The sequence below is a fragment of the Bremerella sp. P1 genome (assembly GCF_028748185.1).
In the GTDB taxonomy this organism is placed as follows: Bacteria; Planctomycetota; Planctomycetia; order Pirellulales; family Pirellulaceae; genus Bremerella.
In genome coordinates this window covers 3,746,665-3,804,335 of sequence record NZ_CP118164.1, presented here as the reverse complement: position 1 = coordinate 3,804,335, position 57,671 = coordinate 3,746,665, and the positions used below count along the sequence as shown (strand labels likewise).

Genomic DNA, 57,671 nt, shown 5'->3' with positions numbered 1-57,671 from the left:
GCGTAATGGGGGTTGGCAGGGTTTTCTTGATCGTAGCAACGATTTCATTCGTTTCTGTTGCTACTCGCATATCACAGAAATGCTCTCTCTTCGTGGCGGTGCTGGTGAATCTCAACTGGCGATCCGGTGGGGCGAAAGCCGATAACCTTCTTTACCACGGATGAGTTTAGGAATTGTCTGGGAGGCTGCCACACGTGACGGAAGAGATCAACGTACTAGCACTGGTCAAGGGTGAAGAACGCTACGTCTTTCTATTCAGCGATCAGCGCAGGGCAGAAGCCCTTCGCACGCTGGGACGGTACGCGAGTAATCCGGAACTGAGTTTCACTTGGTACGATGCCGCTGTGCTCAGCCAAAAGATCCGCGCCCAAGCCGCCGATCAGGACGAACCGGTCGCCAGCGATGCCGCAGTCAAGCCGCGATTCGAGTTCCCCGCCAATGGGCCGATTGATATCGGGAGCCTCGATTCCGATCACCTCGACTTCGACGAGTTCAGCTAACGCGGAGCTATCACCTTGATTGATCGCGTCGCAAATTCCTCGATGCAGGGCTTGCGTAGTGTCATTGATAGCTACCTCCGCTATCTTCAGGTCGAACGAAATGCGTCCGACCTGACCATCAAGAGCTACGGCGAAGACCTCGACGCGTTGGCGGAATATCTCGAAGAGAGTTTCGCCTTGGAGCCTGCTCCCAGCGAAGTTACCACGCTTGATCTCCGCGGCTACGTTTCCGCCGTCTCCGAAGCAGGCTACTCCAGTAGCACGGTGGCCCGGCGATTGGCTTCGATGCGAAGCTTCTTCAAATTCGCCCAGCGGCAGCAGTTGGTTGAAAAGAATCCCGCCAAGCCGCTTCGCAATCCGCGAAAGAGCCAGAAACTTCCTCACTTCCTGAGCACCGACGAAATCGGCAAGCTCTTGAACGCTCCACCTCGATCTTCATCTGCTGGAATTCGTGACCGGGCAATGCTCGAAACCACCTACAGCGCGGGTCTGCGTGTGAGCGAACTGGTCGGCATCAACGAGAACGACCTCGATCTTCACGATGGCCTGGTACGTGTTCGCGGTAAAGGCCGTAAAGAGCGACTGGCTCCACTTGGGTCGTATGCACTGGTTGCCCTCGAAAAATGGCTCGACCTTCGCCAGCTCAGCCCGAAGAGTGAAAAGTTGAAAGAGCGTCCCGTCTTTCTCAACAAGTTCGGCAATCGCATCACCACGCGAAGCGTGGGACGGATGCTCGAGAAATACTTGAAAGAGGCAGGCCTCGATTTAAGGACCAGCCCTCATACATTGCGGCATAGCTTTGCCACGCATCTGCTGGATGCAGGTGCCGATATTCGCAGCGTGCAGGAACTTTTGGGACACAAAAGCCTGGTCACCACGCAGATCTATACGCACTTGAGTACGGCAACCCTGAAGGGCGTGTACGAACTCGCTCATCCGCGAGCCAAAGCCTAGAGCGAACCGAACCGCCCTACGAGTGCAGTCCGAACTGCGAGTGCCCTGTCCGAGGCGTGTACTTCAGACGCATGATCGGACACTCGTGACCGAAGGGAGACTGCTCGAACGAAATGCGAATTCTCTCTTGGGCGTCATCCCCGATCGTGTGCCCATCTTCGATCACCGGACCATTTTCCAGCAGGTAATCTGCCAGCCCATAGAAACGCTCGCACAGATCGGCCGGCTCATCGGTTGCATCTTCGGTGACGAAATCCATCACATCAAGCGACTGCAGTCCGCGTGTGAAACCGACCGTCGTTCCATCCTCGTTCTTTCCCAGGAAAACAGCGACCCAAATGCACAGCGGCAACTCACTCGGTAACGCCTCCAAGGCAATGTCACGAAACACGTCAGGCGACACCATGAGTCCAGCATCCCCCCAGAGGATGCCAGCTGGCTGACCGCTGGCAACCACGAGCGAAGCGGTCACCATGGTAAGAAGTTGTGCCTGCTGCAGTGGCGAAGCGTCACCGACTGCGGTAACAATAAGATGAGTCTTGTGATCTTGGAGCTTTTCGACCGCATCGGGCCAAATCCATGTCTGTCGTTGAGGTACTGCCCAGCTATCCTCAGGGATAGGTCCAGGCATCATACCCATGGCAATACTCTGGGGCCCAATGTCGAAGGAGAGCGTGTTCTCTTCCTTTTTCACATCCGTTGGAGATGGCAACGTCGGCCATGACGAAGCGAGATCTTCCTCGAACGCCTTCCAAGAAACCTTGGAACCGCGATTCAAGGCGATCATCGAAAGCGAGACTCCCACGACTACCTTCCTCTCGGAATAAGACCGCGAATCGTGAACTCACTAAGTGAAACGCTAATTTGGATTCTAAACCTTCCGCCAAGAGAAACCAATGAAAATCCGAAGGCGTCCAGTCAATTAGTTTTCCCAAGAACATTCCGCGGACTAATGTCTTGACAAATCGATTTCCGTTTCGCCCTTGCGATATACTTCGACATTATTCCACAACACTTCCTTATCACTTACTCACTACCTAAGACCGCTCTTCTGACACCAACAGGACCTCACATGCCAAGCGTCGCGATTATCGGAGCCGGGATCTCAGGACTTATGTGTGCGCGCAAGCTGGCCTCTCGGTTTGATGTTCGCCTGTTTGATAAATCGCGAGGTGTTTCCGGACGCATGGCAACCCGTCGTGCTGGCCAGGACGAGGCATCGTTCGACCACGGTGCGCAGTACTTCACCGTACGCAACATGGAAGTCCTACCGATGCTCGAAGAGTGGATCGACGACAGCATCGTCGCGCTGTGGCGCGGCAACGTGTGCATCCTTCGCCCTGACTTGAAAATCCAACGAGAGCCCACGCCGCGCTACGTGGCCATGCCGGGCATGAATTCGTTAGGCAAACATCTGGCCAGGTTTCTTAAAGTGGAAAAGAACACACGTATCGCGAAAGCAAAGCACACCGCCGCCGGCTGGACGTTAACAACCACCGACGGGGACAAGTATGGCCCGTATGACATCCTGGTGAGTACCGCACCGCCTGAACAGTCGCTGGAAATCTTGGGAGACGCATCGCCATTTGCCTCGATCCTTGCCCGCCAACAGTTCGATCCCTGCTGGGCGACGATGATTCACTTCGAGAAGCCTGTCCCCGTTTCATACGACGCCGCTTTCGTACACGAAAACCCACTGCGTTGGATTTGCCGCAACAATAGCAAGCCAGGCCGAAATCCGGACAAGGAGTGCTGGGTTCTCCATGCTTCGCCTGAGTGGTCGAAGGAGCATCTGGAAGAGACGCCGGAGCAGGTCACCCCCCAGTTATTGCAAGCATTTTCCACCGCTATCGGTCTGCCGCTGGGTGCGATTGTGAACGTCACCAGTCATCGCTGGCGATACAGTGCTCCGGCCGATCCGCTGGAAGAAGGCCATTTGTGGGACTCCCAGTCAAAACTTGGGATCGCAGGTGATTGGTGCTCCGGGGCAAGGGTCGAGGGAGCAATGCTCAGCGGAATAACTTTAGCCAAGAAAATCGCCGGATAGTCTCAAACAACTTGAAACCTTTTTCCCCTCAAGAGACATAATAGAGAAGGAGCAACATCTCCCATTCCGGAACAATCCTAACAGATATTCTTGAGGCACCATGTTCGCGACGCGACTTCTGAGCAATATTCTATTCGCGCTGTCCATCATTCTGATCCTTTCGACTTCGGCTACGGCCGATGACGCCGTAGAACTGGCCCCCAACGGTACGTTTGAAGCACCCAATGCCGACGCAAGTTGGCCAGCCGACTGGGGTGGAGTCAAAACAGGTGGGACCTGGGAAGAGGAAGACGGCAATCGGTTCGTCCGTCTGAAAAGTCCTCAGCCCGGCGAGATGGTGATGCTGTACCAGGAGATCAAGCTCCCGACCAATTTGGGTGCATTGAAACTGAAATGGAAGCAGCGCGTCAGCGATTTGAAGAAGGGTAAGAACTCGTGGTTTGATGCCCGGATCATGCTCGAATTCATTGACGATCAGCATCAAAAAGTTACGCCAACACCCAGTGCCGCAACGACCGGCAAAAATACCGATGGCTGGGTCGAACGCGAAGCGGAATTTCTGGTTCCTGAGAACGCTTACTGGCTGAAGTTCATGCCGGCCCTCTTCAACGTGGAATCAGGCACTTTTGACCTGGATGACATCTCGCTGCAACCGATCGACCCCGCTCCGCTTCGTGAAGAGATGGAACGAAAAACCCGAGAGCGGCTTGCGAAGCAACAAGCGGACGCCATCAAGCGACGTGCGAAAGCCCAGGCAATGCTTCAGCAGTGGGGCTCGCTCATACCCAATGGCGATTTCACGGAGCAGACCAAGGGACTTCCCACGGCCTGGGGCAAAATGTCCGGCGATCTTTCTTGGCAGACCGAAGGCGAGAATACGTTTCTGCGGATCCACTCCTCGCAGCCTGGGAAGCTGTCGATGGTGTATCGGATGTACGATATTCCTGCTGGGACCGACGCGTTAGAGCTCACGTGGAAGCAGCGCATTTCTGATCTGAAAACCGGCAAGATGCCTTGGCACGACGCTCGCATCATGATCGAGTTTCAAGGCATCGATGGCAAAAAGCTTTCCTCGAAGCCGTCTCCTGCGTATACGCAAAAGAATACCGATGGCTGGGTCGAGAAGAGCAAGTCGTTTCTGGTTCCTGAAGATGCTTTGACCGTGATCTTGATGCCAAGTCTGTTTGAGGTAGCGTCTGGCACCTTTGACATCGACAACCTTCAATTGAAACCAACCAGCCCAGAACCTCTGCTGGCTGCCGTGAAACTTCGTGAAGAAGAAGCCAAGTTCCGTCATGTCCCGCGGGAAGAACCTAACAAAGCCAACTGGCCAAAGATGCTGAAAGTCGTCGGCAATCGCGTTCACGACACCGACGGCAACGACGTGTGGCTGCAAGGCGTGAATGCTGGTGGCCTGGAGACGCTTCCTCAGGACAAGCAACAGATCAAATCGACGGTTGTTGCAATCGACGATTGGAAAGCCAACTGTGTTCGCGTGCCGATCAAGGACGAATTCTGGTACGGTAAGAGCCACTACCAAAACGATGGCGGCAAGGAGTACCGCGAGACGATCGACCGAATCGTCAACCTGGCGGCGAATCGTGGTGCCTACGTCGTGATTGATTTACACAAGTACCGCGCGCCGAAACAGGAATATGTCGACTTCTGGAAAGACTGCGCGGCGGTCTATAAGAACCATCCGGCCGTGCTATTTGACCTGATGAATGAACCGCATGGGATCAACTGGGAAGTCTGGCGAAACGGAGGCTTCGTGGGAACCAAAAGCGGGACCGACGAGTCTGCCTTTTTGAACGACGAAGAGAAGAAGAAAAACCAAGGCTTCGAGTCGGTCGGGATGCAGGCCCTGGTGGACGCAGTTCGCTCGACCGGTGCGAAAAACATCGTGATCGCTGGCGGTCTGTCGTGGTGCAACGATCTAACCGGGATCGCCGAAGGCTACGCGTTGGATGACCCAACTGGCAACGGAGTCATGTACTCTTGGCACACTTACCACTGGCATACCGATTGGGAAAAGCGAGTCCTCCCGGCAGCCGCGAAGTACCCGATCTTCCTGGGTGAAGTGGGTGCCGATATCAAAAAGATGGATTTCATCCCGGCAGAAGCTCAGGAAGATCCTTATACCTGGGTTCCCGATATGCTCGGCTTCATTCAGAAGCATCATATCCACTGGACCGGCTGGTGTTTTCATCCCAAGGCGTCCCCAATCATGATTGAGGACTGGAAATATACGCCCACTCCGTTTTGGGGTCAGTTCGCTAAGGATGCCTTAAGTGGCAAGAAGTTTGAGCTGAAAAGAACGCGGTAGCCACCGCCATCTTCTCGGAATCCCCTTTCCCTTGCTTGCACTACCTAGTTAAGTTGAAGCCTTCCTAGGATATCTGCAAGTGAAGAGGATTCATGTTCTGGATTGACGAAGCGATGCTGGTGGCAGGGACGCTGCTGCTTTTGGGAGTGATCACCAGTAAAATCTCGGCCCGCTATGGTGTTCCGATGCTGGTACTCTTCTTGGGGCTGGGCATGCTGGCCGGGTCCGAAGGCGTTGGCGGCATCGAGTTCGAAGACTACGAACTAGCGCACGCCGTTGGTTCGCTTGCGCTGGCGATCATCTTGTTTGATGGTGGCCTGGGCACCACGTTCGCGTCGATTACGACGGCCTGGAAACCCTCGCTGGTGCTGGCCACGCTGGGCGTCCTCATCACGTCCCTGGTAACTGGCCTGGCCGCTTGTTGGATTCTTGGTCTCCCACTGCTCAACGGCATGCTACTGGGCAGTATCGTTGGCTCGACCGATGCGGCGGCTGTCTTTTCGGTACTGCGAACAGGCGGGTTTGCCTTGCCTGCCAAACTCGGTTCCACGCTCGAGATTGAAAGCGGCTCGAACGATCCGATGGCCATTTTTCTGACGGTCGGGATCATCGAACTCTTAACCAAAGAGGTCGCCTGGGGCGGCAGTTTGATTCTGCTCTTCGTCAAGCAAATGGTCTTGGGAGGAATGATCGGCGTCGCCTTGGGTTACGTCGCGGTTTGGGTGACCAACCGCCTAAACCTTGATACGGCAGGTCTCTATCCGCTGCTGGCTACTGGAATGGCACTGATTACCTTCGGCCTGGCATCGCAGTTTGGTGGAAGTGGCTTTCTGGCCGTCTACCTTGCGGGAATCGTGATCGGCAACAATCGTGTTGTCTTCAAAAAGGGAACGCTCCTGTTTCACAACGCGCTGGCATGGCTCGCGCAGATCGCCATGTTTATAGTGCTGGGACTGCTATGCTTTCCCAGTAGTTTGTTGGCCGTCGGTTGGAAGGCCCTGGGGATTGCACTGGTTCTGATCCTGATTGCTCGTCCGATTGCCGTGGCCGTCTGCATGCTGCCGTTTCGCTTCCGCTGGAACGAAATGGCATTGGCCAGTTGGGGCGGCTTGAAAGGAGCTGTTCCCATCACGCTGGCCACGTTTCCACTGCTGTTTGATTTGGAAGAAGCTCAACTGATCTTTAATGTGGTCTTCTTCGTTGTGGTTGTCTCGGCGCTGGTTCAGGGATGGTCATTGCCGTGGGTCGCGAAGAAGTTGGACTTGGACGAACCGATGCCAGGCAGCCCGCCGGTGCAGTTGGAAATCTACTCGCTGCGACATGTCGACGGAGAGATTTTCGACTACAAGATTGAACCCGGTTCACCTGCCGATGGAAAGAAGGTAAGCGAGTTGGGCCTACCCGAGGGAGCAACGATTGCCTTGATTGCCCGTAATGACGCATTCATTCCACCGCAAGGGAAAACGGCGATTTCCCCAGGCGATCATGTGATCGTGGTCGTGAAGAGCGGGGCAGGGGAGGGGCTTGACGCGATCTTCTGCGGGGCCGCATCATCCGACGATTGCCTGAAAAATGAATGAGGACATTGTCGTCTGAACGGGTTAAGCTGATGAAATCACGTCGTCCGCTTTCAACACCAGTGTTCGTGTCATGGCATACAACGAAGAGATCTCCTCGAGAATCTATCGATTGCTGCGTCGCCGGAAAGGACTAACCGGCAAGAAGATGTTCGGTGGATTCGCCTACCTGCTGCACGGCAATCTTTGCTGCGGAGTGCGCGACGATTACATCATTCTTCGCGTCGGTCCCGATGCGTACCAGCAGTTTTTGCAAGCACCCAATACACGTGAGTTTGCTCCGACTGGCCGAGTCATGCGTGGCTGGGTTGTGGTTGAACAAGAGGGCTTCAAAGGGGAAGATGACCTACGCCGCCTGATTACTCAGGCCGTCGATTTCACTCTCTCGCTTCCTCCCAAAGACACCGCATAACGTCCCATGATCAAACGCAAACTAGGAAACACGGGGCTAGAAGTCACTCAGCTTGGCTACGGCACGATGGGCCTTCGTGGCCCAAATACCTGGGGCGTTCGTGTCGTTGAGGATGCCGCGGCCCATCGTTTTTTGAATCGCGTAATCGATGCGGGCATCAATTTCCTTGATACGGCCCCTGACTATGGACAGGCCGAAGAACGCATCGGCAGGGCACTGCATTCGCGGCGAAAAGAATTCTACCTGGCGACCAAGTGCGGATGTGCCTACATCCAGCACGCCGACCATATCGAGATCAAACACGAATGGAATAAAGACGTCATTCAGCGCAATTTGGAAACAAGCTTGCGGCGACTTGAAACCGACTACGTCGACCTCATGCAGTTTCATGGGGGTGACGCAGTCACGCTTGAGCAGAACGGCCTGATCGATCAATTGCTCGACTTCAAGAAGCAGGGCCTGGTTCGGCACATCGGCATCTCGAGCAAGCTACCTGATCTTCCCAGCCTGATCGAACTGGGCGTTTTCGAGACGTTTCAGATCCCCTATTCCTGCCTGGCCCCTGAGCATCACGATATCATCACGGCTGCAAGTCAGGCGGCAGCTGGGGTGATCATTCGAGGTGGAATCGCACACGGGGGGCCGGATGCTGAGATTCAGCGGCCGAACCTAAATGACGTCTGGACGGCCGCTAGTCTCGACGAACTGTTGACCGATGACATGACGCGGGCCGAGTTTATCTTGCGTTTTACCCTGGCTCACCCGCACTGCGATACGACCATCGTGGGCACGTGCAACGAAGATCATCTTGAAGAAAACATCGCGGCCGCAAACAAGGGGCCGTTAAGTGCCGACATGGTGGAAGAAGTGCAGCGACGCGTTGCTGCGTTATGAGCCGTAGTGAATCGCCAGCCAAACGGTTTTCTCATTGGGATCGGTCGATTCGACCCGATGCTTTTGATGGGCAGGTAGATTCACGACGTCGCCTGGCTTGAGCGTTCGCGGCTGATCTTCTCCTTCAATCTGCAGCCGGGCCGATCCCTGTAATAGGACCACGAATTCGCTTTGCGGCTGGTCGTACCAATACTCCGGCGGTGAAGCGTGCCCTTGCGAGATGATCCGCTCGATACGAACGCCACTACTTTCGACGAGCGTTTGAAACACTTCCTCCGGCAGAGATTCCGGTAGATCACGAAAGAGGTTAGTTACGTCCACTGGTAACTAGCCTGCTTTTTAAAGCCTTCGATCTTCAAGCGTCCCTGGCGATCAATTTCCAGGATGGCAAAGCCATTATTCGCTGGCCCTGAATCTTCGATCATAGCTCGGAGCGTGCAGTAGTGAATGCCGTTGACCTGGTGATAGTCATTGGCGTGGCTATGTCCTTGAAAGACGGCTGTCACGCTGTTGGACTGTTCCAGAATCTTTCGCACGTCAGGCGAGTTATTGACCGCATGACTCCCTTCGTTGTCGAGTCGCTGGTGAGCAAAGACGATAGTCTTCTTGTCCGTTTGCTTGAGGTCATCGGCCAACCACTCGAGTTCTTCCGGCGGGACATTGGCGTCGGTCCAGACCGAATTCTTCCGACCGTAGGGTTTGCCATCGGAGCGAAAACAAGCGTCGAGCACAACAAAGTGGAAGTAGCCGCGATCAAACGAGTAATACGACTTCTCTCGCTCGACCGTTCCGAGAAACTCTTCTTTGGTCAGCGTGTCGACACAGTGATTACCTAATACATAGTGACGCTCGTCGCAGATCTCGGCGAATGGCTTGGCAATTGTCTTTAGGTAACCCAGTTCGACGTCCACCGCATCGGCCGCATCGATGAAGTCGCCCAGTTCTACGAGAAAGTCGAGGCGGGCTTCAGAAAGCTGCGCGGATGCCTCGGCAATCTTTCGCAGCGTTTCGCGATAATACCGAGATCCAACCGGCTTTTTATCCGCGTAATGCAGATCCGTCATCAAACCGATCCGCAGCATCGGCTCATCTCCTTGGGCAAGCACCGGGCTCGCGCTGGCGCCTGCCATGAAAAGAACTCCGGTTTGCAGAAACCGGCGACGGCTTTGCTCTGCTGAAAACGATCGATCTGGGCAACTGGACATCGACAACCTCACAGTGACTTCGTGAAGTATGCAAGGTAGTCGAGTTGATGGCCAGTCTGCAAGGCGTAGTCGACTTGAATCGAGCGTTAAACGTAGACCGGAATGTTCTGCAAATTCGGCCGGTAAAACGTCCCGCGACAGTGATTTTGCGGGGCGAAATTAGGACCGATATCGGCCAGAAATTCCTGGGCTCCGACAAATAAGTAGCCTTGAGGGCTCATCGTCGCCGCGAGTCGCTGAAACAGGTCGCGGCGTACTTCTCGGGTGAAGTAGATCGCCACATTGCGGCAGAAGACCATATCAAAGCGGGCCGACATCCCGAGCGGCTCAAGTAGGTTCTGTCGCTGGAAGCTGCACATGGCCCGGATCTCGTCGCGAATCCGCCAACCGTTGCCATCGGGAATGAAGAAACGCTGTAGCCGTTCTGGCGATACACCACGTTCGATTTCATGGGTCGCATACCAGCCGCGACTCGCCTTGGCGATCACCGCATCGGAGATATCGCTGCCTAGAATCTGAATGTCCCAGCGATGCACGTCCGGAATCATTTCTGCCAAGGTCATCGCCAGGCTATACGGCTCTTGCCCGGTGCTACACGCAGCGGACCACAGCCGGAGACGCGTGGGGAACGCCGACTTTTCTTTGCTGTCGATCAGTTCCGGCAAGGCTTTGTGACGCAAAGCCTCGAACAGATAGCTGTCTCGAAAGAACAAAGTTTCGTTGGTCGTGATGGCGTCCACAACCTGATTCTTCAAACTTACATCCGTGCCGCGTCGTACTTTCTGCACGAGATCGGCGTAGCTGGTACAGCCGTGCTTCTCGACAATTTGACTTAAGCGGCTTTCAATAAGATAAGACTTCGATGCGTCGAGGCAGATCCCACACAAGTCGTTGATCAGCTCACACACAGCATCGATATCGCCCGTAGTTACCGGCATTTGCTACCTCCATGGACCCCGGCACTTTCGATGATCTCGTGCATTTGATTCAGGGGTGTTACTTTATCTGCCAGACCGGCGGCGATCACTTGCCGTGGCATTCCAAACACAACGCAGCTCTTTTCTTCCTGGGCGACCACCATGCAGCCGTGCCGTTTGAGCAGACGGCATCCCATGGTTCCATCATCCCCCATTCCGGTCATGATGATTGCCATCGCTTCCCGGCCGTACTCGTGGGCCATGGAGCGAAACAAGTAATCGACCGAAGGCTTGCAACTTCTCTCGGAGGGATCATCCGTAATAAGAATCTCCTTTTGTCCGTTTTCAGTCGTGACCTTCATCTGCTTGCCGCCTGGGGCGATATAGGCATGGCCAGGCAGAATGGGTTGGCCACTCTCTGCTTCATGGACTTTAATCTTGGATGTTCGATCGAGGTCAGCCGCCAGCGAATGAGTGAACTTTGGGGGCATATGCTGAACGATCAATAGCGGAACAGGAAGAGACGCAGGCAGCTTAGGCAAGACACATGCCAGTGCCGCCGGTCCGCCGGTCGAGACGCCGATTCCGATAACCTTGGTGTGCCCCGGTTCAAAGGGACGCGTCATCGAGCCGAAGTCTACCGAATCTTCTTCTTGAGCCGGGGTCGCTCCCAACTGCTTTCGCAGTCGCTCTTGCAAGACCTTAACCTTAGGCAACAGATCCTTCTTCAGCTGGGCACAACTGTCTTCCAGCTTGGACTGATTCGGCTTAAGGACAAAGTCAAATGCTCCCAGCCGAAGTGCCTGCGTGGTCGCCAACGCGCCATGATCGGTCATGGCACTCAGCATGATCACTTCAGGCTTGGACGGTAGCGATTGCAGCTCACGTAGAACTTCGATGCCGTTAAGAACGGGCATTTCGACGTCGAGGGTCACCAGGTCCGGTTGGTAGTGACGAATCTTATCGAGCGCGCTCTTGCCGTCTGAAGCAACGGCAACGACCTCCACTCCAGGGCACTCTGACAACGTGTCTCGAACGACCTTCCTGAAGATGGTCGAGTCGTCCACAATCAACACACGCATGGCTTCCGTTTCCTTATTGACCCCAAGTTAGTCGCCAGATCCCCTTTCCGGTGGACGAGGCGACTCGTTTCCACAATTGTTTTCCTAAGCGCCCATGACTGGGTGATCTTCTTTGGCTTTCGTCGCCGTGGAGGAATCACCAATTCTGAAACGCGAAACGACACTTCGCAGGTTTTCGGCAAGTCGAGCAAGTTCTTCACCGGACTGCTGGGACAGGCCTGCACCTTGAACGGTCTCGCTCAGGACGCGATCCACCTCGCAGATATTCTGCGTGATTTCACCGCTGGCCGTCGCCGATTCGTCGACACCACGGGCCACCACTTCCGCGGCCGAAGCCGTTTCAGACATGTCCTGCGAGATTTGACGGGTCGTGATACTTTGCTCTTCGACAGCCGAAGCAATCGTGCGAGCCAGTTCATTGACACTGTTGACGACTTCGCTGATCTCGGAAATCGAACTGACGGCATCCTGCGTCGAGCTTTGAATGTGCTGGATTCGCTTGCGAATGTCGTCGGTTGCCGTCGAAGTCTGCTTCGCCAACTCTTTGACTTCTGTCGCGACCACGGCAAACCCCTTGCCAGCTTCACCGGCACGAGCCGCTTCAATGGTCGCGTTGAGAGCCAGAAGGTTGGTCTGCTCGGCGATGTCTTCAATGACTTCGATCACGCGACCGATTTCATCGGCTGCTGTACCAAGATGGCAAATCTTGTTGTTGCTGTCCTCGGCGATTCGAGTGGCCTTGTCGGCAACACCTGCACTCGTTTCGGCATGCTTGGCAATTTCCGAGATGGTCGTGGTCATTTCGTCGATTGCCGCAACAACCGAATTGATACCGCCCGACATCTGAGTCGTGGAGCTGGCCATATTCTTCATGTTGATCGACATCTCTTCGGCAGCGGAAGAAACGCTGGCCGAACGATGCTTCGACGACTCCGCCCCAGACGAAAGCTGGGTAGCGGTCGTGACCAACCGGGTCGAACCTTCGGACAGAATGTTCGAGTTGGAAGCGATCTCCGCCACCATGTCCTGGATTTGGCCGATGAACAAGTTGAACCAATGGGCGACTTCGCCGATCTCGTCGCTGCGAGATTCATCGAGTCGCTTGGTCAGGTCGCCATCTCCCTCGGCAACGTCTTGCAACATGGCGATCGTTTTGTGCAGTGGCTTGGTGAACGTACGTGCGATCAGGAAGGCCATGAACGCGATGACCACCGAAGCGATCGCCGTGGTCACTCCCCAGGCATAAAGGGGACGGTAAGCTTCGGCAAATGCTTCCGCCGCGCTAACACGAACCAAGACGTTCCACTTCATGCCGGGAAAGCCCAGGGCTCCACGCAGCGGAGTGTAACCGGCAGCCTGGCCGATCCCTTTGCGAGCGTGATACGAGTCGGTCATGAAACCGCTTTCGCCTGCCACAACACTTTGAGCAGCAGCCACTTGCTTCTCAGCAAGGTTGAACTTGCCGATGATATTGGTATCGCGAACGATCTCTTCCGTTCCCGTAGTCGCAGGATCGCAATCGACGATGACATTTCCCTTTTCATCCAGCAAAGTGATCTCGGCCGTTGCCAAGCCACGTTGCTTCAGCTTGTTGTAAGCGTCCCAGACGATTTCTTCGACCAGGCTGAACTTGGCGACGTTCTTCCAGACAGCAATCACATTGCCGTCGGCATCGTATACCGGAGCGGAAAAGCCAAGTGAGTAGCCTTCGTTGCCATAACACTTCTTGACCTTGTCATCGACATAGAGGTGCTCGACGACGGTACCGGAGCAAGCTCCCGTTTCATCTTCGTAGAAGTTCTTGGCAAGCACGTCCTGAAACCACGACTTATCCGAGAAGTTCTTCTCGTACAGTTCGTTTGTGTCAACTGCGACGCCGTCGTGATCGCGACTGTTAACGGCAATCAGCTTGCCATCCAAGTCGACCAGCATTGTCAAATAGTAGATATCGTACGTATCGACGTACTTATCCATGGCAGTCACGATCGGATTGTCCGTGCCCTGCTTGTACCACGAATCGCGATCTTGAACGACTTGGTTCAAACCGAATGCCTGAACATCTCCGTAGCGTTCGAAGAGATTACGATCGATGGTATCCGCGATATTTTCAGCGGTCGTACGATAGTCTTGAGCAGCAACCTCGACGGCCTTGTTGGCCGATTGCCACATAACGACACCAACGGCCAGAAGCGGGAGGATACCGAATACAAGACAAGCTACTATTAGCTTGCCAGTCATCTTCATTTGCAATACGTTCTTCACTTGGGGGCAACCTTTGAATTGGGGGCGTAGGAACCCTAACAGCGTTCCTTAATTAATGGGGGCTTACATGAAGGGGTAAAATCCGGGAAGACTATTCCACATCCAGGACTTCTTGGACATCAAGGATCACGACGATCTCCGAATCATTTCGGTAAACGCCTTTGAAAAAGCGACCATCAGCACCCGAGATATTGGCAGGGGCTGGGGTGATACTGTCGCTGGTGATGGAAATGATGTCGGCGATTCGATCGACCCAGAGGCCGATCGATTCATCACCCGATCGAACGATCAGGTTCCGACTTTGTGGCGTGACTTCCGCCAGGCTGAATCCCAGGATTCGTCGCAGGTCAATGACCGTCGCGACATCGCCTCGCAGATTGATCACACCACGGACATGCTCAGGAGCGTGCGGAACTTCCGTCAGCTCGAGATTGCGGTTGATCTCTTGCACGTAGTCGATGGGCAGAGCCAGAAGCAGCTCACCGACGTAGAACGTGGCAAATTGAAGTTCCATCGCGGTGGACTTGGTTAGGGTGGCGGCACTCATGACAAACATCCTTCCAGCACTTCAGACTTGATATGCGAACCTTTGCGATTGGTCTTTTTCGGGCTGAGCAATCGCCAGACAGCCGACATGACACGTTCGCGATCCATTTTGATTTGGTAATCGTTAACGCCTGCTTCCACACCGCGGCGTTGGTCTTCATCGCTGGCCAACGAGGTCAACGCGATGACAGGCAGATGACAAGTATCCGGATCCGCCTTAATCGTTCTGGTCAGCTCGAAGCCATTCATGAATGGCATTTCGATATCGGTAATGACCAGATCGATCTGATGTTCACCTGACTTGAGAAGCTCCCAGGCCTGGGCACCATCTTCCGCTTCGACAATGTCAAAGCCTTCGCTTTCCAGGTATTCTTTGGCCTGTTTGCGGAAGAAGGAGGAGTCTTCGGCCAGCAGGATCTGGAACGACGATTCGTCATTCACGGCGACCTTTGGCTTGTCCTCGAACCACTTCGGATGGGCCGAGAAGGCCAGTTCGTAAAGGTCGACGATCCGAATCGTCTTCTCATCGACCACAATCGATCCGGCGATGCCAGGTTCTCGGAAGGTATTTCCGTCGATCTCGGCAGCCACTTCTCGAATGTCGTTCAGCTCTGCGGCAATCAACCCGACTTCACGACCGTGAATTTGGAACACGACGACGTGGATGAAATCCATCTCAGGTCGTGTCTTGGCCTGAATATGGTGTTCAATGGTCAACAGCGGTAAGGATGTTCCTCGGTATTGCAGGAGTTCCTGTCCACCAACCATGTCGATTTGCTCGGTACGAATACGTTCAATACGCGAGATCAGGCTCATCGGAACAGCGAACCGTTCGTCCGGATCGTTCGTGAACATGAGCAGCGACTGACGTTCGCTCGATTGCGATGCATCATCGAAGTGGTTTTCGTTGCTGTTTTCCTGCTCGTGGGTTCGCAGGTCGGTCTTGGCGGCAATTCCCGAGACATCGAGAATTGGAGCGACATGACCGTCTCCGAGAATCGTCGCACCTGCCAGGCAACCGCACGACTTGAGATGACGCCCCAGCGGCTTGACGACGATTTCTTCCGAGTCGTCAATCTCATCGACGATCAATCCGTATCGGAATTGACCACTCTCGACGACAACGATTTGACGTGCTCCCTCTTTGTCATTCGCTTCGCTGGCGTGATCAAAGCTCAACGCCTGATCGAGATCGACCAGCGGCAACAACGATCCCCGCAATCGTAAGACGCGGGCACCCTTAACCTTGCTGATACGCTGCGAAGATTCGCTTGCTCGGACGCGGACCAGTTCGACAATGTTGACTTGCGGAATCGCGAAGCGGCGATTGCAGCTGCGAATCAGCATCGAAGGAATGATGGCCAGAGTCAGCGGCAACGTGATCTGAACAGATGTGCCTTGACCGAGCGTCGATTCGATGTCGACTGAACCACCGATCTTTTCGATGTTGGTACGAACCACATCCATTCCCACGCCACGGCCGCTCACATCGCTGATTTTCTCGGCGGTCGAGAAACCAGGATGGAAGATGAGCCACACGGCATCACGATCCGACATCTGGTCAGCACGTTCCTTCGAGATAATCCCTTTGTCGACTGCTTTGCCTTTAAGTCGCTTGGTATCGATACCGCCGCCATCGTCGCAGATGTCGATGCGGACCTTACCGGCCTGATGATAGGCTCGGAGCGTAACCGTACCAGTTGGCTCTTTCTGACTGGCCATCCGCTGTTCAGGCATCTCGATGCCGTGATCGACCGAGTTGCGAACCATGTGCGTCAATGGATCGCCAATGGCTTCGATAATGGTCTTATCGACTTCGACCTCGCCACCTTCCATGACGACGTTACACTGCTTGCCCAGCTTGGCCGACAGATCGCGAACGACTCGCGGAAACTTGTTGAAGACATTGCCGATGGGCTGCATACGCGTCTGCATGATGGCTTCCTGCAACTCGCTGGTCACTTGATCCAGGCGAGCGGCAACCGCTTGCATGCTTGTTCCGTCAGCATTGTTCACGGTTTGCAGAAGCTGGTTTCGGCCCAACACCAGTTCACCAGCCAGGTTCATCAAGCGATCCAGAACGCCGACCTGTACACGAATGCTCGATTCGACTTGAGGCGATGCCGGTGCACGCTGAGCGACGGCTGCTTCCTTGGCATCCGACTGCTCTTCGGCAGGCGTGCTCTTTGCAGCGAAAGTCGGAGCGACGGCCACCGGTTCTGGCTCAACTTCTTCAGCCGGTTGGTCAGCCGGGGAAGGCGTGGCGGGCGAGGAATTCTCTGATCCCTCGAAGATCTCATTTAGCAACGTGATATGAGCTGAGACGTCAACACTATTCGAGTTCTCGATGTCGTTGATCAGGCCAGACAATGCATCGGCCGCTTTCAACATAACGTCAACAATCTGCGAATTGGGAGTCAATTCCTCAGTTCGCATCTTGCCAAGGACGTTTTCCAGTGCATGGGCTAACTCGTTCACTCGGACGAGCCCCATAAACCCAGCAGCACCTTTGATCGAATGAATGGCCCGGAAGACCTTGTTGACCAGGTCAACATCAATATTGGCCCCATTGGCTTCGATCTCGAGCAACTGCCCCTCGACATCGGCGAGATGTTCTCGCGACTCGGTTACAAACTCAGCTAAAAGTGCAGGGTCATCGAACGGCATATGCGTTCCTCTCCATACGTACGGGAATTCGGTTGCAAAGATGTAGGTCGCCTGAGCGCGTAAGTGAGAAATCGCGCATTAATTGCGAAGCCAAATACGGGTACGCGCAACCAGCTTTTGCGGGTTTTGCCGATTACAAGAAAGGTGCGTTTCGCTGAAAGAAAGCCAGCTTCGAAGAACCAGTACCCTCGAACTAGGCGGTCACCTCAAAGGTGGCAAATGCCGCTTCAATGGCGTCGATATCGAGATTTACGGCGCCATGTTCCGATAAACGGCCTTCTGACATGGCCGTCCGAAACAACTGCAACTCGGTTTCCAACTGGTAGGATTCGATGGCTCCGATATCGACCAGAACCTGCGCCAGAGGAATTGTGCGTTCGATCTGAAGCGCCAGCAGATCGCGAATATCGACTTCGGTAAGAATCCCCAATTGAATTGCCAACTGACCAAACGGTTCGTTCGACACGCTTTGAAGACTCAAAATGCGGAACACATCGCGCATGGTCAGCCGCCGAGTCGCAATCGCCAACGAACCGATCTGCGGCCGAGTTTCCAGCTGTCGCGAAACAGCCTGGATGAACTGAGGTCCGGTGATACATTCCTTGCGGAGCAGGTAGAGTCCGAAGTGCATAGCGTTGGTCCTTGGCTTATTGTCACTTGGCGCCGAGCCGGATGAGTTGAGTGACAAGGGGGCATACTACAAACTTGTGATCACTTCCCCCCCTCGCAACTCAAACTGAAATGAATTTCCGCGAACGGCAGGAATTGTCCGTCTATCGCGTTCCGGTTGTGACGGTTATCTATTCTGCTCTGCTCAAATCCTGCGTTCGTCGCTCGCCGCGTGGGAAAGTTTTTGTAATTGGTCTCACATTGCCAGCCACGACGGTCCCGAATTCTTACAATACGAATCCATGGAAGAGATCAATGCTTATCATGAAGCCGGACACGCCTTACTAGCTATTCTTGTGGGAGCCCGCATACGGCACGTCTCGTTAATCCCCGAGTGGGATGACGGCCCGGACCGATTTGCCGAGATTCAGGTCGAGTGGCCAATCGACCGGTTCACTCCCCGAGAGCTGCACCAGAAGATGGTGATGGTTGCCCTGGCCGGTCCCGTGGCGGAGATGATTCACACGGGCGAGCCCTATCATCCGGGGTTTGTTGGCGAGTGGGCCGCCGACTGGCAGGCTGCCTGGCAGTCGGCTACCCAGTTCATTTCGGACCGACAGAAGCGAGTAACCTTTCTCGAACGAGCGACCAAGGATCTCTACTCGCTACTTTCGCAGGATCACCACTGGGCGGCTCTCGCGGCGATTGTCGACGATCTTGTGGCCCACGAGACCCTCGATGGAGACCAGGTCGAGGAAATTGTACAGATCTGGCTTTGATGCTGATCAAGAAGTGCGAAAAACTTCTTCACTGATTCTTCTTCGGTGCATGCTCAATAACCGTGGTTTCTCGCAATCCGGGATGGTAAAGTGAAGGAATTACGCCTTTTCCAGTATTTGCTTGTCGCTGAAGACGACCACCTAGGAGCCACATCAATGATCCGGGCACTTCTCTGTGGATGTATTGGTATCATCATCCTGACTTCTCATCCAAGTTCGGGCTTCGCCCAGTTCCGTGAACTCACCAAACGCATCCCAGACGGGGCAAATGCCATTTTCTTCGTGGATGTTAACAAGCTGCAAAACAGCCCTCTCGGTAAAGCCCATAACTGGCGAGAAAAGCAGGAAGAGGCGTTCGAGGCTGGTATCGAAACGATTCCACCGCAAGCCAACAATTTCGTCGCCGCGGCAAAGCTCGACCTCGATACCAAGCATCCGGAATGGCAAGTTGGCCTGATGGAGTTGAAGTACGATCCTTCGCTGCCCAAAGTCGCTGTTCGCTATCAAGGAACGACTGACTACATCTCCGAGCGTCCTGTCGCGGTTCTGCCGGGCGACATCTATGTGGTTAAGTTCATGGAAAATGTTGTCGGCTTCGGCACGCCTGCCACTCGCCAGGACGTGGCCCGTTGGATCACGCGGTACTACGACAACTCTCTTCGTGGCCTGAGCGACTATCTTGCCGAAGCGCAAACATTCGCCGACGCAGGCTCACCGATTATCGTCGCACTTGATTTAACGAATGTTGTTTCTCCTCAAATGGCTCGCAGTCGACTCGATTCGCTGGAAACGCTGAAGGGCAAACAAGTCGACTTGGATCAAGTTGCCAAGGTCTTGGCCAGCATTCGCGGTATCTCGCTGGGAGTGACCGTTCAACAAACGATGACGGGTGCCGTGAAGGTTGACTTCAGCGAAGACGTTTCCGTTCTCAAGGACTTTGCCAAACCGCTGCTGCTTGAGATCCTCGGCCGGCAGGGAATGATGATCGACGAAATCGAATCGTGGGATGTAACCGTCAGTGGAAATCGTGTTCAGCTCACGGGGCCACTTTATGCGAGTGGACTGCGTCGTATCTTCAGTCTGATCGATGCGCCCCCTTCGCTTCAGGACGCCAAGGCAAAAGCTGCCACGACGGGTGAAGAGTCGGAAGCCGATCAGCAGAAAGATCTAACCATCGCGGCCTCGCAAATCTATTACAAGTCGGTGGTTTCCCTGCTCGATGAGCTACGTATCAAAAAGAAGGGACGTCAAACCATGGGCCAAATCGCCGTTTGGTTTGACAAGTATGCTCGTAAGATCGATCGCCTGCCGATTGCCAACGTCGATCCAGATCTCTTAAGCTATGGTGGGTACGTCTCGGAAAGTCTGCGGACTGGCCAATCGGACGTCACCAGTGCTGCGGCTCGTAGCCGAATTCGACAGAACGAGGTGCCTGAGCAGTACGACGTGACGACCTACTCGACGCCGATTGGTGCCAACTGGACCGGGCAGTACAGCTGGAATGGCTGGGAGGCCACGCCCAACTGGCAGCGTACTGGTTCGAAGATGTCGAATGTCCGCATGGAAGAGCAAATCAAAGGGGCCAAGTCCGCTAACGATGTCATGCGTGACATTGATAACGCAACCGCAGACATTCGTCGTCACATGACGCAGAAGTACGGCGTCGAATTCTAGTCGCAAGCCACCCAAAACTTGATCGGGGATTCTTATGATAGCGCGACATGCTTTAGCGTGTTCTCGTCTACTTGGGTGCAGTTCTACACTTGCACTGCTCATTCTGACTTTGTTGGGATGCAATGCTCCCAACGAGTATCAGGCGCCGCCTCCACCTGAAGTCAACGTCGCCCTGCCGTTGGTGCGCGACGTGACGATCTATATGGAGGAAACGGGTACCACCGAAGCAGTCGAACGTGTCGAGATCAATGCCCGCGTGGAAGGGATTATTGAAGAAGTCTTGTTCGAGCCAAACGACGAGGTGGAAGAGTACCAGGTTCTTTTCAAATTGGAACGCCGACGTTATGTGGCCGCCCGAGATTCGGCCAGTGCTGAGCTTGAAGCCAAGAAGGTCGAACGTGCGAAAGCCGAGATCGAGTACAATCGCCAAAAAGAGTTGTTCGACAAGAAGGCAACACCTGAAACCAACTTGGTTGCGGCGAAAGCGGAGTGGGACGGCTCTGAGGCAGCCGTTTTAGCTGCCGAGGCGCGACTCGACGATGCTCAGTTGGACCTGGACTACACAGAAGTCCGCTCCCCCATCAAGGGACAAGTCGGCAAGGCACTGGTCAAGCGGGGAAATCTCGTGACGGGCCAGCCATCTACCCATCTTACGACAGTCATCTCGTACGACGAGATCTACGCGAACTTTTCGATTAGCGAACGTGCCTACCTGGAGTTCCTGGATAAAGAAGATCGTAAAGAACGAAAGGACCATGGAGACGAAGTTCCTCTGTATCTTGCTCGAGCAACCGACACGACGTTTCCATTTGTAGGCAGTTTTAACTTTGCCGATCTGGCCGTCGATGAGAGCACCGGTACATTTGCCGTGCGTGGGATTTTCCCTAACCCGGATCTCAAAATTGTTCCAGGTTTGTATGTCCGAGTTCGTGCTCCCATCGAGCAAAAGAAAGACGCTTTACTCGTTCCTGAAAGTGCAACGGGATTTGATCAGGCAGGCTCCTATCTGCTAGTCGTCGATAAAGAAAACGTTGTCCAGCGCCGCGACATCACGCTGGGAAACAAGTTCGGCCCAATGGTTGTCGTCACCAAGGGGCTAAATCCTGACGATCGAATTGTCGTTGAAGGTGTCCAGCGATCGCGACCAGGAGCGATTGTTGCTCCCAAAGATGTACCGCTAACAATGGATGAATCGCTGTTGAATCCAATCGATACTCAGCCTACCGAGGATGCTGAAGAGTCCACTGCGCCGGAAGAGACTCCGCCCAAGCCGGAAACGGCTGATCCAGCGGAAGCCCAACCCTCGTCCTAATTGTCAAACACTACTAACCGAGCGGTCGACGCATGTCTCGTTTCTTCATCTATCGTCCGATCTTCGCAACCGTCATTTCGATCGTGATCGTACTGGCCGGTGCTGTGGCGCAAACGACGCTTCCGGTTGCCAAGTTTCCCCAAATCACACCACCCACCGTTCAAGTCACCGCCTTTTATCCGGGTGCGAATCCACGGGTGATTGCTGAAACGGTTGCGGCCCCGATCGAACAAGAGGTCAATGGTGTGGAAGACATGTTGTACATGTCTTCCAGTTGTGCGGATGACGGCTCCTACACGCTGAACGTAACGTTTGAAACCGGCACCGACATGGACATGGCGACGGTGTTGGTGCAAAACCGCGTTGCCATCGCCAATTCCAAGTTGCCTGAAGACGTCAGGCGTCAAGGGGTCACCACCAAGAAGCAGTCTACGCAAATCGTGCAGTTCATCACGATCACTTCCGAAAACCCCTCGCATGACAGCCTGTACCTGAGTAACTATGCAACGATCAATCTTCGAGACCAGTTAGGCCGAATCAAAGGCGTTGGCTCGCTCAGCATCTTTGGTGCGGCCGACTACAGCATGCGTGTCTGGCTGGATCCAACGAAGTTGGACGCCAGAAATCTGACAACCGCGGATGTCCTGGCTTCCATTCGAGAACAGAATGTTCAAGTGGCCGCTGGTCGCGTTGGTGAGCCGCCCACCTCGGACAATACGGCCTTTCAAATGGTGATCAATACTAAGGGTCGCTTAGAGGAAGCTTCGGAGTTTGGGGATCTAATCATCAAAACCGGCGGTCAAGGGTCAGGGATTACCCGGCTCCGAGATGTCGCGACGGTGGAACTTGGTGCGAAGACCTACAACTACCAGGCAACCACGAACGGTACCCCATGTACGGCCATCTCAGTGTATCAACTGCCAGGAGCGAATGCGTTAGAGCTTTCCGCGAATATCAAAGCCAAGATGGACGAAATGGCTGTCAATTTCCCGGAAGGCGTGACGTACGCGATTCCCTTCGACACCACACGATTTGTGGAAGCCTCGATTGCCGAAGTGTACTCCACGCTATTTGTTGCCGTGCTTCTAGTCGTGCTGGTGATCTTTATTTTCCTCCAGGATTGGCGAGCTACCCTGGTCCCCACCGCCGCCATTCCCGTGGCTTTGATCGGTACGTTTGCGGTGATGGCAGGCCTAGGTTTCTCGATCAACATGCTCACGCTGTTCGGCGTGGTTCTGGCGATTGGGATCGTGGTGGACGATGCGATTGTCGTCGTCGAAAACTCTACCCGACACATCGATAGTGGACTTTCATCGAAAGAGGCAGCGGTCAAAGCGATGGATGAAATCACCGGCCCTGTGATTGCCACCACGTTGGTGCTATTGGCCGTGTTTGTTCCAACAGCATTCATGGGTGGAATCGTCGGACAGATGTACCGGCAATTTGCCCTAACCATCTCAGCCGCGGTGGCCATCAGTACGATCAACGCCCTTTCCTTGAGTCCAGCGCTGTGCGGGCTACTCCTTCGACCAAGTGAAGAAACAAAGCGACGCGGCGAGTTTATACCTCGTACCGTGATTGCCCTTCTCCTGGCAATTTTTGCCTGCTGGTTGGCCTATCGCTTCCTAGCGGGGATGGGCATGACCTCCTGGGCTGTTGCCATTGGTGCCCCAATCGTTGCGGCACTTGGCGGCTGGTTTTGTGCCGCGTTTCTCAACGGATTGCTGCGAGGATTCTTTAACGCATTTAATTATGTCTTCGATCATACGACTAGCGGTTACAAAGGAATCATCGGAGCCTTGGTGCGAAGAATTGCGGTCGCTGTGATTCTCTTTTTCGTACTGCTGGGACTCACCGGGTATGGACTTCAGTCGATCCCAACCGGATTCGTGCCACTGGAAGATCAAGGCTACGCATTCGCCAACATTCAACTTCCCGATGCCGCCTCGCTTGCGCGAACCGAGGAAGTTCTGAAAGAGATTGATACCATTGTCAGTGAAACGCCCGGCGTCGCAGACTGGGTCTCCATTTCGGGGTACTCGATTCTAAGCGGGACCGTCGGGTCCAATAGCGGGCTCGTGGCGATCGTATTCGAGCCCTGGGAAGATCGTCAAACGCAAGAACTAAGCCAGGAAGGCATCCTGGGGAATCTTCAAAAGCGCCTTTCTGAACTGAAGAAAGCCAACGTGGTAGTCTTTCCTCCACCTCCGATTGACGGTCTGGGAAATGCCAGTGGTTTTCAGATGCAAGTTCAAGACGTGGGCGGCGCAGGCATGACGACCTTGCAAAACATCGCCGACGAAATTGTTCGCGACGGGAATGCCCAGTCAGGCCTCACTCGCGTGAATACAACCTTCCGCGCTGATGTTCCACAGCTCTATGCCGACATCGACCGAACAAAGGTCAAGAACCTAGGTATCCCCTTGAACTCTGTCTTCGAGACCATGCAGACCTTTATGGGTTCGGCATATGTGAACGACTTCAACAGGTTTGGCCGTACCTGGCAAGTCCGTGTCCAAGCGGATCAAAATTTTCGAATCAAACCCGAAGACCTCCTGCGTCTGAAAGTCCGAAATGATAAAGGCGAAATGATTCCGCTGGGAACCTTCACGACGGTCAAGCGAACGGTGGGCCCCCAGGTGATCCAACGTTATAACCTCTATCCGTCCGCTCAAATCAATGGCGAACCAGCACCCGGTTACAGCTCTGGCGAAGCGATCAACTTGATGGAGCAGATGGCTGCCAACAAGTTCCCCCGATCCATTTCGTATGAATGGACAGGCATGTCCTACCAGGAAAAGCTCTTGAGCGACTCGAAATCCCTTACCGAGAATCCGACGTTCATCCTGATGCTTTCGATCTTTTTGGTATTCTTGGTCCTTGCGGCGCAGTATGAAAGCTGGACAAGCCCACTGGCCGTTATCTCGGTCGTGCCCCTGGCGGCACTTGGGGTCGTGATCGCTCTTCTGTCGCGGGGGGCTGACAACAACGTCTATACGCAGATCGGCTTGGTGCTACTGGTGGCCTTGGCAAGTAAGAATGCGATTCTTATTGTCGAGTTCGCTGCCGAGCAGCGGCGTGATGGAAAAGGCCTGTTCGAATCGGCTGTGGAAGCAGCGAGCCTTCGTTTCCGGGCGATTCTCATGACGGCCTTCTCGTCGATCCTGGGCTTTTTGCCTCTGTTGATCGCATCGGGAGCCGGGGCAGCAAGTCGACAAGCCGTGGGTAATGCGGTCGTCGGAGGTATGGTCGCGGCTACGATCTTCTCACTTGGCTTTGTGCCATCCTTCTTCGTCATCTTCCGTGGACTGGGCGAACGCCTGGCAGGCTCGAAAGAAGAAGACACATCGACTCCGCCTGCTGCGGAGGTTTGATCCGTCCGCTACAATCGCCGGGTGCCGATAGTAAGTTATTAGAATCAAAAGTTGTGGGGGCTGGAGATGTCCGCGAAACTGACATCCGCGGAAAGGGGAGATGAGATTCGATTCTCAATTCTCCTGGCTTCGCTCATCATCGCCGTGGTCATCGCACCACTCTTGGAAACAACACGACTAGGAGACTTGATTCAACTCAGTTGTTTAACCCTCGTCTTTGTCTCCGCGGTCATTATTAATTGGAGGCACCGAACGAAACTCTCGTTATTCGCGGCTGCCGCAATCGTTTCTTTGGCGTTTCATTGGTGGGCCTTCTTTTTCCCCAGCGACGGCGCTTCCGCCCTAAGTTATGTCGCGAGTTTCTTTTTTCTCGGTTTCACAGCCGTAATTCTGCTCAAATCGATCATCACCCGAGGTGAAGTATCTCTCAACGAGATCCTTGGATCGATTTGTGTCTATCTTCTGTTGGGTCTGATGTGGGCGCTAGGATACGCTGGCTTGGTATTCTTTCAAGCCAGCCCCTTTGACATCCCCGCACCACCTGTTGGCGAAACGCCTGAGCATCATCCGACCTTAGCCACGTTGCTTTACTTCAGCTTTGTTACCATGTCGACCCTTGGCTATGGTGACATCACTCCGCAGACCGACTTGGCTCGGACGCTAACGTGGACGCAGTCGGTCACAGGCCAATTCTATCTGGCCGTGTTGGTGGCTCGCCTTGTCAGCGCGATGCCTAGACAGGATCGGTCACAAAGTTCCGAAGTCGTAGAGCAGTAGCTGCCCCATTCTTTTGAAGGGGGAGATACCACGGCTCAGCCGGAATGCGGTCCGCGACCAGAATCCAGCTCGCTTGACGAAGTCTGGTAGCCCGTTGGTGTTCTCCTCTTTCAATCTCAACTGCTGCACGGCGACTTCCAGTTTCCGGGGATCGTCAACGGCCCAATGCAACTTCTCTTGCGTTTGTCGCATGATGGGCAACTGATTCAACCACATCACACCCCATCGGTTGTAGGCGTCAAAGGCAATCTGTCCGGCAGAGAAGTGCGATACGATATTGGAAAGCAGCCTGGTTGCTTTCGCTTCGGAAAAGTAGGGCAGAACGCCTTCGGCTACCACGATCGTCGGCACATCGGAAGGGATCGCTTGTAACCAGTCGTCGTCCAGAATGTTCGCACCCAGCAAGTGGCAACCTGGCTGCTCCTCGTAGATCTTTTCGCGAAGTGAAACCACTTCGGGATAGTCGACTTCCCACCAGGCCACATCCTCACCAGGACTCAAGCGAGCCTGGCGGCTATCGAGTCCACATCCGAGGTGAACGACATTTGCCTGCCTGTTTTCCTGCAGGAATTCTTGCGTCCACAGGTCCAGCGCCTTTGCTCGAATTGCCAACGCAACAATCGCGTTATGCGAGAGCCTAAACCTAGAGAAGTTGAAATCGATCTGCTCCGCGGCCCTCGCCGCATAGTGATCATTCAAGATGGAATCCTGGAACTGACTTTCTAGCGCCTTGGCATGAAGCGTAATCAAAAGCGTCTTCTGCAGAGTCGTCAGCGAAATCGTATGTTTGGGATTCACGAAGAACCAGTTGGGAATCAGTTGGGTTTCGAGTACGATTGTTCCTACCCTACCTTAGCGTATTTGCTTACGCCGGCGACCCACGTCTCGCACGAAATCACCCCTTGTCTTTAAAGGTCTATCATGAATTTGATCACAAAGACGCTCCTCGCATGTTGCGTGATTCCCTTAAGTCTCATATCCGTAACCTACTCTCAGGCAGTCGAGAAATCGCAACCGAACATCCTGTTCCTCTTCACCGACGACCAGGCCCCCTGGGCGCTCGAGGCCTCTGGGCATCCTCACGCGGTCACTCCCAACATGGACTCCCTGGTCAAAGAAGGCGCTTACCTGACCAACGCGTTTACAGTGACGCCTGTTTGCAGTCCGTCGCGGGCATCGTTGATTTCTGGGCGATATGGCTCGGAACTGGGAATCACCGACTGGATTCACCCGCAACGCGAACCAAAACTCGGCCTTCCCACGGATACGACGACCTGGGTTCAGCTCCTGCAGAAGGCTGGGTACCACACCGGCCTGGTCGGCAAGTGGCACTTGGGAACGCCGGATTCGATGCATCCCACCAAGTTTGGCTACGACTACTTCATGGGCTTCCGCACCGGTGGCGCACCGACGAAGGATCCTACCCTGGAAAAGGATGGCAAGAACGAAAAGATGGAAGGTCTAACCACCGACATCCTGACGGACTACGCTCTCGAATTCCTCAAGAGCGCCCCATCCGACAAACCGTTTTGCTTGTCGCTGCACTATCGTGCTCCCCATACCCGATGGCTTCCTGTCGCCGAGGAAGATTGGGCCCCGTTTGCCGAACTGGATCCAACGATTCCAAATCCCGATTACCCGAACCTGGACGTCCCTCGCGTAAAACGCATGACGCGTGAGTACCTGGCAAGTGTCGCCGGGGTTGATCGCAATGTTGGTCGTATCTTGCAACTGCTGAAGGATAAAGGCCTCGACGAAAACACGATCGTCATCTTTTCCAGCGATCACGGCTACAACATGGGACACAACGGAATCTGGCACAAGGGAAACGGGCACTGGGTACTAACCAAGAACCCAAAGGCGACCGAGAATATTCCCAACGGTCAGCGTCCTAATATGTATGACAATTCAATCCGAATTCCTACTATCATTCGCTGGCCCGGTACGGTTAAGCCAGGCATCCGAATTGAACAGACGGTCTCCAATCTCGATTGGTTTCCGACGCTGCTGGAGATGGCCGGAGTTGAGATGCCATCGGACGTGAAAGTCCACGGCAAGAGCATCGTTCCGATCCTCCAAGGAAAGGATATCGACTGGGACAATGAATTCTACGCCGAGTACAGCACTAAGCATCAGTCGCACACTCACATGCGAATGATTCGCACGCCTGAGTGGAAATTAATTCGCGACTTCTTGAATGAAGGTCGCGATGAACTCTACCACCTGACCGATGATCCGGCAGAGGCGAACAACCTGATCAACTCCGATTCGCCTGAAGTTAAGGCAATCATCAAAGAGCTCGACGCAAAGATTCTCGACAACATGAAGGCGATCAACGATCCCGTCCTGGCTTCCGCTTCGTCGAAGTAAGTCACGCCTGATTGCCAATGGGAATCACGAAAAAAGGCGACCCGTGTGGGTCGCCTTTTCTTTTTGGCTAATTGGCACCAACCTAACTACTGAGCCGGTTGGGTACTATCTTCTTCCGGCTGTGGCAGTCGGACCATCAACCAGGTCTGGGTCTCTTGTTCGCCGAAATGGACCAAAGCGGTTGCTTCGTCCTTCGTCAAATTATAGATCCCCGTTTCCATGACAATGTCCTGGTTCTTGCCGTCTGCAAACTGCCAGGCAGCCCGCTGCGTCTTCTGATCGACCATTCCCTGAAGCGGTCGATCTTCGCCAGTGATATCGTTATAGAAAGTGCCTGCGATGATTCCTTCTTTACTGACGGCCAATTGCACCATCATGCCGGAATCAGTTGCCGATTCTTCCGCGATAGCGAAGACGCCTAGTGGCATCCACTCGACCGTTTCTTCATTCAAATCCTCAGGAACACTTTCGGCAATCGTGACCGCCTGGTTGTAGTACTGATCGGCCGAGGCGTATTGCTGATCGTTCACGTAGACGTAGTTGTCACGATAGACCACGGTAGTCCCATAGTCATACGTGTACGGCTGCGGCCACGCTGCCCAGGTAAACCAGGTCCCGAAAGTCGCCCAGGCTGCCGGTCGCCAGCACCAACCACTGGGATATCGATTCCAGTGGTTGTGCCAATGCCAACCATGATCGTGATGATGATGTCCACCATCCCACCAATCCTTGTTGAAGGGACGACGGTTATAGTCGAGATCTGCCCACTTGTTGCGGATGTTGTTGATGTTGTTTTCGCGATTATTGATATTCAAGTTGATGTTGTTGCGGTCACCACCACCGATGTTGATTTTGTCACCGCCACCAATATTGATCTTGTCGCCACCGCCAATATTGACGCCGTCACCACTTCCGGGGCGATTCGGGAAGCGATCGCCATCACCTGTGCCAGGACGGTTAGGGAAACGGTCCCCGTCACCTGTACCGGGGCGATTCGGAAAACGATCTCCATCGCCAGTACCAGGACGATTAGGCAAGCCACCCTCACCACCTGTACCGGGACGATTGGGGAAACCACCATCACCAGGCTTACCAGGCAAGTTGAGAAAGTCTTTCAAATCGTTATTGCTGGGACGTGAAAAGCCTGAGTCCCCGCCACCAGGACGAGTAAAGTTCGGCCGATCACCGGTGCTCGGACGATTGAAGTTCGGGCGATTGCCATCACCACTTCCAGGACGAGTGATCCCTGGGCGGTTCCCGCTATCGCCGCTACCAGGACGCGTGATACCTGGGCGGTTTCCACTGTCTCCGCTACCGGGACGTGTGATGCCAGGACGATTGTTGCTGGAACCACTTCCAGGCGTGGTAATGCTCGGCCGTGTCGTTCCCCCAGTCGATGGGCGGGAGATGCTCGGCCGTGTCGTTCCCCCGGTCGATGGGCGCGAGACGCTTGGCTTACTTCCGGTGGTCGGACGACTAATTGTCGGTCGGCTCGAAGTCGGTCGATTGACCGAAGGCGTACTAATCGATGGGCGACTGGTCGACGGCCGGCTTGTCGAGGGACGACTTACTGATGGTGAGGGGCGACTCACGGAAGGGCGGCTCGCCGATGGCGAGGGCCGGCTAACTGAAGGTCGGCTCATCGATGGGGTACGGCTACCGCCACTTGGCCGAGATATCGAGCGTCCTCCTCCGCCACCTCCACCGATCGATCTTCCTCCACCACCGCCGCCGCCACGACCACCGCGAGCGTAGGCGTCACCAACGACGAGCGAACCAATCATGACCGCTACAACGAGTGTCGTTACTTTCATTTTCATGAGACTATCCTTGCACGTTGAGTATGCGTTTTGAGTTGGTTTATTCGGCGGCTCGTACAATCGTGAACGTGTCGATACTGGGAAGTAGTTCCCCATCGACTTGGCGACCGATCGATTTGAATTCGATCGTATTTTCGTCCAAAAGGTCATAGATATTGGTCGACGATCCTCGGCGGCCGTCCGGCAGGACATTCAGTGCCTGGACCGTCCAACGACTGCCGGAATTCGACCAGCGACCGACGCCAAAACCACCATCGGAATCGAACGTCCACGAACGAATTGCGCCGATACTCGGGTCCCAACCAACGACCTGGGTCCCCTCGAAGTCGACTCGATCCTGAATGAACACGCGGAATGTACGGACGATGAAGTTACTGTTTGTTGTCCAGCGACCGGTGGTTTCGATCGTTATGCCTTCTTCGGCGTTGTCGACCCATGTTCCAATCATCCACTCGAGGGCCTGAAGCTTTTGGTAGTGGGTCGGTGGGGTCTCGCGAGGGGCGTCTTCCTTAACACTATCAATCCGCCATCCCTCCGCTGATTTTACGTGAATGGCCTCGTAACTCGTCTCGCTGGGAGCCTCGCCTTCGAGAATCACCCGGGCAATGCCCGTTTCGGAAGCCACGTGAGGAGAAAGCATCTTGATCTGCGTCTCAATCAACTCCAACTTCACTCCAGAATTCTCCGCGAAGTACGCCGTGAAATCTTCTTCCAAGGCCTTACGTCCCTTCAGGACATTGCCTGCTGGAGTGACAAACTCACCATTTTCGGTCCAATGCCCTGCTAAGGCCTTGGCATCTCCCTTATTGAATGCCTCGGCGTACGAGTCGACTGCCGCCAAGATCGCGGCTTCGTCTTCGGTCAGGACCAACTCAATTTCAACGATGGCCTCCCCCACGTCTGGAACTTCTTCGGCAGACGCAGGTGAAGCGTCTTCCTGTACCTCCTTCACTTTCTCTTCGTCAGCAGGAGCCGACGGAGTGGAATCTTGAGACCAACCTGGCCCGCACAGCAGCAGGGCCACCAAAAGACCCGAGAATAAGCGTTTCATGACGTACCTAGCCAATGCAAGATAGAGCAGTGCTTCCGAAATCACGGCGAAGAGATGTCAAAGTGACATAAAACTGCCACTTCCGAGTTATCAACCATCAAGATAACGGTCTCACAACAAGAAAACCACAAATCGAGGATTATTCACGCACATTTCACCACATCAACGATGAGTGATGAACAAGCGTTTCCGCAGAGAATGCTTCACGGGATTACAATCATTGTTGGGCTAATTTTTTGGCGTCAGATATGGTTTCTCTGGGCTGAAAGTAATTGCTATGGAATCGATCTCGCCTTCAACCTCGGAAGCTTCCGGGATTTCCCCCGACTTTGCCCAACACCTGATTGCCAGTCAGAGTGCCTTGTATGCGTTTATTGCTTCCCTAATGGGTGGCGTTTCTGAGGCTAACGACGTGCTGCAAGAGACCAACCTAAAACTTTGCAACAAGGCAAGCGACTACGATCCCGCGCAACCGTTTCTTCGCTGGGCGTACGTCTTTGCACGATTCGAAGTCATGGCCTGGCGAAAGAAGCAATCTCGGTCGCGAATTGTCCTCGACGATGAACTGGTTGCCCTCATCGCTTCCGACTGGGAAGGCACCGCCGGCGACTCGACTCAACAACTTGTCGCTCTCGAAGGATGCCTTGATAAACTGCCCCAACAGCAGCGCGATCTGCTCGACGCCCGTTACGGTCGCGGCGAAGCCGTGCAAGATATCGCCGCGCGTCAATGCCGTACCGAAAATGCGATGTCGGCACTGTTTTATCGCGTCCGCAAGTCACTGGCGGATTGCATCGAATTGGCCCTTCGTCGGGAGGCCTACGAATGAGTGATAAAAGCAAGTTCGTCGCACTTTGCAACGCGGTACTCGAAGGCCACGCAACCGAAGCTGAAGTTGCCGAATTTCAGGAGACCCTCCGAGACGATCCCGAGTCGCGTCATGCCTATCGCGAGCAGATGAAGATTCATGCCTACCTGACGTGGCAACACGGCCGTGCCGCGGTCGATGAGTCATTGGTCATTTCGGCGAAACCTGATGCACCCGTGGCACCTCGGTCCTGGAATGTCCCGTTTCTCAGCATGGCCCTCTCACTACTCCTCCTGGCCGCAGGTCTTACCGGGTGGTGGTTATCGTCATCCAGTGGCGTTCCGCTGGTTGTGATCTCCGCAACCGACTCGGAACTGGCCAAGGGAACCCGCATCCATCGCAATCTGATCGAGTTCAATGAAGGCTCCTTGAGGTTCCGTCTCGATTCTGGGGCAGAAGTCGAAGCGATTGGTCCCGTCAAGTTCGAGCTTGTGAGTGACATGTTTCTGCGTGTCACTCACGGTAGCATCACCGTCGACGTTGGAGATGACGCAGTCGGATTTCAGGTAGAAACCGCCGAAGCGCAGATTGTCGATCTGGGAACACGATTCGGTGTTTCCGTTCGGGACTCTGGCGAGACCGACGTGGTAGTCTTTGAGGGGGCAGTCGATGTTCATTCACCGCCTAAGAAGTCGAAACCTTCCAGTCCGATCGCGAACCTGAAAGAAGGCGAAGCGATTCGAGTCGACAAGGGAAGCGGTTCCCAACGACTAACGAGCGTTGTCGTACGAGGGGATCGCAACGAAGTTCTCGCCGGCAACAAAGATCCTGTCCCGGTGATCGTCGATATTACCGACAACGGAAAACACAAACGAAAGAATCGCTGTTACAGTGTGCGTGTCGGAGGATTGGGACCACCGACCAAGAGCTACGTGGGCCTTGGACTTCCGAAGTGGCGTCCCTTGGAGGGAAAGCGTTTCCCGGTTCCCATGCGTGGTGCCGATGTCGTTGTGATGTATTCCCAAGACCGATATCATCCCAACCTCGAATACTACGTCGAGCTTGCCGTCCCCAGTCGCTTGTTTGCTTGGCACGATGCACGCTTGAAAGCGCCTGACTGGCTAACCCAGGATTTTCAAAAGACGGACATGAAGCTAAGAAGCGGTCCGTGGGCTCCTTCCAATGATATTATTTCGAGTATTGAAGTATCGGACGGGGAAGACATCTATGTCGAATATGAAGTCTGGCAGCGTGACGTCCCTGCTGGCACCGTCACCCTCGGCGGCAATCACAACCGGTCCCGCAGCGTGCGATACGCCATGTATGGCTTTGCTGCCAAAGCCTTGGAAGAGTAATCTTTTCACAGGCCAAGTCAGATTATGGCTCTCTTGGCTGAAGACTCAAAATCCTTATCGCTTAACCATCCACTTTTCTCCCTGGCCGCTTGGTAACGAGAATTCCCCTCATGAAAACTCCCATCAGAACCTATATCGCCGCCACGTTGTTCGTGGCTATTGGTCTTCTTGCCACGAATGTATCGGCTGCGAGCAAAGATCCTGCAAAACCGAACGTGGTCATCCTTTTCTCGGATGATGCAGGCTACAACGAATTCTCCCTGCATGGGGCCGAACTCTTTCCCACACCACGCATCAACTCGATCGCGGCCAACGGGGTTCGCTTCACTAACGGCTATGTCTCTGGTACCGTCTGCAGTCCATCGCGTGCAGGGCTTCTCACCGGCCGGTATCAGAATCGTTTTGGACACGAGTTCAACATCCCACCCGTATATAGCGACTCGAATGGTCTGCCCCTTGAAGAAACGACCATCGCGGACGTGATGAAGCAGGCCGGCTACCAAACGATTGCCCTGGGGAAATGGCACCTTGGGTATGCTCCCAAATTCCATCCCATGGAACGAGGCTTCACCGATTTCTATGGCTTTCTGCAAGGGGCCCGAAGCTACTTCCCGCTTGAAAAGCCGACGCGTCTGAACCAGCTACTGCGTGATCGCGAGCCAGTGCGGCCCGAAAGCTTCGAATACATGACCGATGAATTGGCAATCGCTGCAGCGGACTACATTTCCAAGAGCGAAGATCGCCCGGTGTTCATGTACGTTGCCTTCAACGCGATTCATACGCCGAATCATGTTCTTCAATCCGATCTCGCTTCCCTCGGGGAAGATACCCGACAGGCCAAGCACCGAGCGATGACGATCGCCCTCGATCGCGCCGTGGGAACGGTCCTGGACGCGATCGACCAGCAAGGCATCAAGGACAACACCATTGTCATCTTCCTGAACGACAACGGCGGCGCGACCGGGCATGACAATACGCCCCTGCGTGGTAAGAAAGGTTCGGCCTGGGAAGGGGGCATCCGTGTTCCCTTTGTCATGCAGTGGCCCGCCAAGCTCCCGCGAGGCAAGGTCATCGACGAACCAGTCATCGCGCTGGACATCTTCCCCACAGTCATGAAAGCCGCTGGCGTTTCCCAGTCGCCGGGCCTGCCGCTGGATGGCACCGACCTGACTCCATTTTTGACCGGTAAAACCCAAACGGCACCGCATGACACGCTGTTCTGGAAAAGCGGTGCCAATTGGGCTGTCCGCGAGGGCAACCTGAAACTGGTCGTCGCCAATGGCGGTTCCGGCAAACCAGAACTTTACGACCTGAGCGAGGACGCCGAGGAAAAGATCAACATCGCCGCCCAGCATCCAGACCAAGTCAAGAAGATGGAAACGATGTACCAACAGTGGAAGAAGGACTTCCCTGCCCCTACATGGGGTGGTGGCCGTAAGAAGAAATGATTCCCAGAAGCGTCGCGGGTTCGCGTATCTTAGGCCGCGAACTTTCCGTAAGCTCAAGCGATTGCGATGATCTTATCGAGACCGCTTGAGCTATCTCGCTTAAGAACCGTAACCTCTTATTTACACTGATCTTTCGCCAAGGGGCAATGTGATCCCAAGCCCCTCTCACGGCTTCTTTCGCGCGGCATGGAATTCGGCAATTCTTGTCTCCAAACCGATTTCCCAAGGGGAATTTGAGTCGCCACGGTAGAATACATAGTGCGACAGAACCTTCCCTAACAGGTCTTCTCCTTCCACATCATGGCCGAGTCCCCCCCTTCGCATCGAGATCCGACCCCTTTCGTTGAATTGATTGTGAAATTCGAAAGGCCCTTGATGCGCTACATCCGGTCCTCAGTCCCCAGACTAGACGACGCAGAAGAAGTGTGGCAGGCGACGGCGATCGTCTTGTGGGAGAAGTTTGAAGAGTTTGATCACGAGCGAGAATTCCTTCCTTGGGCACAGAAATTCGCCTACTTCGAGTCGCTCAAGCAGCGACGCAAGATTGCCCGCGACCGGATGGTTTTCTCCGAAAGTGCGATGCAAGCCATCGCGGATACGCATCAAAGCTCGCAGGAACATCTCGATCGACGAAGTCGCGCCTTGAAGATCTGCATGGATTCGCTGGGCAGTAAAGACCTGGCGCTGCTCCGATCTCGGTATGACTCTGAGATCACCATCGGGGAACTCGCCGGGCAGATGGAAACGACCGCCAAGACCTTGTACCGCCGCCTGGACCGGATCCGCGATAAGCTGGCTCAATGCGTCCGCCGACGTGTGGCCTTGGCAGAAGAATAATAGCCGAAAGTCCTATGTCTCAACCGACACCAACTCAACTCGAACGTGAAGCACGCCTGGCAGTCGACCGTCTGGTCGATGGTCAGATGACTCACGAAGAATTTGCGGACCTGGAGCGTCGGTTGATCTCAGACCAGCAGTTCCGCACGGCCTATGTCGAGCAGTCCGATCTGCAGACAGAACTGGAATACCATTTACGGTCGTATCCACCGCTGACCATCAACTCCAGCCAGCCTACTTCGCGTTCGTGGGGCATTCCCTTTGCGATCGCGTTATCGATTTTACTGCTGTTGGGGTTGGCCAACCTCTATTTCATCGACTCGTGGAAGCTCGCCTTTATGGGCGACCCGATGCTCGATTACACCGAAACCCAACTGGTGGGTCAGGGACCAATTGCGATTGTGATCAGCCGCAGCGAGGAAGAGGGTGCCGAATCGCCGCTGCAAGTTGGCGATCGCGTCAAACCGGGTGCCCTGCGGTTGAATCGCGGTGACCTGCGGCTCGAATTCCTCTCAGGCGTGCGTGTTGAACTGACTGGTCCGGCCGAGATGCACCTGCTTACCGAGCACCAGGCAACCTTGCTCAGTGGACAGGCCGGCGTGGTTACGCCTCCCGATTCCGACTCGTTCTCGCTCAATGGACCGGTATCTGCTGTGGCCGTTGGATCGAGTGAGTTCGTTTTCCGCGTCGAAGGACCTAACCGCGGGGAAGTCGATGTCTACCAGGGAGAAGTGATGGCGTCTCTCCTGGGTCCCTCCGGCGATACGCTGTTGAATGAATTGGTTTTGTCAAACCACTCGGCGTCCTTCATCGACGGGGAACTGGCCGTCTCAGCCAAGACATTCAATGAATCGGATCGAGTCGATACGCTTCCGGTGGACAACCTCTACTTGAACCCGACCGATCAATATGCCGAGGCCGTTAAAGCAGATCGCCCGCTTGTTTATTGGCGTTTTGAAGATAGTGATGTCATCGGCGACCGGGTCGTGAATCACGTGGGTGATCATCACCATGGCGTGATTCACTCGGCTAACGACGGCTCAATAGAGATCAGCCGTGGACGCATTCGCTTTTCCAAAAGCAATAAGGGCCGCCACCTGGGCATGAGTGAACCCATCGAGGGAATCAATCGTCGCGATTTTTCGATTGAGTTTTGGGTACGCACGGATAGGATGCACTGGGGAACCTTTTTCGGACTGCTGCCCGAGACGCAAGCCGATCCCAAGAAAGAGAGCCACCTGTGTGTCATTGAATATGCCAACCACACGAACGTGGTTCATCGCCCTGCCACGATTCGGATGCTTTATCGCTATCCGCCAACCACCTACGAAGGCGGCAAGAATGTGTTTAGTCCCAACTCCTGTACGCCAGGCATTTGGACGCACATCGTTGCCGTGAAGACTCCAGAAGCGATTCGCTTGTATTGCAACGGTCAACTCCAAGTCAATCTGGACGACCTCGACTTTGACGATTCCTCGCCGTACACAGCCGTGCTGGGACAACTTGATTCAGTTCGACCAATGCGGCAACTCGAAGGGCAGCTCGATGAAGTTGCCATTTACGAGAAAGCCCTGACGGAAGAACAGATCCGTCACCACTACGAAGTGATCACTGGCCCGCCTAAGACCTAATCGTATCCTTATTGATAGACTACCCGCCATGCAGATGATTTCTATCCGCACGCTATCGTTTTCGCTTGCCATGCTGTTGGTGACGTCGTGTCACGCGGCGATGGCCGAAAAACCGCTGGACTACAATCGCGACGTCCGGCCGATCCTTTCGGAAAACTGTTTCTACTGTCACGGCCCGGATCCGGAGCATCGTGAAGGAGACCTGCGTTTCGACGAGGAGGAAGCGGCCAAAGACTACGCGATCGTCCCCGGCGACTTGGATTCAAGCGAGTTCTATCAACGCATCATTGCCGAACCAGATACCCGGATGCCTCCGGTCGAATCAGGTAAAAAACTTTCGGCCAAGGATATTGCCACGTTAAAGCGTTGGATCGAAGAAGGTGCTCAATACGAAAAACATTGGGCTTACGTCCCACCCAAGGCCCACCCAGTCCCTGAGGTTGAAGCCAAAGACTGGCCCGAAAGTGATATCGATCTCTTCCTATTGGCCAAGATGGAGTCCGAAGGGCTCAAGCCATCACCTGAAGCTGACAAGGTCACGCTACTGCGGCGGGTAACGTTCGATCTGACCGGACTTCCGCCAACGGTCGAAGAGGTAAATGCCTTCCTCGCGGACGAATCACCTGACGCGTTCGAGAAAGTCGTCGATCGCCTGCTGGCTTCCGATCGCTATGGAGAGCGCATGGCGATCTACTGGCTGGACCTCGTTCGCTTTGCGGATACCGTCGGCTATCACGGGGATCAGGATCACAACATTTCTCCATATCGCGACTACGTCCTGGATGCTTTTAACGACAACCTCCCGTTCGATCAATTCACCCGGGAACAGCTTGCTGGCGATTTGCTGCCTGACAGTACGCTCGATCAGAAGATTGCCTCAGGCTACAACCGTCTGCTGCAAACAACGCACGAAGGGGGCCTCCAGGAGAAAGAATACCTGGCAATCTACGCCGCCGACCGCGTCCGCAACGTGTCCCAGGTCTGGATGGGCGCGACCGTCGGATGTGCCCAGTGTCACACGCACAAGTACGATCCTTATACGATCGACGACTTCTATAGCCTCGCGGCATTCTTTGCCGACGTCGACGAAGCGAAGCACTTCAAAGTCGGTACAAATGCCCTCCCCACCAAACGGCCTCCTGAGCTTAAGGTTCTTTCTCGGCGAGAACGGGGCAAGTTGGCAGAACTTGAAAAGGAACTGGCAGAAGTCTCCAGCGACGACAAAGCAGAAACCGAACGACTTAAAAAGCAAATCGACGAACTCAACAAGTCGGCCCGCCTGACAATGGTGACCGAATCCATCGAGCCGCGTCAGATGCGAGTTCTGCCGCGCGGAAACTGGCTGGACGACAGCGGCGAAATCGTCACCCCAGCCATTCCTACCTTCCTAGGTAACATCGAAGCCGACAAAGACCGAGCGACTCGGCTCGATCTGGCCAACTGGCTCACCGATCCGCATCATGGTTCTGGCGCCCTGACCGCTCGCGTGTTTGCGAATCGCTTGTGGTACCTGTTCTATGGCGTCGGACTTTCTTCCAGTCTCGGAGACTTCGGCGGCCAAGGCGAGCCTCCTGTTCATCCAGAGCTACTGGACCACCTTGCGATCGATTTCTATGAAAACGGCTGGGACGTGAAGCGTCTGGTAAAGACAATGGTCATGACCTCGGCCTACAAGCAGTCATCGTACGCCAGCCCCGAAGTTCGCGAGCGAGATCCTTACAACCGCTACTACAGCCATCAAACACGACACCGTTTGCCTGCGGAAGTGATTCGTGACAACGCCCTGGCAGTCAGTGGTCTGTTGAATCTGGAGTACGGTGGCCCCAGCGTGAAGCCGTATCAGCCAACCGGCTATTACCGACACTTGAACTTCCCGCAGCGGAAGTATCACGAGGACAAGAATGAGCAGCAGTGGCGGCGAGGTGTTTACGTCCACTGGCAGCGCCAGTTCCTGCACCCCAGCCTGAAGGCCTTTGATGCTCCGAGCCGGGAAGAGTGCACCGTCGAGCGTGCTCGTTCCAATACGCCGTTGGCGGCCTTGGCACTGCTGAACGACCCAACGTACATCGAAGCGGCCAGAGAGTTCGCCACACGCATCCTTTCCAGCGAAGCCGACGACGACGAAGCTCGCCTGGATCGTGCTTACATGTTGGCACTTTCTCGCCAGCCTGATCCTGATGAAAAACTAGTTCTCAGTCAGATCCTAAATCAGAACCGAGAGATTTATCGCAAAGATACGCAGGAAGCCGCCAAGCTCTTAGAGATTGGCTTGAAGCCTACGGACAATGCGATCGAAGTCGCGGAACTGGCAGCCTGGACCCAGGTTGCCCGCGTGATCTTCAATCTCGATGAATTCATTACCCGCAATTAAGACACCGAGTTTGTCATGTCTGAATTTCACCCAATGCAACTGAATCGTCGCACGTTCCTTTCCCGAACCGGAGTTGGCCTTGGCTCAGCGGCCCTGGGCTCGCTCCTGGCGCGCGATGGCTTCTCGGCAACCAAGAGTAGCGGCGGCGTTCCAGGACAGCCTGGCCTGCCTAACCTTCCTCAGAAAGTGAAACGTGTCATCTTTCTATGCATGGCTGGCGGTCCTTCCCACCTGGAAACCTTCGACTACAAACCGAAGCTGGCCGAGATGAATGGCAAGCCATTCCCCACTTCCTATACGGAAGGCCAGCCGATCGCTCAGTTGCAGGGGAAGGAACTGAAGTGCCTGGGCTCGATCGCTAAATTCAACAAGCATGGTGCCAACGGCCAGGAAATCAGCGAGTACCTGCCGTGGCATGCCAAGCTGGCCGACGACATTTGTATCGTGCGATCACTGGTCACCGAACAGATCAACCACGATCCGGCCCATACGTTCATGAACACAGGCACAGCCATCAGTGGCCGCCCTTCGATGGGTGCCTGGGTCAATTACGGTATCGGCTGCGAAACCGACGAGCTTCCAGGCTTTGTTGTTATGAGCAGTGTCGGTGGTCGAAATCCTCAGCCTATTGCTTCCCGGCAATGGGACAGCGGTTTTCTGCCGAGTCGCTACCAGGGCGTCGAATTCAGCTCGACCGGCGATCCGGTCTACTATGTTCGCAATCCGAACGGAGTAAGCACCTCGCAGCAGCGCAACCTGGTCGATGCGATCAGTCGACTGAATCAGCAGAACCAGTCCGCCGCTGGCGATCCTGAAATCTCCAGCCGCATCGCCGCCTACGAAATGGCATTCCGCATGCAGATGTCGGTCCCAGAGCTCACCGACATGTCGGACGAACCTCAGCATATTCTGGATATGTATGGTGCCAAGCCAGGAGATGGTTCGTTCGCGTCGAACTGCTTGCTTGCTCGCCGACTAGCCGAACGTGGCGTTCGCTTCATTCACCTGTATCACCGCGGCTGGGATCATCATGGCGGATTGAGCAAGTACATGGATATTTGCTCTGGCCTTACCGACAAGCCGACCTATGCCTTGCTGACGGACCTGAAACAGCGGGGCATGCTGGAAGATACGCTGATCGTCTGGGGGGGAGAGTTCGGTCGGACCCCGATGTCGCAAACCGGCAAGGGGGACATTGGCCGCGACCATCACATCAAGGGCTTCAGCATGTGGATGGCTGGTGGACCGATCAAAGGCGGAACCACCTACGGAGCAACCGACGACCTGGGATACCATGCCGTCGAGGATGTCGTTCATGTTCGCGATCTCCACGCGACGATGCTGCATCTGCTAGGCATCGATCACGAACACTTTAGCGTCAAGTTCCAAGGACTCGACATGCGTCTGACCGGCGTCGAGCCCGCCCGTGTCGTCAAGGACATCATCGCTTGATGACCAACGGCACGATTACGCCGTTGGTACGTTTCCAGAAACTGCGATTTCATCCAATAGCTGCTTCAGCCGTTCTGGCTGGATAGGCTTGGACAGATAGTCATCCATGCCTGCGGCTAAACAGTTCTCGCGGGCACCTTCCAGGGCATGGGCTGTCATCGCGAAAATCGGTGTCCGCTGGCCGTTCTCCTGTTCCCATTGCCGGATCGCATCGGTTGCTTGTTTGCCATCCATCTCGGGCATCTCGAGATCCATCAGCACCAAGTCAAACTTACCGCGTTGGTAACATTCCAATGCCTCGCGTCCGGTGCTGGCAACCTCACACGTGTGGCCAAACACTTCAAGAATGCCTGCGGCAACCTCTTGATTCACAGGAGCATCATCCGCGAGCAGGATATGCAGCGAACGTTCTCCCGACAATTGCTGCATTGGCTCAGCATCTCGAGATTCAGGACATGCGTTCTTGGCCGATCCAATGGCTTCGATCAATTCGCCAACGGAAATTGGCTTAGCGATCGTCACCATGCTGCAATGATCAACGTCGTCAGGGACACCAGTCGGCGGAATGAGGACAATATGCGGAATCTTGAACAGATCGACCGAATCAGGCGTTAAGAACCATTGTTCCAGCTTGTCTGACTTCGCCTCCCAGTCAAGCAGCAAGACCGTATCATCTGCGGTGCCTCGGCATTCCGCGTCTTGAACTCGTCGCAAAGCCTCGTCGAGGGTCACATGCTCCCAGCTTGCCCCGGCGTGATCGAGAATCTCTTGATACAGCTTCTGAGACGATGGATGCTCGGAAACCAGCAGGACACGCTCGCCAGCCAATGGCTTGGTCGACTCGATGGTCTCGCCTGAGATCGATTTCAGTGGAATGGTAACGTGGAACGTGCTTCCCTGTCCCAGCTGGCTTTCCACCCAGAGCTTTCCTTCCATCAGGCCGATGATCTGCGACGAGATGGACAGCCCCAGACCAGTTCCTCCATAGCGACGCGTTGTTGAGCTATCGCTTTGCTCGAAGGACTCGAAAATGGTCGCGAGCTTGTCTTCGGGAATGCCGGCCCCAGTGTCTCGCACGGAGATGTGAAGCTGCTGACCTTCCACGTCGGAATCGACCGTGCAATCGATGAACACTTCACCTTGGTCGGTAAACTTGATCGCGTTGCCCACCAGATTCATGATCACCTGACGAAGTCGACACGGATCTCCTTCGACCGACTCCGGCACGCCTGGAGCAATGCGGTAGAGCAGTTCCAGCCCCTTCTTGGCGGCGTTGACGGCCAAAGGACGCACGGCGGCCGTCACCACGCTTTGCGGCTCCATTGGGATGGCTTCCAGCTGCATCTTTCCTGCTTCGATCTTCGAGATATCGAGGATATCGTTGAGCAGGCTCAGCAAAGCATCGCCAGACTGATTGATCACCGTCAAGCAATTTCGCTGCTGTGAAGTGAGCTGGGTTCGCAGAGCCAATTCGGTCATACCCAGAATACCGTTGAGTGGCGTGCGGATTTCGTGACTCATGGTTGCCAGGAATCGGCTCTTGGCTTCGTTGGCCGTCTCTGCGGCAACCTTTGCCACACGCAGTTCTTCCTCGGTCAGGCGCAATTCCTTCGCGGTTCGCTCCAACTGGAGATTCGATCGCGCCAATTCAGCTGCTCTCGTCTCGGCGGCTGCTGTTCGCTCGGCAACGCGTTGCTCCAGAGTCGTGTTCAGATTGGTTAGCTCCATGAAGCCTTGGGCATTTTCCAACGCGGCACCTGCGATGGTTCCCACGAAATCAGCCAGGCGTTCTTCATCCGTGCCGAACAGGCCGACAACTTGGGAATGCATCACGCAGACACAAGCCGAGAGACGATTCCGGACAAAGATCGGAATGTAAATCGCCGAACGTGGGTTCGTCGTTTCGCGGTGCACGTCTCCTTCGGTGCAAGTCTCGATAAACGTCATCGCCCGGCCAGCTTCGGTTGCACGCTGGAGGTTCGTTCGATCGAACGGAACATCCGTTCCCCCGAGCACCAGTTGTGGCTCTGCCATGGCGTCATCGCGATCGAATTCCAACAACAGGCTGTTTTCACCACGCAGCAAACGTGTTGCTCCGAGCGAGGCCTCTTCGTAGATCTTGTCGGTCGACAACGCGGAAGCAATGCGACGTCCAACGTGCAGCACCGTATCGAATCGATCGACCAGCGACAACGTTCCCATCTGACCGCCACGAGCGCTGTCTGCTTCTTCTTCGATGGTCAAATCATCGAAGAGCCGCTGCGACTCGCGTTCGTCCTGAGCTGCATCGCTCCAATGAGCAAACTGCCCAACCTGGCCTCGATGTTGCAGCGTCAGTGCTTGTTCGTAGATTGCCCCCAATCGCTTCGCGATCGCAAATGCCTTGTCGAAAAAGTGACGCGACTTGCGATAGTTGCCTCGCATTGCCGCGACGATGGCGCGTTCGCGGATCGCTCGCGGCAAGTCATTAGGACACACCTTGGCAGCGGCAATTCCACGAAGTGCGATCTGCTCGGCCTTGGCAAGTCGTTCATCTTGTAAAGCGGGTGCATGAGGCGGAGTGGCTTCTGCCTGCATACGGATGGCTGTCGCTAGCCAGGGCAGGGCAGGGGCCGTGTAGGCATTCTGGATGCCTGCCGAGTTCGCCGTATCGACGGCCTGCTCAAGTGCCGCGATCGCCGACTCGATCTTCCCTTGATACAGATCACGGATGCCGACAGCGATATAGAGCTGCGTTCTTCCTTGGGCATCGTGACGCGTTCGCGCAAGCTCTGCTTCAAAGAGCGAATCGGGGATATTGCCCTGCGTTGCTCTCGCCCAAACATCGAGAATGATTCCGGAGGCTTGCTCGTCCCCCAGTTCCACACCTGACCGGTGATTGTTCTGGGCCTCGGCAACGGCCTCTCGGAAATTGCCGAGGTGATAGTGGGACGCGGCCACTTGATACCGGGCAATATGCACCTGCCAGTAGTCACCCGTCCGCTCCAGCAGTTGAATGGCTTCACGTCCCTTCTCGATCGCTTCTCGATATTGCCCAGCGGCGTAAAGGGAACAACTGTAATAATTGAGTGACTGTCCTTGCCCCCAGATATCGTCTAAATCTCTACGCAGTTCCAACGACATCTTCGAGTATTTAAATGCTCTCTCGAAGAGTGGAATGAGCGAAGCAACCGGCGAATGCTCGGAATAAACCTGAGCAAGCTCAGCACTCGGAGCGAATCTTTCTGCCAGATTCAGACTACGCAGATGCGCCAACACGCATTCGAGTTTGCTACGACAATACCAGCAACCGTGCGTCAACAATCCGAACAGGCGAATCGCCAATCGTTCGGATTCACTTGGTGGACGCCCTTTGCGATTGAGCATCAGACTTGGCAAGAAGGTATGCAATAACTGTTGAACCGCTTCCATCATCGCCAACAGAAAGATGAGAAAGCGATTGCGAGGGACAAAGATACCCAAGGAACGCAGGGCTTTCTCGAAACCCTGGGTAGCTCCTTCCATATCTCCACGCTTGAACGACAATTCTGCCAGCTTGCTCTGGATCTTGGCGCGATCGAGATCTCCTTCGGCAAGCTCGCCGGCCAGTTCAAATTGCGGTGCGGCTTCCGGGTATTGCCCCCGCAGCATCAACGCATCGCCAAGCCCCTCGGCAATCCGGAAGCGGATGGACTTCGGTTGATTCTCAGCACCCTTCTGAGCAATGCGATACTGCCGCTCGGCAATTTCCAAGGAAAACTGACTGCGTGCCTGCTCGGCGGCCTGCAGAGCATATCCCAAAGCTGTTTCCGAGGCCCCTGCTTCGTCCAGGTGATAAGCGATTTCGGAAACGCGTGAAGGACTGTGTTCCTGTAGATGTAGCGCCGCTCGAAGATGCAATTGTTTTTGCTCGTTTGGATTGAGCCGATCCAATAGCGAACTGCGAATCTTGTCGTGCACGAAGACGAACTGACCGCCATCGGCACGTTCCCAAATCAGGTTACGATCCTTGGCGTGCAGCAAGGCCCCCACCGCGGCAGGCACGGACAGCCGAGCCAAAGAAGCAGCCGTATCTAAACTGAATTCTTTGCCAACCAGCGCGCCCACGGACAGCAATTCAATCGTCTCTTCCGGCAGCATCTCGATACGATGTGCCAGGAACGACGCGGCCTCCTGCGAAGATTGAATGTCGCGGATCGCTCGTTGATCGACCTGCCACGTTCCATCTTCGGCGACCAATGCTCCCGATTCGACCAAGCCACGCAACACGGCCGAGGCCATGAACGGACTACCGCTGGCCAGACGCGTAACGACCTCGATCGCTTCCGGTGGTAACGATCCGGCCATCGATTCGGCCAACTGCCGGATCTCATCCTTGCGCAAGGTCAACAAGCAGATGTGCTGACACCTGGGGATGGTCCGTAAAGCGTGATCTTCGCTAACTTCTTCGCTTCGGAACGAACAAATCAGAGCGCTATGGCGTTCCGTTTGCCGCGACTGCGTATGCCAGCGACGAATCAAGCTATAGGTTAATGCATCGGCCCACTGGCAATCGTCTAAAATGATAATCGCGGGACGATCACGACTTCCCAAGGCACCGAGGAATCGGATCAACGAGTCGATCGTTCGGTTTTCACCGAACGCGGCAGGCGATTGATCGGTGATGCGGCTTGTTGGCTGCAGAACGGCTCCCAGCGAAGGCAATGCGGCCACCAACGCATCCGCCATGTCTCCCACTTGTTCCTGCACGCGGCTGAGCAGGTCTTTATCTTTCTGGGCGACCGAGAGGAAGCCATCCACGATGCCTTCCAGTGTCCGATAAGGACGTTGGCCGACATTTGTCGTCGCTTGTCCGCGTAACACCCAATTATTGTTACGGCGAGCCACTCGCACGGACTCGACCAGCAAGCGGCTTTTCCCGAGCCCAGACTCACCTTCGACCATGATCACGGAAGACTTACCCTGCCGTGTTTCGCGGACGAAGTTGTTGAGTTGCTTCAGTTCTTCTTCGCGTCCGACAAAAGTCGGCTCCGTCAGCGTGCAGCGGCGATCGCAGGCGCCGATCGCGACGTGTGCTCCCGAATCGCCGGCAGCGAGCGATTCCTCAATTGCCAGTAGGTCGGCAACCACGGCGCTTGCCAATTGATATCGATCGTGCGGATCTTTCCGGAGCAGGCGTTGAACCAATTCGTCCAAGTCCCGCGGGACTTCCGGGTTGATGGTGGGCAAGTCCGGCACAGGCGCCGTTAGGTGCTCAAACAAGATCGCCCCGGCGCCTTGTCCCTGGAACGGCAGCCGTCCAGCAAGACAACGAAACAGCAGAATCCCGGCCGCATACAAGTCGGAAGGAGGCCCAACGTCCGTATCAATCGAACCCGCCTCTTCAGGCGACATGTACGAGACCGTCTCGCATTCGCGTTCGCCAAACAGTTGATCGGGATGAAATCGCTTGACGGTGCCAAAGCCCCCCAGGCTCACGCCGCCAATCGCCTCAGGCTTCCCGTTCTGGCGCCGGACAAACATGCTCGAAGGAGTCACATCACGGTGGAGCGAACCTCGTCGGTGAAGGGAGTCGAGTGCCGTAAAAATGTCCTTCCCGATTTGAATGGTCTCTTCGACTGAGATCGGTTTGGAAGTCAACTTATGACTGAGAGGCACCTCATCATTCCATGGCATCACCACATAGAATTCCGTGTCGGTTCGCACGAAATCAAGAACGGAGATGAGCTGCTGGTGAGGATGCTCCTTGCGGATCGACGCCTCGAACTCGATGCGCGCGCGGGTCCCGGACGAGACGGACTTCAATTCGATGACTTTGATCTCGACGCCGTCCCCGGTTTCTCGATCATTCCCCCAATAGGTCCGCACAAACGGAGAATCATCGCTTGATGCATTGACCTCGTACCGCGCGAGAATCTCCTCCGGCATCTCCCAATCCAAATCGGTCGGGGTGACTCTTGTTCCCGCTTCTCGTTCCACCATGGCCCTACTTTGTTCTGTTCTATAAAGTCGTGCCAGCTATTGGGGATCAGAAACCTGGTCTGAACCAACGCTATTTCGACCCGTGATACCGAGAGAGTACGCTGCATCTCTTGAGGTCATTTCCGCGCGCGCTTTCTGCGCACGAAATCAGATAAACCATAGCCTTTTTTCAAGCACATTAACGAACGGAGATGGTTATAGCGCTTACTGCGCAATACCTATGGGTCATAAGGGGCACTTAATTGATTGATCTTACGCAAGCGCACCCCCCCTTATGTCTAAATAACGACTTTCTTGGTTGATTTTCTCATCCTTACCTATTCTGATGTAGAGGCGAGTCACGCCGTAGTTATTTTCCTACGGCGAAATATGCCCGATTTGGACCTGAGTTTTAGGTATTAGCCATGATACAGTCGAATGAATCGACCACGTTCAGACTGCCGAGTGTGATCGAATTCTTCTCGAACGACGTGGCGGAATTTAAGCGTCAGCTAACTCAACTGGAAAGCGAGATCGACAAGGACGCCATCCCGCAACGAAACGATGAGTTTCATCAGCGAACGCTCGCCGCCTTCCAACAATCTCAAGCTGCTTGTCGAAAGTTTGAGGAGGATCATCAAGACGATCCTGATTTAATCAAAGAAGTCCAGGCACGGTTTCGAAATGAAACCGGCCCCTGGTTGAGTCAAAGCTGGTTTATCAACCGAGCTTGGACCAAACCGAGCGGATTCTCGGGGGACTACGAGATGCTGCTCAAAATCTACGAGGAAATGACTCCCGCCCGGGGTTTAGGGGCTTATTTAGATCTTTGCTTAGGGGACCTGCAGCTATCGCAAGCGGTCCGCGGACGCAAAGATTTGGTCCGTGAATACCTCGTGAAGGAGATCGCATCAAGAGAAGGTGATGTTCGAATCATGGACATCGCGTGTGGCCCCTGCCGCGAATTTATGGATTGGCCAGAGTTTGAGGGTCGTAACATCGAAGTCGTTGCGATGGATAATGACCCTGTCGCTTTGGAGTACATCGAAGCCACGGTTGCACCTCAACTTCCACCTTCGACCACGCTTAAGCCTGTTCGCTTCAACGCCATGCGTGCTCGCAACGCGGAAGCAACCAAGGCCAAATATGGAAGCTTCGATATCATCTATAGCGTCGGTCTTGCAGACTACCTTACTGACGAGCATCTAATAGGTATCTTTAGCGGGCTTGGGCAAACCTTGTCGGATGGCGGGGCTCTAGTAATTGCCTTTAAAGATACCGAACAGTATGACGAAACCCCCTATCAATGGCATTTAGACTGGTTCTTCTATCAACGTACGGTAGAAGATGTGTTAAATGTTTACGATATGGCAGGATTTAACACTGAAAAGATGGAACTGACACGAGATCGCACTGGGATCATCGTGAATTACGTCAGCCACCAGGCACCAGATTGCATTCGACGACTGGACCCTGCCGAACTGCCACGTCCGGCACGAGCTGGGCGAATCGCCAAGAATGGCAAGGTCATCGAGAGCTAGTTCGCCGTTGGAACTGGTCCCACAGGATACGAGACGCTTGGTGACATCTGGGGGAGCTCCGGACAAACCATTGCGTCGTTGAGTCGCTGATTAATGTCGACGATCTCTTCTTCATGGCGGAAGAAGGCGTCGACAATATCAGGGTCAAAATGGGCTCCACTTCCCTCACGAATGATCTGGCAAGCTTTCTCGTGACTGAAAGCTTCCTTATAAACGCGTGCGGTGGTCAGGGCATCATACACATCGGCAACAGCCACGATGCGGCCGCAAAGGGGAATGTCTTCTCCTTTGAGACCATAGGGGTAGCCACTGCCGTCGTATTTCTCGTGATGCGAACAGGCAATGTCGCGCGCAAAACGCAAGTAGGCAGCCTCAGGCTGTTCGCGCACGGCAGCATCCAGAGTGTGGAAACCCACCAACGTATGCTGCTTCATGATCTCGAATTCTTCGGCAGTTAGCTTCCCTGGCTTCAACAGCACGTGATCCGGGATACCCACCTTGCCGATGTCATGCAGCGGACTGGTCAGGTAGATCGTCCGCACATAGTCGGCATCGACAATGTCGGCATACTTCGGTTGATGCGACAGGTCCTCGGCCAACAGACGCGAGTATTCACGCATTCGCTCAAGGTGAGCGCCCGTTTCGGGATCGCGTGACTCGGCCAGCTTCGCCAGGGCGAAGATAATGACGTTGCGGCTTTCCAACGACACAATTCGATTCGCTGCACGCAATCGAATATTAAGTTCTTCCGGGTCGAATGGCTTGGTAATGAAGTCGTCGGCACCGGCCCTCAGGCCACTCACCAGGTTGTGTTGGCGATCAAGCGACGTGAGCAGAATAAAGTACACGTATCCGCTCAAAGGACGCTGACGAACCCGTCGACAAAGCTCGACGCCAGACATTCCGGGCATTTGCCAGTCGGAAAGGACAATGCGGAAGTCACCCTGGTAGATCATCTCCAGGGCTTCATTTCCATCGCGTGCGGTTTCGACGGGAATCCCGAGCGCACCGAGAACGTCACTCAGCATACCCAGGCACGCCGGATCATCGTCCACTAATAGAATCGGCGCTTGGCTTGTTTGGTTAGTATCTTGATCGTGAATGATCATTGATTTTCCCCAGTGCGATGCTGCGAGATGAGTTGGCTCAACCGGCAACATTCGTCACGAATATCAGCGAGAGATGCTTCGTTGTAGCTTGAGTCTTCTTCTGCTTGTCTTTCCAGGTGCATGGCGAACCCTGCCAGTCGATCTGCAGAGACAGTCAAGGAAGTTCCCTTAATACGGTGGGCAATCCGAGCAACCTCCTCCGTATTAAGCGTTTCAAAAGCCTCTTCCAGTGATTGCAGATCGTCTACCAGGGAATCTTGAAATCGATTCAAAGCCTTCTCGACCAGATCGAGACGACCAATACATCGCGACTTCAAAGTTTCCCAATTGATTGACTGGTCTTCAGCCGGCGCGTGCGTTTGCTGCAAGCTCATCAACTGCCTCCCTGGGACGTAACCTGTGCACTGAGAAAAGGAATCAGCGTGCAAAAACGGGATATCTTCCGAAAGATAGGTTACATTTTCCCGAGGGTCAAAACGTTCCAGCTCAGGCCGATCGATAGGCAGTACTTCAGGAACAATCCCTACAGCACGGCCACTTACCCCCAGATTGCGTAGCGCGAAATAGGCAAACGACCAAATTCTGCCTAGTACCGAATCTGGACACCCATCACCAATGAGTGGGCACTGATGCGATGCTCGATGGTGTCGTTCGGGCCGAACGGAGGCGATGGAGCAGGTCCCGATACGGACGAGTCGACCAAGTAGACATACGCGAGATTCAACTCGACTCCATCCGTCAGCAGACACCCGGCACCCAAGGCAATGTTGTGTGTCTGGATCAGAGGGCTGGCGATATTCGTGAAAACGTCTTCCGAACCAATCGGGTTCTGATTGAAGTTGTAACCAGCTCGCAGCTTCCACAGATCGCTGAGTTGATACTGAGCTCCGATCGCTCCGGCAAACACGTTGTCCCAGCCAAGATCGCTAAAACCCTGAGTATTGGCATAGTCGAAATAACGTGCATCGGCAGCGAAGACCCAGCGTTCAAATCCGTAGTAAGCCAAGCCACCCGAAAGAATCATAGGGTAATCGAGGTCGAAGCGAACCACCCCAGATGGCGTGAAGAATCGGAACTGCTCAAACCACTGGGTGCTCTTGATCGTGAAACCGGCTCGCCAGCAACTTGGGCTTGCATAGTAGATACCACCTTGGATACCGCCACCCCAATGAACGCGGTTGCCGGAACCAGGCGTGCTCGCAGTAGTGATTGCCGAAGGACCAAGCGGATCGAATTGCATACGAGCTGCGGAGATCGTTGGAGCCACCCCGATCGACCAGCATTCGCCCAAACGAACGGACATCGTCGGAGCGATCTGCATGATTTCGGCATCGGCAAACACGGGTCCGGTTCCCAACAGCGGGTTGCTTGCATCCATGGGCATATTGTTGCGGAAACCGCCAATCCCATAGACACCCATGCCAATTGTCAAAGGAGTGCCTTCAAGATGATCGACCCAGCCAACCGCTGGGATGATAGCAACACCGGCTTCACCGCTGGTTGTATTGGTAGATCCACCGACGGTCGATGAAAGTTCGACGTCACCAAGCAAGCCTTCCATGCCGAACGACACTTCGGACTGCTCGAGATAGCTGATCGACGCCGGGTTCCAGTGCAGCGCACCTATCGCGTCCAGCGGAGCTGCCGTGCCTGCCCCACCCATCGCTCGATTCACTGGGCCCACCCCGGTCACAGCAATACCTTGTCCATAAACCATGGAGCTAGTCGCCAGAACCAGAAGCAACGTCAGTACGCATCGAGTAGATGTAGATAGAGAGAGAGTCGCCATTGTCCGCCTCGCCAAAGTAGATTCCGCCTGAAGAATCGATAGAACCCGTCCAGCAGTTGCCATCGGCGTATCCGATAGCATTTCGGTAGCTATTTCATCGTCGTATCCCCATATTTTCGGGTGCCTACGCAAAGCTTTTCGGATTTCTGCGCCCAGAAAAGCCGTACCCACGAGTTTTCGGCCCTGCGATGCTGGCACCCCCATCCCTTCGGGGGAATCCGGTTTACCGCCGGATTCTGTGTTTTGGCCTGCCGCAATGCCAACAGGCGACCAGCAGTCCTCCTCATACAACCTCAAAAGAAAAAGCTTTACTCACATGATGTCACGTGGTATCTTGACGTCATCGGTTTGATGAATTTGGCGTCTTGGCTGCTTGCCAGGCGTCTCTGCCTCCCGCAACCAAAGGCTTTGCCCGTGAGAACCTCCCTCGCTATCACCACGATCGCTTGTTTAATGGCTTGTTCGTTTATGACCACTTCAGCACATGCGGCCGAGACCCTGCGGATCGGGTTGATTGGCCTCGACAGTTCCCACGCCGTTGCCTTCACCAAGACAATCAACGCGGAAGACCCTGCCCCTGAATTAAAGAAAGCCAAGGTCGTTGCCGCGTTCCCTGGTGGCAGTCCTGACTTGCCGACCAGTGCCGATCGGATCGAGGGCTTCACTAAGCAAATCAGCGATATGGGGATCGAGATTGTTCCTTCGATCGATGCCCTGCTGAAGAAAGTCGATGCGGTCATCATGAACAGCGTCGACGGGCGGGTGCACCTGCAACAAGCCAAGCCCGTGCTGGAAGCTGGCATCCCTCTCTTTGTCGACAAACCGATTACGGCCTCGCTGGAAGAAACGAAGCAACTCATCGCCCTGTCGAATAAGACAGGCACTCCTTTCTTCTCCGCCTCGACACTCCGGTTCTGCCAGGAAGTGATCGACCTGAATAAAGAAGAGGTCGTGGGCTGCGTTGCCTACAGCCCATGCAAGCTCGACCCAACCCATCCCGATCTTTTCTGGTACGGCATCCACGGTGTGGAAACTCTCTTCACCGTGATGGGTCCCGGATGCAAAACGGTTCAACGCACGAAAACCGAAGGAGCCGATATCGTCACGGGAGTTTGGGAGGATGGCCGCGTAGGAACCTTCCGTGGTATTCGCGACGGTTCGTACGGGTATGGTGTTGTGGTCTTCGGAAAGAAAGATATCGAGCTCACCAAGATTCGTGCCACCTATAATTTATTGGTGGTCGAGATCGTCAAATTCTTCGAGACGAAAGAGCCACCTGTCTCTCCGGAACAGACGTTGGAAATTGTGGCCTTCATGACCGCCGCCGACATGAGCCGAGATGCGGATGGCCAAGCCATTTCTATGGATAGTCTTTTGAGCGAAGAGAAATAGCTGCTCGCCGCGACCTTGCTGTCCCTTCCAATCGATCCAAGCTCTGCCCAATAGGTACTGACATGCTTTCCTTCAATCGTCGCCAATTCCTTGCCGCTGCCTCTGCGACTGCCGTTACCTCGCTGTCGACACCTTCTGCGTTCGCGGCGGCGAATGACGAACTGCGGGTTGTCGTGATTGGTGCACACGGGATCGGTCGAACGCATCTCAATGGCTTCCCCGAGATCTCTGGCGTTCGCGTTGTGGGTCTATGCGATGTCGATAGTGCCGTTCTAGGTACACAGGCAGAAGCATTTCAGAAGAAGTTCAACAGCAAGCTTAAGACGTATGGCGACATGCGTCGGGTGTTCGACGATCCAGATGTCGATGCCGTTGTTCTGGCTGTCCCCAATCATTGGCATGGCCTTGGTACTGTCTGGGGATGCCAGGCAGGCAAAGACGTCTATACCGAGAAGCCTTGTTCCCACAACATCTGGGAAGCAGGTCAGATGCAAAAGGCGGCCGAGAAGTATGATCGAATTGTTCAGATCGGAATCCAGCGCCGCAGCTTCACGCACCTCAAAGACTTCTTCCAGGAAATCCAAGACGGCGTGCTCGGCAAGGTGAAGCAGGTCAAAGGTCTTTACTTAACGCGCCGCAACTCGATTGGTCGCCCGGAGAAAACTCCCACGCCGCTGGCCACCATAGACCACGATCAGTGGTGTGGCCCTGGTTCCACCAAGTTGGAACGCGCCAACTATCACTACGACTGGCATTGGTTCTGGGACTATGGCAATGCGGAACTTGGCAACAACGGCCCCCATATTCTTGACCTTTGTCGCTGGTCGATTGGTGCGGAAGAGTTCCCAACTTCTGTCAGCAGTGTTGGTGGACGCTATGTATGGGACGACAACGGACAAACACCGAACACCCATCTGCTTCGTTATGAATACGCCCAAGCTCCGATCACGTTCGAGATCCGCGACTTGCCAACGGCGACCGGCAAGAAGGATACCTGCAACTACATGGGACTCAGCTACGGTATCGTCGTTGAAGGGGAAGATGCAACCTACGTCGGCTTCGACACCGGCAAGGTGATCGATCGTGACGGAAAGACGATTCGAGAGATCAAAGGAACCACCGGCCCTGATGGCGGCCGTCAACTTCACCGTGAAAACTTTGTAAAAGCCGTACGTTCGCGGAAGACATCCGACCTGAACTGCGACGTCCGGACAGGACACCTTTCGACTGCTCTTTGTCATCTCGGAAATATTTCGCACCAGGTGGGTGATGCCATTTCGCTGAAATCGCTGCCAGAGCGTACCCAAGAGCAACCACTTGTTCATGAGGCCGCCGCTGGGATGCAATCTCACCTGGCAGCCAACGGGGTCGATGTCAATTCGGCCCACGTTCAGCTGGGAAAAACGCTGCAAATTGACCCCAAAACCGAGACTTTCCCTCAGGACGAAAAGGCCAATGGGCTGCTGAAACGCGAGTACCGTGCCCCCTATATCGTGCCTGAAGTCGTTTAGGGTTCGTAACTTCGTTCAATCGGCGGGACTTGATTCAAGGACACTGTTTTCCGTATTCTGGAAGACTTGTCCCATTGCCAAGTCCTATGTGGCAGCTGCTCGATGCTCAAATCGATCGATTGCCATCTTTTCAGATGAACGAAACACATGGCCCAAGAACCACGGAAAGTCCGCCTTCTCGACATCGCGAACAAAGCTGGGGTCTCCCGAGCAGCGGTGGGGCATATCCTCAATAACTCGGGAGCGGATTGCGTTCGCGTCTCGGAGGCGACACGCGAGAAGGTTCTCAAGATCGCGGCCGAACTCGATTATCGTCCCAACCGCGCCGCCCAACGGCTCCGCGGCATGCCAACCAAGATCATCGGCGTCGTCCTGGATACGGTGAACCTGGCGGTCTTCTCGGCGCGACTTGCCGCCATCGAAGCCGAAGCGCATACACGCGGCTATCGGTTGATGATCGGGCAGGCTCATCACGATCCGGATGAAATCAAAACCTACCTGGACGACTTCGCCGATCATGGAATGGATGCCATCCTATGCATGTTCGACGTCATGCAGGACTTCCGGCCCAAGCTGAAGAAGGTCTTCCGTGGTCGTGACAACATCATCGTCCACTCCTCCCCCATCCTCAAATCTCAGCCGTGCGTTCGTGTCGAGACCTCTTCGGCGATCGAGCAACTGGTAGATCACCTGGCCGACAGAGGTCGCAAGAAGATCGCGATTCAACTTTGGTCCCCTTCCGATCAACTCATGTCGATTCGAAGCGAGGCCTGGAAAGAAAACGTCAAACGGCGCAAGCTGCCTTCGACGAACTCGCTGATCTGGACCAACCCAGAAGCGACTCAAAAGCCATCGCGGGAAGCGATTGACGACTGCATACAGAAGCTGGTCGTCAGTAACAAAGCCGACGCGATCATCGCGTCCAACGACGAATGGGCCGTTCGCTTGATTCAAGGTCTCGAACGGCACGGGTACTCGGTTCCCAAAGATGTCGCCGTTACCGGCTACGATAACCTGGACATCGCAGACGTGATTGAACCAGGGTTAACGACCATCGATCAGTGTCATGCCGAGTACGCCAAGCAGGCACTGGACCTGGTTGAAGAATCGATCGCCGGCACGATTGCTCCGTCGAAACGACTGCGTGTCATTCGACCGCAATTAATCGTCCGCGAGTCGACGTAATCTCGCTAGGTCGTTGTCGCTTGATGCCCACCGTTTTTCAGTGGAGCATTCATCCGAAGAGGGACCACCTTTTCAACGCCGCCCATCTGATTCAGCGGATTGGTATACGTGAGGCGGCGGACCTCGGTCGAGGTCAGACCTAATCGGCACTGAAGATTCTCGGCCATCTGCTGCATCGTGGTTGCAGAACCAACCAGGTGACTATCGTCTTCGGCGCGAGGAACTCCGTCGTCACCGACGGTCACCTCTTGATCGCCCAGCGGATAAACGCCCGGGCCGCAGCCTGCGGCAGAGATGGCATCGGATACGACAAATGCTCGATCGATACCAATGATGTCGAGGTAATTCTTCAACGCGAAAAACGGAACGTGCGCTCCATCGGCGATGAGGCCGATTTGGAGATGTTCCGATCGACTCAATACCCGCTGAATGATGTTGTCGTGTCGGTCCATCATCCGCGGACAACCATTGCCCAGATGCGTGAACATGGACAGACCGGCATCGATCGCCGCATCGAGATCCTTAAGCGATGCATTGGTATGTCCGGCAGAAACAACGATCCCTTCGTCGACCAGACGGCGCGTTACCTCCTGCGAAGGATCTTGTTCCGGAGCCAGAGTAACAATGCGAACCAAGCCACCGGCCGCAGTCAGAAGCGTTTCCATTTCCCGCCAATCGGCCTGCTTGGCGGCATAGACGGGATGTGCGCCAACATAACCGGCTTCGGTACTGATGAAGGGTCCTTCGACATGCACGCCAGAAATGATGCGGCTGACCAGTGGGTCCTCATTTCGCAAGTCGACAATCCGCTGAATCCGCGAGGCCATCTTGACGATTTCGTCGGTGATGACGGTTACCAAAACTTGCTCGACGCCATCCCGCTCGAGCGCCACGCAGGCCGCGTTCAGATCTTCCGCAGAGATGTCGTCCTGATTGAAGTCGACACCAAAGTAGCCGTTGATCTGAAGATCGACATATTTCGGAATAGACATGTGGCTCCTGGCGTTCTAGTCGGAGAGGGTCGATGAGGTAAGCAGCGATGCGGCCGCCTTGTCAACAAACAAGGTCGTACCCTCATGCGTCTGCAAAATGGAGGCAGGAACATCCGGGGTAATAGGCCCTTCCAGACTTCGTCGCACAGCTTCCGCTTTGCGTTGGTCAGGCACACTACAAATGATCGTTTTCGTCTTTAGTATCTGGCGACAAGACATACTGATCGCTTGCGTCGGTACATCATCGATCGTGGCAAACCAGCCTTCGCCGGCTTGCTGCTGTCGGCAAGCTTCGTCCAGTTCTACCACCAGGTAAGGCTCGTTCGTATCGAAGTCTGCCGGAGGGTCATTAAACGCCAAGTGGCCATTCTCGCCAATCCCAACGAAGGCGACGGCTATCGGATACTTTTGGATTAACTGCCCCAGCTCGCGGCATACCTGCTGAGGATCACTACTTGACCCATCGACATAGTGAAACTGCTTCAAGGGGACAAGCTCGACAAAACGTTCCCGCAGGTACCGACAAAACGAAGCGGGATGCTGATCGTCCAGTCCGAGGTATTCGTCCAGGTGAAAGCCGGTGACACAACTCCAATCGATATCAGGCTCAGCGATCAATGCCGACAACGTTTCGAATTGGGAAGCTCCGGTGGCGACAATAATGTTGGCCTGACCGTTCTCGGCGATCGCTTTACGAATCGCCTCCGCACCAAGACGAGCGGCGGCAACCCCTAACTGTTTTGCATCTTCTAAGACTTCAAGGTTCATCAGTACGATTGCACTTCCTAACTACAACGATCTTAACCTGTCACGGCTGTCCAACAGGGCTTTGAGCACCAGAAATGATGTCACGAGACATCATTTTGACATCATTCCGGTTGAAGTCAACCTGTAAAAAACTGCCAGGTCACCGTCGTGCGAGGGACCGTTGGTCTTGTCGATGCCGCCAGCCATATAATCTATATCGCCTTCTAGGTAGATTCTTTCAGAAAATCTATCCTAACCTATTTTTTGTCTTGGCCGCCATGATGTCAGCTGATATCATTTTGACGGGTGGACTGACCAATAGCAAGCTTTTCCCGCTCATTTTTTGGGCGAATTGCCAGTGGCCACGATGAAATTCATGGCACGGTCATCTCCTCAACTTGCACCTCG

43 protein-coding genes (1 of these 43 running past the window's edge) are annotated in these 57,671 nt (G+C 54.7%); 25 read left to right on the top strand and 18 right to left on the bottom strand.

Annotation, left to right across the window (positions count from 1 at the left end; all coding sequences use genetic code 11):
* The 3 genes in view from PSR63_RS15960 to xerC are tightly spaced (at most 49 nt apart) and all read left to right on the top strand, a layout consistent with a single transcriptional unit that may run on beyond the window.
* Nucleotides 1-145, top strand: the 3' portion of a protein-coding gene (locus tag PSR63_RS15960) for a hypothetical protein (RefSeq protein WP_274326675.1). The gene continues 776 nt to the left of window position 1, outside the view; the window shows 145 of its 921 coding nt (coding positions 777-921); its start codon lies off the left edge, out of view; it ends in the stop codon at nt 143-145.
* Between the two features lie 49 nt (nt 146-194).
* A complete protein-coding gene (locus tag PSR63_RS15955; RefSeq protein ID WP_274326674.1) occupies nt 195-500 on the top strand; it encodes a hypothetical protein in 306 nt (101 codons plus the stop codon).
* A gap of 15 nt (nt 501-515) precedes the next feature.
* Complete coding sequence (xerC, locus tag PSR63_RS15950; protein ID WP_274326673.1) at nt 516-1,454, top strand: tyrosine recombinase XerC; 939 nt, start codon at nt 516-518, stop codon at nt 1,452-1,454.
* Between the two features lie 16 nt (nt 1,455-1,470).
* Here the strand turns inward: xerC and PSR63_RS15945 are convergent, their stop codons facing one another.
* Nucleotides 1,471-2,259 carry a DUF4261 domain-containing protein gene (locus PSR63_RS15945; RefSeq protein ID WP_274326672.1) on the bottom strand — a complete coding sequence of 263 codons (789 nt, stop codon included), beginning with the start codon at nt 2,257-2,259 and terminating at the stop codon, nt 1,471-1,473.
* Nucleotides 2,260-2,526: 267 nt separating this feature from the next.
* On the opposite strand from PSR63_RS15945, the gene PSR63_RS15940 reads away from it, so the two are divergent.
* The 5 genes from PSR63_RS15940 to PSR63_RS15920 all read left to right on the top strand — a co-directional run bounded on the left by PSR63_RS15940 (nt 2,527) and on the right by PSR63_RS15920 (nt 8,710).
* Complete coding sequence (locus PSR63_RS15940; protein ID WP_274326671.1) at nt 2,527-3,501, top strand: NAD(P)/FAD-dependent oxidoreductase; 975 nt, start codon at nt 2,527-2,529, stop codon at nt 3,499-3,501.
* Nucleotides 3,502-3,601: 100 nt separating this feature from the next.
* Nucleotides 3,602-5,827 carry a glycoside hydrolase family 5 protein gene (locus PSR63_RS15935; protein WP_274326670.1) on the top strand — a complete coding sequence of 742 codons (2,226 nt, stop codon included), beginning with the start codon at nt 3,602-3,604 and terminating at the stop codon, nt 5,825-5,827.
* A gap of 92 nt (nt 5,828-5,919) precedes the next feature.
* Nucleotides 5,920-7,407 carry a potassium/proton antiporter gene (locus PSR63_RS15930; protein ID WP_274326669.1) on the top strand — a complete coding sequence of 496 codons (1,488 nt, stop codon included), beginning with the start codon at nt 5,920-5,922 and terminating at the stop codon, nt 7,405-7,407.
* A 70-nt stretch (nt 7,408-7,477) separates the two neighbouring features.
* Entirely contained in the window at nt 7,478-7,816 is a 339-nt protein-coding gene (locus PSR63_RS15925; protein WP_274326668.1) for a TfoX/Sxy family protein, read from the top strand.
* A gap of 6 nt (nt 7,817-7,822) precedes the next feature.
* Nucleotides 7,823-8,710 (top strand): aldo/keto reductase, encoded by an 888-nt coding sequence (locus PSR63_RS15920; protein ID WP_274326667.1) that lies wholly within the window; start codon nt 7,823-7,825, stop codon nt 8,708-8,710.
* On the opposite strand, the gene PSR63_RS15915 is transcribed toward PSR63_RS15920, so the two are convergent.
* The 8 genes from PSR63_RS15915 to PSR63_RS15880 all read right to left on the bottom strand — a co-directional run bounded on the left by PSR63_RS15915 (nt 8,705) and on the right by PSR63_RS15880 (nt 18,020).
* The gene (locus PSR63_RS15915) at nt 8,705-9,031 is read right to left on the bottom strand and encodes a cupin domain-containing protein (RefSeq protein ID WP_274326666.1); all 327 of its coding nucleotides are present in this window, start codon (nt 9,029-9,031) and stop codon (nt 8,705-8,707) included. The two genes, PSR63_RS15920 and PSR63_RS15915, sit on opposite strands and share 6 nt — an antisense overlap.
* Entirely contained in the window at nt 9,022-9,840 is an 819-nt protein-coding gene (locus tag PSR63_RS15910; RefSeq protein ID WP_274326665.1) for a metallophosphoesterase, read from the bottom strand. Before PSR63_RS15910 ends, PSR63_RS15915 begins: the two co-directional genes overlap by 10 nt.
* Nucleotides 9,841-10,001: 161 nt before the next feature.
* Nucleotides 10,002-10,853 carry a CheR family methyltransferase gene (locus PSR63_RS15905; RefSeq protein WP_274326664.1) on the bottom strand — a complete coding sequence of 284 codons (852 nt, stop codon included), beginning with the start codon at nt 10,851-10,853 and terminating at the stop codon, nt 10,002-10,004.
* Nucleotides 10,844-11,914, bottom strand: coding sequence for a protein-glutamate methylesterase/protein-glutamine glutaminase (locus PSR63_RS15900; protein WP_274326663.1), 1,071 nt, complete (start codon nt 11,912-11,914; stop codon nt 10,844-10,846). Before PSR63_RS15900 ends, PSR63_RS15905 begins: the two co-directional genes overlap by 10 nt.
* An 84-nt stretch (nt 11,915-11,998) precedes the next feature.
* Nucleotides 11,999-14,176 carry a methyl-accepting chemotaxis protein gene (locus PSR63_RS15895; RefSeq protein WP_274326662.1) on the bottom strand — a complete coding sequence of 726 codons (2,178 nt, stop codon included), beginning with the start codon at nt 14,174-14,176 and terminating at the stop codon, nt 11,999-12,001.
* 91 nt (nt 14,177-14,267) lie between these two features.
* On the bottom strand, nt 14,268-14,723 hold the full coding sequence (locus PSR63_RS15890; RefSeq protein WP_274326661.1) for a chemotaxis protein CheW: 456 nt from the start codon (nt 14,721-14,723) through the stop codon (nt 14,268-14,270).
* Nucleotides 14,720-17,389 carry a chemotaxis protein CheW gene (locus tag PSR63_RS15885; RefSeq protein ID WP_274326660.1) on the bottom strand — a complete coding sequence of 890 codons (2,670 nt, stop codon included), beginning with the start codon at nt 17,387-17,389 and terminating at the stop codon, nt 14,720-14,722. The genes PSR63_RS15890 and PSR63_RS15885 overlap by 4 nt, the downstream gene beginning before the upstream one ends.
* 193 nt (nt 17,390-17,582) lie before the next feature.
* Complete coding sequence (locus PSR63_RS15880) at nt 17,583-18,020, bottom strand: hypothetical protein (RefSeq protein ID WP_274326659.1); 438 nt, start codon at nt 18,018-18,020, stop codon at nt 17,583-17,585.
* Between the two features lie 280 nt (nt 18,021-18,300).
* Here PSR63_RS15880 and PSR63_RS15875 point away from each other — a divergent pair, with 280 nt between their 5' ends.
* From PSR63_RS15875 to PSR63_RS15855, 5 genes are all read left to right on the top strand, one after another.
* Nucleotides 18,301-18,777, top strand: coding sequence for a hypothetical protein (locus PSR63_RS15875; protein ID WP_274326658.1), 477 nt, complete (start codon nt 18,301-18,303; stop codon nt 18,775-18,777).
* A 156-nt stretch (nt 18,778-18,933) separates the two neighbouring features.
* Nucleotides 18,934-20,451: a hypothetical protein gene (locus PSR63_RS15870; protein ID WP_274326657.1), complete on the top strand. Its 1,518-nt coding sequence runs from the start codon at nt 18,934-18,936 to the stop codon at nt 20,449-20,451.
* Nucleotides 20,452-20,641: 190 nt separating this feature from the next.
* The gene (locus tag PSR63_RS15865) at nt 20,642-21,763 is read left to right on the top strand and encodes an efflux RND transporter periplasmic adaptor subunit (RefSeq protein ID WP_274326656.1); all 1,122 of its coding nucleotides are present in this window, start codon (nt 20,642-20,644) and stop codon (nt 21,761-21,763) included.
* Nucleotides 21,764-21,795: 32 nt separating this feature from the next.
* A complete protein-coding gene (locus PSR63_RS15860; protein WP_274326655.1) occupies nt 21,796-25,137 on the top strand; it encodes an efflux RND transporter permease subunit in 3,342 nt (1,113 codons plus the stop codon).
* A gap of 66 nt (nt 25,138-25,203) precedes the next feature.
* Nucleotides 25,204-25,914: a potassium channel family protein gene (locus tag PSR63_RS15855; RefSeq protein WP_274326654.1), complete on the top strand. Its 711-nt coding sequence runs from the start codon at nt 25,204-25,206 to the stop codon at nt 25,912-25,914.
* Here the strand turns inward: PSR63_RS15855 and PSR63_RS15850 are convergent.
* A complete protein-coding gene (locus tag PSR63_RS15850) occupies nt 25,885-26,712 on the bottom strand; it encodes a class I SAM-dependent methyltransferase (RefSeq protein WP_274326653.1) in 828 nt (275 codons plus the stop codon). The genes PSR63_RS15855 and PSR63_RS15850 overlap by 30 nt on opposite strands.
* Before the next feature lie 123 nt (nt 26,713-26,835).
* Here PSR63_RS15850 and PSR63_RS15845 point away from each other — a divergent pair, with 123 nt between their 5' ends.
* Nucleotides 26,836-28,284 (top strand): sulfatase family protein, encoded by a 1,449-nt coding sequence (locus PSR63_RS15845; RefSeq protein ID WP_274326652.1) that lies wholly within the window; start codon nt 26,836-26,838, stop codon nt 28,282-28,284.
* An 86-nt stretch (nt 28,285-28,370) separates the two neighbouring features.
* Here the strand turns inward: PSR63_RS15845 and PSR63_RS15840 are convergent, their stop codons facing one another.
* Both PSR63_RS15840 and PSR63_RS15835 read right to left on the bottom strand, forming a co-directional pair.
* Nucleotides 28,371-30,104, bottom strand: coding sequence for a hypothetical protein (locus tag PSR63_RS15840; protein ID WP_274326651.1), 1,734 nt, complete (start codon nt 30,102-30,104; stop codon nt 28,371-28,373).
* Nucleotides 30,105-30,144: 40 nt separating this feature from the next.
* Complete coding sequence (locus PSR63_RS15835) at nt 30,145-31,155, bottom strand: YybH family protein (protein WP_274326650.1); 1,011 nt, start codon at nt 31,153-31,155, stop codon at nt 30,145-30,147.
* A gap of 277 nt (nt 31,156-31,432) precedes the next feature.
* On the opposite strand from PSR63_RS15835, the gene PSR63_RS15830 reads away from it, so the two are divergent.
* The 7 genes from PSR63_RS15830 (at nt 31,433) to PSR63_RS15800 (ending at nt 41,057) form a co-directional block, all read left to right on the top strand.
* A complete protein-coding gene (locus PSR63_RS15830; protein ID WP_274326649.1) occupies nt 31,433-31,984 on the top strand; it encodes a sigma-70 family RNA polymerase sigma factor in 552 nt (183 codons plus the stop codon).
* Entirely contained in the window at nt 31,981-33,318 is a 1,338-nt protein-coding gene (locus PSR63_RS15825; RefSeq protein ID WP_274326648.1) for a FecR domain-containing protein, read from the top strand. Before PSR63_RS15830 ends, PSR63_RS15825 begins: the two co-directional genes overlap by 4 nt.
* Before the next feature lie 110 nt (nt 33,319-33,428).
* Nucleotides 33,429-34,766 (top strand): sulfatase-like hydrolase/transferase, encoded by a 1,338-nt coding sequence (locus tag PSR63_RS15820; RefSeq protein ID WP_274326647.1) that lies wholly within the window; start codon nt 33,429-33,431, stop codon nt 34,764-34,766.
* Nucleotides 34,767-35,066: 300 nt separating this feature from the next.
* Nucleotides 35,067-35,603, top strand: a complete 537-nt coding sequence (locus PSR63_RS15815) for a sigma-70 family RNA polymerase sigma factor (protein WP_274326646.1) — start codon at nt 35,067-35,069, stop codon at nt 35,601-35,603.
* 14 nt (nt 35,604-35,617) lie between these two features.
* The gene (locus tag PSR63_RS15810) at nt 35,618-37,234 is read left to right on the top strand and encodes a LamG-like jellyroll fold domain-containing protein (RefSeq protein WP_274326645.1); all 1,617 of its coding nucleotides are present in this window, start codon (nt 35,618-35,620) and stop codon (nt 37,232-37,234) included.
* Nucleotides 37,235-37,262: 28 nt separating this feature from the next.
* On the top strand, nt 37,263-39,605 hold the full coding sequence (locus PSR63_RS15805) for a PSD1 and planctomycete cytochrome C domain-containing protein (RefSeq protein WP_274326644.1): 2,343 nt from the start codon (nt 37,263-37,265) through the stop codon (nt 39,603-39,605).
* Between the two features lie 15 nt (nt 39,606-39,620).
* Nucleotides 39,621-41,057 (top strand): DUF1501 domain-containing protein, encoded by a 1,437-nt coding sequence (locus PSR63_RS15800; protein ID WP_274326643.1) that lies wholly within the window; start codon nt 39,621-39,623, stop codon nt 41,055-41,057.
* A 15-nt stretch (nt 41,058-41,072) separates the two neighbouring features.
* Here the strand turns inward: PSR63_RS15800 and PSR63_RS15795 are convergent, their stop codons facing one another.
* Nucleotides 41,073-47,018, bottom strand: a complete 5,946-nt coding sequence (locus PSR63_RS15795) for an ATP-binding protein (protein ID WP_274326642.1) — start codon at nt 47,016-47,018, stop codon at nt 41,073-41,075.
* Nucleotides 47,019-47,464: 446 nt separating this feature from the next.
* On the opposite strand from PSR63_RS15795, the gene PSR63_RS15790 reads away from it, so the two are divergent.
* Nucleotides 47,465-48,538, top strand: a complete 1,074-nt coding sequence (locus PSR63_RS15790; protein ID WP_274326641.1) for an SAM-dependent methyltransferase — start codon at nt 47,465-47,467, stop codon at nt 48,536-48,538.
* Here PSR63_RS15790 and PSR63_RS15785 read toward each other — a convergent pair.
* From PSR63_RS15785 to PSR63_RS15775, 3 genes are all read right to left on the bottom strand, one after another.
* The gene (locus PSR63_RS15785) at nt 48,535-49,647 is read right to left on the bottom strand and encodes an HD-GYP domain-containing protein (RefSeq protein WP_274326640.1); all 1,113 of its coding nucleotides are present in this window, start codon (nt 49,645-49,647) and stop codon (nt 48,535-48,537) included. The genes PSR63_RS15790 and PSR63_RS15785 overlap by 4 nt on opposite strands.
* A complete protein-coding gene (locus PSR63_RS15780; protein ID WP_274326639.1) occupies nt 49,644-50,021 on the bottom strand; it encodes an Hpt domain-containing protein in 378 nt (125 codons plus the stop codon). Before PSR63_RS15780 ends, PSR63_RS15785 begins: the two co-directional genes overlap by 4 nt.
* A 212-nt stretch (nt 50,022-50,233) precedes the next feature.
* Entirely contained in the window at nt 50,234-51,436 is a 1,203-nt protein-coding gene (locus tag PSR63_RS15775) for an OmpP1/FadL family transporter (RefSeq protein ID WP_443111045.1), read from the bottom strand.
* Between the two features lie 468 nt (nt 51,437-51,904).
* Between PSR63_RS15775 and PSR63_RS15770 the strand changes: the two genes are divergently transcribed.
* The 3 genes from PSR63_RS15770 to PSR63_RS15760 all read left to right on the top strand — a co-directional run bounded on the left by PSR63_RS15770 (nt 51,905) and on the right by PSR63_RS15760 (nt 55,524).
* Nucleotides 51,905-52,828, top strand: coding sequence for a Gfo/Idh/MocA family protein (locus PSR63_RS15770; protein ID WP_274326637.1), 924 nt, complete (start codon nt 51,905-51,907; stop codon nt 52,826-52,828).
* A gap of 62 nt (nt 52,829-52,890) precedes the next feature.
* On the top strand, nt 52,891-54,339 hold the full coding sequence (locus PSR63_RS15765; RefSeq protein ID WP_274326636.1) for a Gfo/Idh/MocA family protein: 1,449 nt from the start codon (nt 52,891-52,893) through the stop codon (nt 54,337-54,339).
* 147 nt (nt 54,340-54,486) lie between these two features.
* Entirely contained in the window at nt 54,487-55,524 is a 1,038-nt protein-coding gene (locus tag PSR63_RS15760; protein ID WP_274326635.1) for a LacI family DNA-binding transcriptional regulator, read from the top strand.
* Nucleotides 55,525-55,529: 5 nt separating this feature from the next.
* On the opposite strand, the gene PSR63_RS15755 is transcribed toward PSR63_RS15760, so the two are convergent.
* Both PSR63_RS15755 and PSR63_RS15750 read right to left on the bottom strand, forming a co-directional pair.
* Entirely contained in the window at nt 55,530-56,516 is a 987-nt protein-coding gene (locus PSR63_RS15755) for an N-acetylglucosamine-6-phosphate deacetylase (RefSeq protein WP_274326634.1), read from the bottom strand.
* Between the two features lie 15 nt (nt 56,517-56,531).
* Entirely contained in the window at nt 56,532-57,284 is a 753-nt protein-coding gene (locus PSR63_RS15750) for a glucosamine-6-phosphate deaminase (RefSeq protein ID WP_274326633.1), read from the bottom strand.
* Nucleotides 57,285-57,671 lie beyond the last annotated feature (387 nt).

What these genes read in the sequence shown, in the direction of transcription:
- PSR63_RS15940 (WP_274326671.1), top strand. Translation starts at nt 2,527, where the DNA reads ATGCCAAGCGTCGCGATTATCGGAGCCGGGATCTCAGGACTTATGTGT.
- PSR63_RS15935 (WP_274326670.1), top strand. Translation starts at nt 3,602, where the DNA reads ATGTTCGCGACGCGACTTCTGAGCAATATTCTATTCGCGCTGTCCATC.
- PSR63_RS15930 (WP_274326669.1), top strand. Translation starts at nt 5,920, where the DNA reads ATGTTCTGGATTGACGAAGCGATGCTGGTGGCAGGGACGCTGCTGCTT.
- PSR63_RS15925 (WP_274326668.1), top strand. Translation starts at nt 7,478, where the DNA reads ATGGCATACAACGAAGAGATCTCCTCGAGAATCTATCGATTGCTGCGT.
- PSR63_RS15920 (WP_274326667.1), top strand. Translation starts at nt 7,823, where the DNA reads ATGATCAAACGCAAACTAGGAAACACGGGGCTAGAAGTCACTCAGCTT.
- PSR63_RS15910 (WP_274326665.1), bottom strand. Translation starts at nt 9,840, where the DNA reads ATGGCAGGCGCCAGCGCGAGCCCGGTGCTTGCCCAAGGAGATGAGCCG.
- PSR63_RS15905 (WP_274326664.1), bottom strand. Translation starts at nt 10,853, where the DNA reads ATGCCGGTAACTACGGGCGATATCGATGCTGTGTGTGAGCTGATCAAC.
- PSR63_RS15900 (WP_274326663.1), bottom strand. Translation starts at nt 11,914, where the DNA reads ATGCGTGTGTTGATTGTGGACGACTCGACCATCTTCAGGAAGGTCGTT.
- PSR63_RS15890 (WP_274326661.1), bottom strand. Translation starts at nt 14,723, where the DNA reads ATGAGTGCCGCCACCCTAACCAAGTCCACCGCGATGGAACTTCAATTT.
- PSR63_RS15885 (WP_274326660.1), bottom strand. Translation starts at nt 17,389, where the DNA reads ATGCCGTTCGATGACCCTGCACTTTTAGCTGAGTTTGTAACCGAGTCG.
- PSR63_RS15880 (WP_274326659.1), bottom strand. Translation starts at nt 18,020, where the DNA reads ATGCACTTCGGACTCTACCTGCTCCGCAAGGAATGTATCACCGGACCT.
- PSR63_RS15875 (WP_274326658.1), top strand. Translation starts at nt 18,301, where the DNA reads ATGGAAGAGATCAATGCTTATCATGAAGCCGGACACGCCTTACTAGCT.
- PSR63_RS15870 (WP_274326657.1), top strand. Translation starts at nt 18,934, where the DNA reads ATGATCCGGGCACTTCTCTGTGGATGTATTGGTATCATCATCCTGACT.
- PSR63_RS15860 (WP_274326655.1), top strand. Translation starts at nt 21,796, where the DNA reads ATGTCTCGTTTCTTCATCTATCGTCCGATCTTCGCAACCGTCATTTCG.
- PSR63_RS15855 (WP_274326654.1), top strand. Translation starts at nt 25,204, where the DNA reads ATGTCCGCGAAACTGACATCCGCGGAAAGGGGAGATGAGATTCGATTC.
- PSR63_RS15845 (WP_274326652.1), top strand. Translation starts at nt 26,836, where the DNA reads ATGAATTTGATCACAAAGACGCTCCTCGCATGTTGCGTGATTCCCTTA.
- PSR63_RS15840 (WP_274326651.1), bottom strand. Translation starts at nt 30,104, where the DNA reads ATGAAAATGAAAGTAACGACACTCGTTGTAGCGGTCATGATTGGTTCG.
- PSR63_RS15835 (WP_274326650.1), bottom strand. Translation starts at nt 31,155, where the DNA reads ATGAAACGCTTATTCTCGGGTCTTTTGGTGGCCCTGCTGCTGTGCGGG.
- PSR63_RS15830 (WP_274326649.1), top strand. Translation starts at nt 31,433, where the DNA reads ATGGAATCGATCTCGCCTTCAACCTCGGAAGCTTCCGGGATTTCCCCC.
- PSR63_RS15825 (WP_274326648.1), top strand. Translation starts at nt 31,981, where the DNA reads ATGAGTGATAAAAGCAAGTTCGTCGCACTTTGCAACGCGGTACTCGAA.
- PSR63_RS15820 (WP_274326647.1), top strand. Translation starts at nt 33,429, where the DNA reads ATGAAAACTCCCATCAGAACCTATATCGCCGCCACGTTGTTCGTGGCT.
- PSR63_RS15815 (WP_274326646.1), top strand. Translation starts at nt 35,067, where the DNA reads ATGGCCGAGTCCCCCCCTTCGCATCGAGATCCGACCCCTTTCGTTGAA.
- PSR63_RS15810 (WP_274326645.1), top strand. Translation starts at nt 35,618, where the DNA reads ATGTCTCAACCGACACCAACTCAACTCGAACGTGAAGCACGCCTGGCA.
- PSR63_RS15805 (WP_274326644.1), top strand. Translation starts at nt 37,263, where the DNA reads ATGCAGATGATTTCTATCCGCACGCTATCGTTTTCGCTTGCCATGCTG.
- PSR63_RS15800 (WP_274326643.1), top strand. Translation starts at nt 39,621, where the DNA reads ATGTCTGAATTTCACCCAATGCAACTGAATCGTCGCACGTTCCTTTCC.
- PSR63_RS15795 (WP_274326642.1), bottom strand. Translation starts at nt 47,018, where the DNA reads ATGGTGGAACGAGAAGCGGGAACAAGAGTCACCCCGACCGATTTGGAT.
- PSR63_RS15785 (WP_274326640.1), bottom strand. Translation starts at nt 49,647, where the DNA reads ATGATCATTCACGATCAAGATACTAACCAAACAAGCCAAGCGCCGATT.
- PSR63_RS15780 (WP_274326639.1), bottom strand. Translation starts at nt 50,021, where the DNA reads ATGAGCTTGCAGCAAACGCACGCGCCGGCTGAAGACCAGTCAATCAAT.
- PSR63_RS15775 (WP_443111045.1), bottom strand. Translation starts at nt 51,436, where the DNA reads ATGGCGACTCTCTCTCTATCTACATCTACTCGATGCGTACTGACGTTG.
- PSR63_RS15770 (WP_274326637.1), top strand. Translation starts at nt 51,905, where the DNA reads ATGACCACTTCAGCACATGCGGCCGAGACCCTGCGGATCGGGTTGATT.
- PSR63_RS15765 (WP_274326636.1), top strand. Translation starts at nt 52,891, where the DNA reads ATGCTTTCCTTCAATCGTCGCCAATTCCTTGCCGCTGCCTCTGCGACT.
- PSR63_RS15760 (WP_274326635.1), top strand. Translation starts at nt 54,487, where the DNA reads ATGGCCCAAGAACCACGGAAAGTCCGCCTTCTCGACATCGCGAACAAA.
- PSR63_RS15755 (WP_274326634.1), bottom strand. Translation starts at nt 56,516, where the DNA reads ATGTCTATTCCGAAATATGTCGATCTTCAGATCAACGGCTACTTTGGT.
- PSR63_RS15750 (WP_274326633.1), bottom strand. Translation starts at nt 57,284, where the DNA reads ATGAACCTTGAAGTCTTAGAAGATGCAAAACAGTTAGGGGTTGCCGCC.